The organism is Nonomuraea sp. NPDC026600 (assembly GCF_040638335.1).
Lineage (GTDB): Bacteria > Actinomycetota > Actinomycetes > Streptosporangiales > Streptosporangiaceae > Nonomuraea.
Genome location: NZ_JBEZYD010000051.1, coordinates 1 through 56861, shown reverse-complemented (window position 1 = coordinate 56861; position 56861 = coordinate 1). Strand labels below are relative to the sequence as shown.

Below are 56861 nucleotides of genomic sequence, written 5' to 3'. Positions count from 1 at the left end.
CGACCCGGCCGCGGAGCCGTGGCGGGACGGCGCCGTCCACTACGACAGGATCGAGGTGCCGGCGCTGGTGGGCACCGGCTGGTACGACTACTTCCGCGACGCCTCCATCGGCCACTACCAGCACCTGCGCGGCGGATCCCGGCTGGTCGTGGGCCCGTGGGCGCACCACACGCAAGACGGCTTCATAGGCGGACGGGACTTCGGGGAGCAGGCGAGCCAGGACGCGATCGACTGGACCGGCCTGCACCTGGACTGGTTCGGCCAGTGGCTGCGCGGCGAGCGGGCGCCCGAGCGGGCCAGGGTGACGTACTTCCTGATGGGCGCCGACGAGTGGCGCACCGCGGCGGACTGGCCGCCGCCCGCCGCCCGGCGCGTGGCCTACCATCTGGGCCCGAACGGCACGCTCGGCACCATCCCGGCGGGCGGCGGGGGCGGGGAGTTCGTCTGCGACCCCGACCACCCGGTGCCCACGGTGGGCGGCGCGGTGATGACGTACGACGGGTTCGGGCCGCTCGACCAGCGCCCGCTGGACGACCGCGACGACGTGCTGCGCTACCGGAGCGAGCCGCTCGACGGCGCGCTGGAGGTGACGGGGGCCACCGAGCTGGTCGTGCTCGTGTCGTCCACCGCGACCGGCACGGACGTCGCCGCCAAACTGATCGACGTGCACCCCGACGGCCGCGCCGAACTGCTGACCGACGCCGTCACCCGGGTGACGGACCTGACGCCGGGCGAGGTGCGCGAGGTCAAGGTCGAGCTGGGCGCGATCTCGAACCTCTTCCGCCCGGGGCACCGGATCAGGATCGACGTGGCGGGCTCGAACTTCCCCAGGTTCGGCCGGAACCCCGAGAAGGGCACGACCACGGTCCACGACCCGTCCTACGTGATGCTGCCGATCATCTCGTAGACCTCCTGCCTGGTCATGGCGGCGCCCTTGCCGTACAGGTCGTCGTAGCGCGAGTCGCCCAGCGCGGCCTTGACCGACACCGTCCCCGCGACGGTGTCGGCCGAGATGTCGGGCGGCTCGACCGCCGCCGACGCGCCGAACAGGACCGCCGCGCGCTCCGGGGCACCGCTCGCCAGCTCGGCCAGCGCGCAGCCGGCCAGCACCACCGACAGGTACGGCAGATCGGGCGTGGGCCCGAGCCGGCCGAGCGCCAGACGGTGCTGGGCGAGCCCGGCCCCGGGGTCGCCGCCGGCCGTCAGCGCCCTGCCGTAGCCGGTCCGGACCGCGACCGCGAGCTGCGGGATCGGCGGCGCCTCGGTCAGCAGCTCGAACAGGCCGCGATAGGCGGCCAGGCTCTCCTCGATGTCACCGAGCCGGTAGGCCAGCGCCGCCTCTCCCAGGCCGAGCTGGATGAGGGTGAACGCCGAGATCTCCTCATTCACGCCGAACCGGGCCCTGGCCGGGTCGATGGTCGCGCCGACAGCTCGGCCGGCGGTCCCGAGGCGGGCCTTGGCCAGGTCGGCGGCGGCGCCGTCGAGGTCGCCGCTCTGCGCGCGGAGCGTCGCCAGCCGGGTCAGCGTCGAGACCGTCTCCTCCGGGCTCACCCACTCGCTGGTGAGCGAGACGGTCTCGGCGATCAGCTCGTCCGCGCGCTCGCCGCGCTCGGCGCGCAGCGCGGCGAGGTTCAGCAGCGCCTCGCTCAGCCCCCACCGTTCGCCCAGCTTCCTGAAACCGGCCACCGCCTGTTCGAGTGCCTCCTCGGACCGGTGCGGGCCGCCCATCATCTTGGCCGAGCTGGCCAGCCAGAGATCGTCGCTCGCGGCGTACCGATCGAGCAGCTCGGCGGCGTGCTCGTCCAGCCCGGCCGCGCCCGCCATGACGGCCCGGCTGATCAGCAGCAGCGGGTGGGTGGGGCCTTCCCGTTCCGCCGCCCCGATCAGCTCGTCCATCTGCCTCGACAGCGACTCCATCGCCGGCCGATCGTTGACGATCGCGGCAAACCGGTCCACCCCGTCCGCGAACAGGCAGGCCGTGTACGCCCGCACCAGGCCTTTCGGCGGCGTGTCGCCCGCCAGGTCGAGCACCTGCCGCGCCCAGGTCGCGCTGTCGCGCCGGTAGCCGCACATCCACCAGTACCAGTTGAGTGCCGCGCAGAGCCGCAGCGCGAGCTCCACGTCGCGCTGGTCGAGCGCCCAGCGCAGCGCCACCGAGTAGTCGTCACGCTCGGCCGAGAGCCGCTCGATCCACTCGACCTGCGCGCCGGTCCGCAGCTCGGGAACCGCCCGTTCGGCGAGGTCGAGCAGGTGGACGACGTGGCGCCGCCGGTACGCGTCCGCCTCCCCTGCCTCGGCCAGCCGGTCGGAGGCGTACGCGCGGATCGTCTCCAGCATCGAATAGCGGCCTTCCGGCGCCACCTGGACCAGCGACTTGTCGGCCAGCGCGCCCAGGACGTCGGCGGTGCCGCCGCACACGGCCTCGACGGACTCGAGCGTGGCGCCGCCCGCGAAGACGGCGAACCTGCGGGCCAGCTCGCGTTCGGGCTCGTCGAGCAGGTCCCAGCTCCACTCCACCACCGCCCTGAGCGTCTGCTGGCGGGGCAACGCCGTACGGCTGCCGCCCGTCAGCAGCCTGAAGCGATCATCGATCCGGTCGGCGAGCTGCCGCGGCGTCATCGTGCGCAGCCGGGCCGCGGCCAGCTCGATGGCCAGCGGCATACCGTCCAGTCTGCGGCACAGGGCCACCACGGCGGCGACGTTCTCCTCGTCGAGGGCGAACGCGGGCCGGGCCGCGGTGGCGCGGTCGAGCAGCAGCCGTACCGACGGGTATGCGGCCGCCCGCGCCGCGCCCACCCCCGTCGGGGGCGGCTCCAGCGGCGGGATGGGCGCCAGCCGCTCCCCCGGCACGCCGAGCGGCTCGCGGCCGGTGGCCAGCACGTGCACGCCGGGGCAGCCGGTGAGCAGGTCGTCGGCCAGGCGCGCGGCGGCGTCGACGAGGTGCTCGCAGTTGTCCAGCACGATCAGCACCCGGCGCTCGCCCAGGGCCTCGACCACCTGCTGAAGCGGTCCGCCCCCTACCGGCCGCCCGGCCTGCGTGTCCGCCCCTTGGCGCGGATGGCCGGCCACGCCCGCCCCCTGGCCACCGGCCACATCCGGCCCCTGACGACCGGCCGCGGCCGGTCCTCGGTGAGGGGTGCCGGGCATGGGTGGCAGGTCCGGTTCCTTGCGTGAGTAGCCGGGGCGGTCGTCGCGCAGACCGAGGGCGTCGAGCACCGCGCCGGGAACGGCGGCCGGGTCGGTGACGGGGGCCAGCTCGACCATCCACGTGCCGTCGAACCGCGCGCCCATGCGCAGGGCCGCCTCGCCGGCCAGCCTGGTCTTGCCCGCGCCGCCCGGGCCGACGATCGTGACCATCCGGGCGTGGCCGAGGACGGCGGTCAGCAGGTCCAGCTCGTCCTCTCGGCCGATGAACGTGGTCAGCGGGACCCGGACGTTGCCCTTGGGCAGGTCGCGCCGTTTGGGGGCGGCCTGCCGTACGGGAACGTCGCCTGACACGACGGCCAGGTGCGCGGCGCGCAGCTCGGGCCCCGGGTCGACGCCGAGCTCGTCGGCGAGCGTCCCGCGGGTGCGCTCGAACAGGGCCAGCGCGTCGGCCTGGCGCCCGGCGGCGGCGAGCCCGCGCATCTCCAGCGCGCACAGCCGCTCGCGCAGGGGGTGCGCGGTCACCTCCGCGGCCAGATCGGCGGGCTGCCCCGCCGCCAGCCGCGCCTCGGCCCGGGCCTCGACGGAGGCCAGCCGATCCTCCTCGAGCCCCGCCGCCACATTCGCCAGGTACGGCACGGCGCCGAGGTCGGCGAGCGCCGGCCCCCGCCAGAGCGCGAGCGCCTCATCGAGCTTCGCCGTGCCGGCCGGGCTCTCCTCCCGGGGTGGGCTCGTGGCTCGGGTCAGGTGGCGGAAGCGCAGTGCGTCGACCTGGTCCGGGTCGATGGCCAGCAGGTAGCCGCCCGGCCGGCTCCGCACGATCTCGTACGGCCGGAGCGCCACGCGTAACCGCCTGACCAGCGTCTGCAGCGCGTTGGCGGCGTTGACCGGCGGCTCGTCCGGCCACAGCGCGTCGATGAGCCGCTCCGACGTGACGGTCCGGCCGGCTTCGAGGGCGAGGACCGCCAGGAGGGCTCGCACCAGGAACCCACCGACCGCGACCGGCTCCGCGTCGGCCGCCGCCACTTCCAGCGTCCCGAGGATGGAAATCCGCACGAGACCCATCCTGCCGCGTCCCGCCAGGTGAACGCTCAAGCGGGACGGCTCGCGCGACCACCCCTAGCCGCGCGAGCCGTACCCACTCTCAAACGGCGAACCCGCCGAACAACAGCGCGGCCAGCCCCAGCGCCAGCAGCAGGTTCACCGCCGTCGCGGCGGCGAAAACGCCGACCGGACGCCAACCCGCCTCCCTCAGCGAGGAGAGGCGGAACTCCAGCCCGATGCTGACGAACGCCAGGATCAGGAACCACACTCGAAGGTCGTTCACCACCCCGATGGCGGCCTTGTCGCCGCCCACCCCCAGATACCAGGTGGCGATCACGGAGGCGGCCACGAAGCCGAGCACGAACTTCGGAAAGCGATGCCACAGATCGGCCGGCCGCGGCCGGGGCGCGTCCGGGCGGCGCTCGACCTTGAAGGCGAAGTAGGCGGTCAGGGCCACGGCGACGACGCCCATGAGCGCGTTCTGCGTGACCTTGACGATGGTGGCGACCTGGAGCGCCTGCTCGCCGACGATCGCGCCCGCCGCCGTCACGGCCGCCGTGGTGTCGATGTTGCCGCCGATCCACGCGCCCGCCACCTCGGGGCTCAGCCCCAGCACCCCGGCCAGCCAGGGCAGCACGAAGATGGACGGCAGCGCGAACGCGATCACCAGGCTCGCGCTGTAGGCGAGCTGCTCCTTCTTGGCCTGTACGGCCCCGGCGGCGGCGATGGCCGCGCTGACGCCGCAGATCGACACGGCGGACGCGAGGAGCGCCCGCAGCTTGTCGTCCAGCCCGAGCCGACCGCCGAGCCACCAGGTGAACAGGAAGACGCAGCTGATCAGCACGACCGCCTGGGCGATGGCCGGGCCCGCGGCGGTGACGATCACCTTGAGATTGATCGACGCCCCGAGCAGCACCAGGCCCGTCTTGATGAAGAACTCGGTCCTGAACCCACCGGAGAGCCGCTCCCGCAGCCCGGTGGCGGTCAACACGGCGTTGCCGATCAGCCCGAGGGCGATGGCGTAGACGGGATACTCGATGGCCGCGCCCAGTTGCTCGAACGGCCCGCCTTTGGTGGCCGCGGGCACGCTCTGCTCCAGGAATCTGGTGGCGGCGCCGAGCGCCAGCACCGCCAGCACTCCTCCGGCGACGTCCAGGCCGGTGGTCGTCCGGCCTTCGGTTGCTTCGGCGCTCATCACGGCACCAGCCCGGCTGGGATGACGCCTGTGATGACGAGCACGACCAGCGCCAGGCCGACGATGGTCGCCGCCCAATCCTCGTTGATCGACCGCATGGGTTTCATACTAAACCTACATGGAATTCAGGTAAAGCGGTCTTGTCGAATTTTCCGACGTTTCCAGGAGCCGTTTACACCGTCCGCCTTTCATGATGGATTCGGACAATGACCGTACAAGGGACGTGCGACCCCCGGTTCTCGCTGGTCGCGGAGGAGTTCGACCGCAACCTCGCGCTGCGCGGCGAGGTCGGCGCTTCGGTGTGCGTGGTTCTCGACGGCGAGGTCGTCGTCGACCTCTGGGGCGGTGAGGCCGCTCCCGGCGTCCCCTGGCTGCACGACACGATCGGCCATGTCTGGTCCTGCACGAAGGGCGCCACGGCGCTCTGCGCGCACCTGCTGAGCGGGCGCGGCGAGCTGGATCTCGACGCCCCCGTCACCCGCTACTGGCCCGAGTACGGCGCGCACGGCAAGGGTCCGACGCTGGTCAGGCACCTGCTCTCGCACCAGGCGGGGGTTCCGGCGCTGCGCGAGCCGCTGCCGGACGGCGCGTTCTACGACTGGAAGCTGATGGCCGACCGGCTGGCCGGCGAGCAGCCGTTCTGGGAGCCGGGCACCAGGCACGGCTATCACGCGCTGACGTTCGGCTACCTGGTCGGCGAGGTCGTCCGCAGGGTGAGCGGGCGCTCACTCGGCACGTTCTTCCGCGAGGAGGTGGCCGAGCCGCTCGGCCTGGACTTCTGGCTGGGCCTGCCCGAGGAGCATGAAGGCCGGGTCGCGCCCACGATCCCCGCCGACCCGCCGCCGGAGCCGCCCACGTTCTACGTCAAGGCGTTCACCGACCCCGGCTCCATTCCGGCGCTGCTGCTGGCCAACCAGGGCGGCTACATGACGACGCCCGGCGAGTCGGACAGCCGCGAGGCGCACGCGGCGGAGTTCGGCGCCGTCGGCGCGGTGACGAATGCCAGGGGCCTGGCCGGCATGTACCGGCCGCTCTCCCTCGGGGGCGGCGAGCTGGTGTCCGAGGAGCAGGTGGCCGTCATGGGACTGACCGCCTCGGCGGGGACCGACGCGGTGCTGGCCGTGCCGACCAGGTTCTCGACCGGGTTCATGAAGGCGGCCGACAACCGGTACCTGCCGCCCGCCGACAGCGAGGGCGCGCTGCTGTCCGCGACCGCGTTCGGACACGCGGGCATGGGCGGCTCGCTCGGCTTCTGCGACCCGGCGGCCCGGCTGGCCTTCGGCTACACGATGAACAAGCAGGGCATCGGACTCGGCGTCAACCCACGCGGCCAGGCCCTGACGGATGCCACCTACCAGTCGCTGGGCTACCGGCAAGCCCATGGAGGGATTTGGTACGCGCCAAGGGATTAATCACGCGGTACCGTGACATGTCATCACGCTTTCAGGAGCCAGCCGCATGTTCTTCGGTATCACGGATCTGTCGACCTACATCATCGGCGCCTTCCTCATCATCCTGTTGCCGGGCCCGAACTCCCTGTACGTCCTGAGTTCGGCGGCCCAGCACGGGGTGCGGCACGGCTACCGGGCCGCGGCGGGCGTCTTCGTCGGCGACACGGTCCTGATGGCGCTCGCGGCCGCGGGCGCGGCGTCGCTGCTGCGCTCCAGCCCGGTGCTGTTCACCATCGTCAAGTACGCGGGCGCCGGCTACCTGGCGTGGATCGGCTTCCAGATGCTGCGCGGCGCCTGGCGAGGCTGGCGCGCCCGGCCCGACACCGCCGAGCCCGTCGCCGCCGCCGAGCCCGAGGCCGCCGCCCCGGGCCGCCTGCCGAACCCGTTCCGCAAGGCGCTGGCGATCAGCCTGCTCAATCCCAAGGCGATTCTCTTCTTCGTCTCGTTCTTCATCCAGTTCGTGGATCCGGGCTACGGCACGCCCGTCCTGTCGTTCCTCATCCTGGGCACGATCATCCAGATCTTCAGCCTGCTCTACCTCACCGGGCTCATTTTCGGTGGCACCTTCCTGGCCGGCCAGTTCCGCGCCCGCAGGAAGCTGAGCGCGGGCCTGACCTCGGGTGTCGGCGCCCTGTTCCTGGGCTTCGGCGCCAAGTTGGCCACCACGTCGCTCAGCTGAAACCACCTCGACGGTGACGCGCAAGCACCCTTTGGTTGAGTGACGGGTGGCGGCGGCGCGCCACCCGCGTCGCAGCTACTCGGACAGGCACAAATCCATGGAACGTGTCAAAAGAGGCAGTGGCATACCACGCCGTCGGGTACGGTAAGCCACCGGCAAGCCTGGAGTAACCAAGTCGTAACCTCGACTGGCCCATCTGGGCAGCCTGGTCTCCCGAAGCCCGGGTAGTTCGCTGATCGTCGGCCAATTTGCGGAGCAGCCTTGAATCACCCTCCCGTAACCCTGCCGCGTCTGACGGCTCTGCTGCGCCAGGCGGTTCCCCGGCTGCTCGAAGGCGTGGTCGCACCGCTCGCCGTCTTCTACGCCGCCCTGGCCGTGCTGGGGCTCAACGGGGCGCTGGCCGCGGCCGTGTCCTGGGTCTACCTCGGGGTCGCCTGGCGGCTGATCAGAGGCATCCGGGTGCCCGCCACGATGATCCTGGCCGCGATCGCGATCACCGCGCGGGCCGCCGTGGGCTTCTGGACCGGGAGCTGGGTCGTCTACTTCATCCAGCCGGAGCTGGGCACGCTCTGCATCAGCATGGCCTTCCTGGCCTCGGTGCGGCTCAACAAGCCGCTCGTGCAGAAGCTCACGCTCGACTACATCCACCTGCCGTCGGCGGTGCTCAAGCACGAGCGGGTCCGCCGGTTCTTCGCCAGGATCACGCTGCTGTGGGCGTTCGTGCTGATGGCCAACTCCACGGTGAGCATCTGGCTCGCGCTGCACGAGTCGCTCAGCGCGTTCATGCTGCTCCGCACGTCAGCGGTGGCCGTGATCAGCGGTCTCGCGATCGTCTTCTCGATCTTCGCCTTCAAGCGGGTCCTGCGCCGGTTGCACGTGGCCCACGCCTGACCGTTCGGTCAGCAGGAACGCCCCGCACATCGCCATCACCAGCCCGGTCAGCGTGCCGAACAGCTCCACCAGCCCCACCACGCCGGTCATCCTCGCACCGAGCGGCCCGCCGGTGACCGTGAGGATCATCGCGTAGAGCCCCCAGCCGAACATGACGCCCGTGCCGAGCCAGCCCACCACCAGCGGCGGCCAGAACGGCCCGGCGCCCCGGCCCCTGACGAGCAGGACCAGCGCGACCCCCGCCCCGAGCGCGAGCAGGCCCTTGAAGCCGTCCTGCAGCGCCTGGACCGGCGCGGGGTTGCCGGCCGCCCAGTACAGCCGGGTCCCGCCGAGCACCGCCGACACCAGCAGCGCCCCTCGGGCGACGACGGTCTGGAACGGCCCGGTCGGGCTCGCCTGACCGGACCCGAGCGTGGTGGAGAAGACGGCCGGCCATCGATCCCTGGCGTACAGGACGAAGGCCACCATCAGCCCCACGCCCTGCCCGATGAACCCGCCGTAGACCGTCATGTAGACCCAGGGCGCGATGGGCCCGTCCGTCGAGAAGACCGACCCGCCCACCAGCAGGACGCCGGCCGGCACCGTGACGATCACCACGGACAACAGGCCGGCGCCGAGCCACAGAGGCAGCAGCACCAGCCACGCGGGCAGCCGCATGCCCTGCCGCGTGGTGAACGCCAGCGCCAGGAGCAGCGCGACCGCGTCCATGCCGAACGTCATCGCGTTCAGCCCGACCATCGCCGGGTCGTTCATGAACGCCGGGTCGGAGACGCCCACCGGATGGCCGGTCAGCCAGAAGATCTTCAGGGTGAGGTACGGGAGCATGGCGGCCATCGCCACGATCGCCGCCGTGATGCGGCCGATTCCGGCCTGCTGCGGAGTCATGTGCCAACCGTGCGCCTCCGGGCTCCGCCATCCCTCCCGCCACGAGGGGATCCGCCTCACCCGTGCGGGGGAACCGCGCGCCAGACGGAGGTAAGGGAGAACCCTGACAACGAAGCCAGGGTGGTGCGAGCTAAACCCCTCCCGGTAGTGCTAACCCCACCTCAAAGCCGCCTACACGCACTCCTGCGCTGGCAGGGTCAGCCCGCTTTGATCGAAGAGAGTCGTCCGGAGGTCAGCTGACCGCCCCCGACGAAAGTCGGGGGTCATGCGTGCCGATCGACCGATGTGCCGTGACCTGCGGAGTTTCTAGCTTCAAAGGGAGCGGGCCCTGACCCCTTTCGGGGTGGGGCCCGCGTTCGACCGGGGTGATCCCCGATGTCCCACGGCACCTCGCAGGACACGCTGTGAGGGCGCCCCAACGATCGGAGTACACGCAATGTCGCACGCCATTCTGGACCTGGTCCAGCAGATGATGTCGTCGCCTTGGCTGTACCTGGCGCTGTTCGCGCTGGCGCTGCTCGACGGGTTCTTCCCGGTCGTCCCGGCGGAGACCTCGGTGATCACCGCCGCGGTGTTCGCCGCGTCCGGGCAGACGAATCTGGCGCTGGTGATCGTGGTGTCCGCGCTGGGCGCCTTCGCGGGTGACCACGTCTCCTACTTCATCGGCAAGAAGTCCGGCGGCCGGCTGCGCGACCGCAAGGCGTTCGTGTGGGCCGCGAACGCGCTGGCCGAGCGCGGCGGGATGGTCCTCGTGGTCGCTCGCTACATCCCCGGCGGGCGCACCGCGACCACGCTGACCATGGGCGCCGTACGCCATCCGCTGCGTTCCTTCACCTTCTTCGACGCGATCGCCGCCTCCTCGTGGGCCGTGTACTCCGGCCTGATCGGCTTCTTCGGCGGGATGGCGTTCGAGAACGACCCGATCAAGGGGCTGCTGCTCGGCCTGGGCATCGCGCTGTCCATCACCGGTGTCGTCGAGGCCGTCCGGTGGTCGCGGAAGCGACGCGCCACCCAGGCTTCCCCGGAGCGCCTTCCCGTGGACACGTCTGTTTGACCTCGCCCGGTAACCATCTGTTTGAGAGGAGTGGGCATGACTGTCCTGGCCGCTGTTATCGCCCTGGTCGGTTCCCTGTTCTTCGCGCTCGGCGCCGCGCTTCAGCAGTTCGAAGCGGTCGGTTCGGCCAAGCCCACCCTGCTCACGCTGTTGCGGAGGCCGCGCTGGCTGTTCGGCGGCCTGTCGATCCTGTTCGGCGGCGGCCTGCACATCGTCGCCCTGGGCCTGGGCCCGCTGACCGTTGTACAGCCGATGGGGGTGGCCAGCCTGCTCTTCGCGCTGCCGATCGCCGCCGCGCTGCACGGCCGCAGGCCCACCCGTAAAGAGCTGTCCGCCGCGGGCGTGGTGGCGGCCGGGCTGATCGGCCTGGTCCTGCTGGTGCCCGAGTCGGAAGGCCCGACGTACCTGAGCCCGAACGGCGTGCTGACGCTGCTGGCGGTCGCCGGCGTCGCGTCGGTGCTGCTCTGGGCGGGCTCGAAGATCGCCTCTCCGGCGGGCCGGGCGGCGCTGCTGGCCACCAGTGCGGGCGTGCTGTACGGCGCCACGGCCACGCTCATGCGGGCGCTGGTCGACGGCTCCTGGAACTGGTGGTACCTGCTGGCGCTGCCGGTGCCCGCGCTGCTGGCGCTGATGATGCTCCAGCGGGCCTACGCCGTCGGCCACTTCGGCGTCTCCTTCGCCTCGCTGCAGGTCGCGGACCCGCTCACCGCGGTCGCCTTCGGCGCGCTGCTGCTGGGCGAGCCGCTGCCCAGCGGGCTGGTCCCGATCGCGGCAGCGGCGCTGACCGCGGTGGGGACCCTCGCTCTGGCCCGCACCAGCCCACTGGAGGCGCGCCAGTGACCTGCCCGCCGCCGGATCCCCTACCCGACCCCCGCCCCGGCCTTCCCCAGCCGGTCGGCGTCCACACTTTCGACTGGAGTCCCCTGTCATGGCCATGCCCCTGCGCACCGCACCCGACCCCACCGAACTCGCACCCGTCCCCAGGCGCCCGCGCCGCATCCTGATCTCCACCGACACCTACCCGCCCGACGTCAACGGGGCCGCCGTCTTCACCTATCGCCTGGCCACCGGCCTGGCCGCGCGCGGCAACGAGGTGCACGTCGTCTGCCAGTCGGACCAGGGCCCGGCCACGGCCGAGGTGGTCGACGACGTGGTGGTGCACCGGCTGCGCTCCGCGCCGCTCCTGGTCCACCCCAGCATGCGCGTCACCGTCCCCACCCGGCTGGACTGGCTGCTGACCGCCATCGAACCCGACGTGCTGCACACCCAGGGCCACTTCGTCGTCGGCCGGGCCGCCATCGCCGCCGCCCGCCGCCGCCGGGTGCCCATCGTGGCCACCAACCACTTCATGCCCGACAACCTCTTCCAGTTCGGCCACATCCCCGACCGGCTCAGGCGGAAGGCCGGGGAGCTGGCCTGGCGCGACTTCAGCCGCGTCTTCAACCGCGCGGACCACATCACCACGCCCACCCCGCTGGCCGCCCAACTGCTGGCCGACCAGGGCTTCGCCCGCGAGGTTGAATCGGTGTCCTGTGGCATCGACCTGACCCGCTTCCACCCGCACGCCGAGCCCAAGGCCTGGGCCCGCAAGCTGTTCGACCTGCCCGACCGGCCCACCGCCCTGTTCGTCGGCCGCCTGGACGAGGAGAAGCGCCTCGACGAGCTCGTACGCGCGCTGCCGTACGTGCTCAACGACACCGAGGCGCAGATCGCGTTCGTCGGGCGGGGCAACCAGCGGCCGGAGCTGGAGCGGCTGGCCAACCGCATCGGGGTCGGCGACCGGGTGTTCTTCCTCGGCTTCGTGCCCGACGAGAACATGCCGCAGGCCTTCGCCGCGGCCGACCTGTTCGCCATGCCGGGCGTCGCCGAGCTGCAGAGCATCGCGACCCTGGAGGCCATGGCCAGCGGGCTGCCCGTGGTCGCGGCCAACGCCATGGCGCTGCCGCACCTGGTGAACGGCAACGGCTACCTGTTCGAGCCGGGCGACGTCATGTCGCTGGCCCGCCACATGACCTCCATCCTCACCGACGAGGACCTGTGCGCCCGCCTGGGCAAGGCGAGCCGCGACCTCGCCCTCACGCACGACCACCAGACCTCCCTGGCCCGCTTCGAGAAGATCTATGACGAGGTGACGCGATGACCCGGACGGAACTCCCCGATAGCGGCATGGAGCCGGCGCCGGTGACGGTCCCGGTGGTGAGCGCGCTGGCCGGCGCGGTGACCGCCGCCGCCGCGCTCTGCTACGCGCAGGTGGCCTTGCCCGGCCAGCCGCTGCTGAGCGACTACGCGCTGGTCCCCGGCGGGATGCCACCCGTGCTGATCGGCATGCTCGCCCTGGCCTGGGCCTGCGTGTCCCTCGCGTACGGCCTGGCGGCCCGCGAGCCCGCCCGCAGCGCGGCCACCCGGGTGCTGCTGCTGGCCGGCTCGGCCGGGCTGATGCTGAGCGCGGTCTTCCCCACCGATCCGGGCAACGCCGCGATCGGCACACTGGCGGGCGAGATCCACCGCTGGTCCTCGGCCGTCGTCTTCACCACCCTGCCCGTGGCCGGCTGGATCCTGGCCAGGGGCCGCGTGGCCCTGCCGAAGTGGAACCGGGTCAAGGCGCTCAGCGTGACCTCGGCCGTGGCGCTGGCCGCCTACCTGGCCGCGCACCCGGCCTCCTTCACCTCGCCGCTGATCGGCGGCGCCTCCTACTACGGGCTGCTGGAGCGCGGCGTGGTGCTGGCCGAGATCGCGCTCGTCGTGTGCATGGCCATGACCGTCGTGGACCGGCGTTCCGCGGTCCGCCCGGTGGTGCCCGCCCAGGCCGAGAGCCCCGAACGCCTTGCGGCCTGACGCGCCGACACTTCGCCGGGCGTCGAAGGGTTTCGCGCCTAGCGTGGGTCCATGCTCATCACACGCCATGCCGAAGCCGTCGCGGTGCTGTCGGACACCAGGTACGTCCCGCCTCCGGTGCGTCAGGACGCGCCGGCCGGGACGCTCTCCTGGCTCCGCGCCCAGGTGTCCCGGTTCAGCACCGGCGAGGTCCACGCGGAGCGGCGCCGCCTGGTCACCGAACGGCTCGCCGCGCTCGACCCGGCCGCGCTGAGACAGGCCGCCACGGCGGCGACGCTGGAGCGGGGCGGCGACTGGCCGGACGTCCCGACGGCGGTGCTCGGCGCCGCGCTCGGGATCACCGACGAGAAGCGGCTGGTGGGGGCGGTGACCGCCGCCGCCGCGGGCTACCTGTCAGGCGAGGAGGAGCCCGAGGCCGACGCCGCGGTGGCCGACCTGGTCGAGCTCCTGTCCGGCGAAGGCGACCCGATCCCCCGTATCACCATCCTCCTGCAGGCCCACGCGGCTACAGCGGGCCTCATCACGAACGCGCTCGCCCACGCCGAACCTGGCGGCGAGCCCAAGGACGCCGCAGCCCCCCAGCGCGCCGAGTCCCGCGTGGACATCGACGGCCTGCTGCGGGAGACGCTCCGCCACGATCCGCCGCTCAAGGCCAGCCGCAGGCTCGACCGGCAGACGGGCGACGAGGTCACCATCGACCTGGTGGCCGCCAACCGCGACCCGGCCGTGTTCCCCCAGCCCGAGCGGTTCGACGTCTCGCGCGGTCCGGCACCCCACCTGACGTTCGGCTCGGGTGTGCGCCCCTGCCCCGCCTCCGCCCACGCGCTCGCCCTCGCGGCCGGCGTGCTGACTGCGGTCCTGCGACCGGAGGATGCCCGATGAGCAGCCGATTCCGCGACCTGCACCGGCCGGGCGACCCGCTGCTGCTGCCCAACGCCTGGGACTACGGGTCCGCCGCCGTGCTGGCCGCGCACGGCTTCCCGGCGATCGGCACCACCAGCCTCGGCGTGTCCGCCGTACACGGCAAGCCGGACGCCGCGGGCGCCACCATGGCGGAGACGATCGAGCTGGCCGAGCTGCTCCGGGACCTCGGCGTCCTGGTCACCGTCGACATCGAGGGCGGCTTCAGCGACGACCCCGCGCGGGTGTCCGACCTGGTCGCGGCGCTCGCGACGCTGGGAGTCGCGGGCGTCAACCTGGAGGACGGCCGGCCCGACGGCACGCTGCGGCCGATCGGACTGCACCAGCGGATCATCGAGGCGGCCAAGGGTCACGGCGTGTTCGTCAACGCCAGGACCGACACGCACTGGCTGAAGACGGGCGACACGCGGGAGCGGGTAAGCGCCTACGGGCACGCCGACGGCATCTTCGTCCCCGGTCTGCGCGACCTTGGGGAGATCGCCGAGGTGGTGGCGAGCACGCCGCTGCCGGTCAACGTGCTGTACCTGCCTGACGGGCCCACGCTGGCCCAGCTCGCCGCGGCGGGCGTCGCCAGGGTGAGCACCGGGTCGCTGCTGTACCGGGCCTCGCTGCACGGGGCGCTGTCGAGCCTCCTGGCCGTACAGGGAAGGACCGCGCCCCCGGCGCCGACGTACGCGGAGATCGCCGCGATGCTGCCGGGGCCGCGATAGCCGACGCACGCGGAGGCCGTCGCGAGGCCGCCGGGGCCGCCGGGGCCGCGATAATCGAGGCATGCGCTTCGAGATCCTTGGCCCGGCCCGAGTGCTGGGCGAGGACGGCGAGCCGATCGTGCTCGGCGGCCCCCGGGTGCGGGGGCTGCTCACGCTGCTGGCGCTCGACGCGGGCCGGGTCGTCGGCGCGGAGCGGCTGACCGCCGGCCTGTACGGCCCGGAGCCGCCCGAGGGCGTGGCCAACGCGCTCCAGGCGCAGGTGTCGAGGCTGCGCAGGGCGCTGGGCAGGGATCAGGTGGAGTTCCACCCGGCGGGCTACCGGCTGGCGGCCGACCCGCAGGACGTCGACGCGCACCGGTTCGAGCGGCTGGTCGGCGCGGGCCGGCAGGCTCTGGACGCCGGCGATCCCCGCCGGGCGGCGCCGCTGCTGCGTGAGGCGCTGGCGCTGTGGCAGGGCCCGCCGCTCGCCGACGCCCCGCACGCTGAGGCGGCCGCCGCCGGGCTGGAGGAGCTGCGCCTGGCCGCCGTCGAGGACCGCGTCCAGGCCGACCTGGAGCTGGGCGCCCACCGCGAGCTGGTCGCCGAGCTGCGGCGGCTGACGGCCGCCCACCCGCTGCGCGAGCGGATGCGGGCGCAGCTCATGCGGGCCCTGTACGGCGGCGGCCGCCAGGCCGAGGCGCTGACCGCCTACGACGACGCCCGGCGCATCCTCGACGAGGAGCTGGGCGTCGAGCCGGGAACCGAGCTGGCCGCGGCGCACCTGGCCGTGCTCAGGGCCGACCCGTCGCTGGCGGCCACCGCGGCGCCCGTCAGCAGGCAGGGCCTGCGCGCCCAGCTCACCAGCTTCGTCGGCAGGACCGAAGAGCTCCGCCAGGTCGGCGCCCAGCTCACGGCGGCCAGGCTGGTCACGCTCATCGGTCCCGGCGGGGCGGGCAAGACCCGGCTCGCGCTGGAGGCGGCCGAGCAGACCGCCGGCGACGTGTGCTTCGTGCAGCTCGCGCCCGTCACCGAACCCGCCGACGTGCCGAAGGCGGTGCTGGCGGCGCTCGACATCCGCGACACCCGGCTGTCCGGCCACGACCGGCCGCCGGCCATCGATCCCGTCGCCCACCTGCTCGCCGCGCTCGCCGACCGCAGACTGCTGCTGGTCCTCGACAACTGCGAGCATCTCATCGCCGCCGTGGCCGAGCTGGCCGACCTGCTGCTGGCCTCCTGCCCCGCGCTGCGCGTGCTGGCGACCAGCCGCGAGGCCCTGGGCATCACCGGCGAGTCCATCCTGCCCGTCGCGCCGCTGCGGCTGCCGCCGCCCGACGCCGCGAACCCGCTCGACTACCCCGCCGTCCGGCTGTTCGCCGACCGGGCGGCCGCGGTCCGGCAGCCGGTCGACGAGACGAGCCTGGCCCAGGTGGCCTGCATCTGCCGGGCGCTCGACGGGCTGCCGCTCGCGATCGAGCTGGCGGCCGCGCGGCTGCGCACGATGTCGGTCGGCGACGTGGCGGCGCGGCTCGACGACCGGTTCCGGCTGCTGGCCCGCGGCAGCCGTACGGCCCTGCCCAGGCACCAGACGCTCCGCGCGGTCGTGGCGTGGAGCTGGGACCTGCTGGACGAGCGCGAGCAGCGGATGGCCAGGCGGCTGACGGTGTTCGTGGGCGGCGCCACGCCCGAGTCGGCGGAGCGGGTGTGCGGGCTGCCGGAGGAGGTGCTGTTCTCGCTGGCGGAGAAGTCGCTGGTCGAGGTCGTCGACGGCCGCTACCGGATGCTGGAGACGATCCGGGCGTTCTGCGCCGAGCAGCTCGCGGGGTCGGGCGAGACCGATGCGACGCGCGAGGCGCACGCCGGCCGCTACCTGGCGCTGGCCGTCGAGGCCGACGGCCACCTGCGCACGGCCGAGCAGTTGGAGTGGCTGTCGCGCCTCGACGAGGAGAGCGGCAACCTGGCCGCCGCCGTACGCTGGTCGGCCGAGACCGGCCGGGCGGCGCTGGGCCTGCGGATCCTCGCCTACTCCGCCTGCTACTGGTGGATGCGCGGCCACCGGGGCAGCAGCGCGGACCTGGCCGACGGGCTGCTCGCCGACATGGGACAGACCCCGCCCGCGGGTCTCCGGGAGGAGTACGCGCTGTGCGTGCTGGTCGCGGCCTGGGGCAGGCGGCCCGGCGACGACCTGCGCGCCCGGCTGAAGACGCTCCGCCGCCTGCTGCCGGCCGAATTCCTGTCGACGCGGCTGGAGTTCCTGACGATGATGCTGCCGATGTTCACCGGCCCGCCGGACGACTACGAAGGCGTCCGGAAGCTGATGGCCCAGTACGCCGGCGCCCTGCCGCGCTGGTCGCAGGCGCTGATGCACTGTGGTGTCGCCTTCATGCTGCAGATCATGGGCCGGGGCGGCGAGGCCAAGGTCGAGTTCGAGCGGTCGCTGGCCGATTTCCGGGCGGTCGGCGAGCGCTGGGGCACCACGCTGGCGCTGAGCGGGCTCGCCGAGCTGGCCTACGAGCAGGGTGATTACCCGGCCTCCCGGGCACTGGCCGACCAGGGCCTGCGGACGTCTCAGGAGCTGGGCTCGGTGGCCGACATGGCCGAGTGCCTGTGCCTGAGCGCGGACTCCGTGGCCCGGCTGGGCGACCTCGACGGGGCGCGGGCCGGCTATCTGCGGGCCGCCGAGCTGGCCCGGCGCATCGGCTCGGGCGACACGCTGGCCAAGGCGCACGTCGGGCTGGGCGAGCTGGCGGTGCTCCGCGGCGACCTCGGCGAGGCCCGCGCGCTCATGGAGCAGGCCCTGGCCGAGTGCTCCGGCGACTGGTACAGCTCGGAGGAGGTCCGCACCCGCATCCGGGCCGGGCTGACCGGCCTGGCGGAGATCGTCAGCGGGCGGTAGGCGGCCGGTCAGCGCCCCTGATCATCCTGGCCCCATGCAGATGAAGAGCAAATGGTCCTGCCTGGCCGTCGCGTGCCTGGCCACCCTCCTTCTCTCGCTCGACATGACGGTCCTGCACCTGGCCCTGCCCAGGCTGGTCGGCGATCTCGGCGCCAACGCCACGCAGCTGCTGTGGATCGGCGACATGTACGGCTTCGCGCTCGCGGGCCTGCTCATCACCATGGGCAACCTCGGCGACCGCATCGGCCGCAAGCGCCTGCTGCTCATCGGTGCCGCCGCGTTCGGCGCGGCCTCGGTGCTGACCGCGTACGCGCCGAGCCCGGAACTGCTCATCGCGGCCAGGGCGCTGCTCGGGGTGGCCGCGGCGACGATCATGCCGTCCACGCTGTCGATCATCCGTAACGTCTTCACCGATCCCGGCGAGCGGACCGCCGCCGTCGGCATCTGGAGCGGGATGAGCGCCGTCGGGTTCGCCGTGGGCCCGGTCATCGGCGGGCTGCTGCTCGACCACTTCTGGTGGGGCTCGGTCTTCCTGATCAACGTGCCGATCATGGCGCTGGTGCTGGTCGCCGGCCGGCTCGTACTGCCGGAGTCGCGCAACCCCGACGCCGGCCGCATCGACCTGCCGAGCGTGGTGCTCTCCTTCATCGGCATCGTGACGGCCATCTATGCGATCAAGGAGGCGGCGCACCAGGGGTTCGAGCACGCCGGCGTGCCGGTGGCGGCGGTGCTGGGCATCGCGTGCCTGGGGCTGTTCGTCCGGCGGCAGACCGGGCTGGCGCAGCCGCTGATCGACATGCGGCTGTTCGGGAACCGGGCGTTCAGCGCGTCGATCGGCACCAACATGCTGGCGATCTTCGCGATGACGGCCATGTCGCTGATCCTCGCCTGGTACTTCCAGCTCGTGCTCGGCTGGACGCCGCTGCAGGCCGGGCTGGCCACCCTGCCGGGCGGGCTCGGCGGCGCGGTCGGCGGCATCCTGGCGGCCCGGCTCATCGGGCCCCTGGGCAGGAACGGCGTCGTGGCGCTCGGCCTGGCGATGACCGCGGGCTCCTTCCTGTACTACAGCGCGCTCGGGCTCGACACGAGCTTCCTCGCGCTGCTCGCTCCGCAGCTGATCGGCGGGATCGGTGTCGGGTTCACCTTGACCGTCAACAACGACAACGTGCTGGCGACCGCGCCCAGGGCACGGGCCGGGGCGGCGGCCGCGGTGTCGGAGACGGCGTTCGAGCTGGGCGGGGCACTGGGCATCGCCATCCTGGGCACCGTGCTGAACAGCTCCTACAGCGCCGGCCTCCGCCTGCCCGCCGGAGTGCCCGGCGAGGCCGCCAGGGAGTCGATCGCGGGCGCGCTGCGCACGGCCGAGACCCTGCCCCCGGCACTGGCCGGGCAGGTCATCGAGGCGGCCAGGGTCGCGTTCGTCGGGGCCGTGCACATCACGGCGCTCTCCACCTCGGCGATCCTGGCCGTGGTGGCGGCGCTCGCGCTGGTGGGGCTGCGGGGCGTGCCCAAGGTCATCCCCGAGGAGCGGCTGACCCCGGTCCACTGATCCAGCCGGTCAGGCCGTTGACGCGGCCGGTCAGGCCGTGGGCTCGGCCGCGCAGGGTCTGATCAGGACCGGTGACAGGCTGTCGAGGCGGGTGCCGATCATCCGGGCCAGCCCTTCGATGGCCTGGATGCCCGAGCCCTCGCCCGGCTGCTGGTCCGTCTGGACCGACAGCAGCAGATCGCGCCCCGGCCCGACGATCCGGCCGTAACTGGTGACCGCCCAGGTGTTGTGGATGAACGGCCGCGGCGTCCAGCCGTTCTTCAACGCCACCCGGTCACCTCGCCGGGCGGCGGCGCTGACCCCCCACGCCTGATCGGGCACGACGTCTCCCATCAGGCGGAGCACCAGGTCACGATCGGCGGCGCCCAGCCCCTTGTCCCCGCCGATCAGCACCTTCAGCAGCCGGAGGCGGTCGGCGGGGCTGGTGGTGGTGCCGCCCCAGTAGCGGCTCGGCCCCGGCGTCGTCTCGCGCAGCCCCACCTTCCGGTAGAACCCGCTCATCCCCTCCCCCGCCCCGACCCGCCACCACAGCGCGTCGGCGGCGGAGTTGTCGCTCTCCCTGATCATGCGTGACGCCAGATCGCGCTCGTCCGCACCCAGCCGGCTACGGCGGAGCAGCAGCGCGGTCAGGATGTCGACCTTGACGCCGCTGGCGGTGATCATGTCGTGCTGGTGCTCCCCATGGCCGAGGGTGATGCCGGTGACCCGGTCGCGCGCGGCGTACACGATGCGGCCCGACTGCCTGGCCAGGTAGCGGCCGATGTCACGGTCGAGCTCAGCCCTGGCCGCGGCCCCCGCCCGGGGGTCGTGGATGGTCAGCAGGCACCGGTCGGCACGCACCCAAGGCAGCCGTACCGCCACGGGCACCAGCGGCTCAGCCCCGCAGCTCGTCATCAGGGCCGCGGTCAGGGCGGCACCCATCCACAATCTCGCACGCACCTACAAACCCCCCAGGAAACTCACCGGGGGTACAAAACGGTCTCTTCCCGGCGGATCAGCCCGCCACACCCATCACAGGTGTTCGCGTAGGAAGTCCGCAGTCGCGTCGACGGCCTGTGTGACGTACGGCTCGCGGTCGTAGAGGTCGATGTGCTGCTTGGTGTCGACCCAGACGAGCTTCTTGGGCCGGTCGAGCCGCCGGAACGCCTCCTCCGCGCCCTCCGGCGGGCAGAACCGGTCCACCACGCCGTGCACGATCAGCGCCGGTTTGGGCGACAGGAAGTCGGCGCCCATCATGTTGTCCACGGTGATCAACTCGCGCACGCCGGCCCGCGTGACCTCGTTCGCCCAGGTCGCCGACGCGCCCCGCTCGCCGCCGTAGTAGGCGTACGGCTCGTCGCCGGGCATGGCCGCCTCGCCCTCCGCCGCCACGGCGGGAAGGTACTCCACCGGCCCGCCGAGGTCCTGCCGCTCCAGCACCTCGGTGAAGGAGGCCAGCGCCGCCTGGTAGTCCATGCCCGACCGCATCGCGTACGGGTTGTTGTACGCCCCGGCGATCCCGGCGAAGACCTTCACCCGGGGATCGAAGGCGGCGAACCGCAGCGCGTATCCCCCGCCCAGGCAGATGCCGACCGCGCCGATCCGCTCCGGGTCCACCTCGGGTCTCGCCCGCAGCAGCGACACCGCGGCCCGCAGGTCGCCCAGCTTGGCCTGCGGGTCCTCGTGGCGGCGCGGCTCACCGCCCGACTCGCCCCAGTTGCGGTGGTCGAAGGCCAGCGTCACGTAGCCCCGCGCGGCCAGCCGCTCCGCGTAGAGCCCGGCGACCTGGTCGCGCACTCCGGTGAACGGCCCGGTGAACACCAGGCCCGGCCTCGGCCCCTCTCCCTCGGGCACCCGCAGGTCCCCTGCCAGCACGATCCCATCTGCGGTGAACTCAACCCTCATGTCCCCATGTTCCCGCCTGTGCCGGTCAGGAGTCGAAGCCGAGCCCCATCCGGTCGAGCGCGCGCAGCCAGAGGTTGCGCCTGCCCTCGTGCTGGTCGGCCTGGGCGATCGACCAGCGGGTGAACTGGATCACCCCGGACCGCACCGGTTCCGGCGGGAACGGCATCGGCTTCTCCCGTACCATCCGCAGGTCGGTCCGCTCGGTGCGCTCGCCCGAGAGCAGGTCGAGCATGACGTTCGCGCCGAAGCGGGTGGCGCCGACGCCCATGCCGGTGTAGCCGACGGCGTAGGCCAGCCGGCCGCCGTGCGCCTGACCGTAGAAGGCGCTGAACCGGCTGCAGGTGTCGATCACGCCGCCCCAGCGGTGCGTGAAGCGCACCTCCGCGAGCTGCGGGAACGTGGTGGCGAAGTGGTCGGCCAGCTTGACGAACGTCTCGTCGCGCTGGTCGTACTCCGGCTTGACCAGGCCGCCGTTGTAGTAGACGGCGTCGTAGCCGCCCCACAGGATCCGGTTGTCGTCGGTCAGCCGGTAGTAGTGGAACTGGTTGGCCCCGTCGCCCACGCCCTGCCGGTTGCGCCAGCCAACGTCGGCGAGCTGCGCGCCGGTCAGCGGCTCGGTCATGAGCGCGTAGTCGTACACCGGCACCACGAAGTGCTTGAGCCGCCGCAGCAGCGGCGGGAACACGCCGGTGCCGAGCGCGACGCGGCGGCCGGTGGCGACGCCGTGCGGGGTGCGCAGGCTGATCGTGACGCCGTCGTCGGCGAGCGAGCGGACCGGGCTGCGCTCGTAGACCCGGACCCCGAGCGCGACACAGGCCTCGCGCAGCCCCCAGGCCAGCCGCGCGGGATCGAGCATGGCGCAGCCGCTGCGGTCCCAGAGCCCGCCCAGGTAGGTGGGCGAGTTGACCTCGGCCCGCACCTGGTCCTGGTCGAGCGGCACGTAGTCGAGGCCGAGCTCGGAGATGAGGTCGAGGTGCTCGTTCAGCGCGTCGAGCTGCCACGGCTCGGTGGCGACGTTCAGCTCGCCGGTGCGCTCGAAGGAGCAGTCGATGCCGTAGCGCTCCAGCGTCCGCTCGATCTCGTCGAGGTTGGCCACGCCGAGGCGTTCGAGCCGGCCGATCTCGTCGGGCCAGCGTTCGAGGCCGTTGGACAGGCCGTGGGTGAGGGTCGCCATGCAGAAGCCCCCGTTGCGGCCGGAGGCCGCCCAGCCGATCCTGCGGCCTTCGAGCAGGACGACGTCCTGCTCGGGGTCGCGTTCCTTGGCCAGCAGGGCGGTCCACAGCCCCGTGAAGCCGCCGCCGACCACGACGAGGTCGGCGCTGGTGTTGCCGATGAGCCGTGACCTTGGTTCCGGACTGGCCGGACTGTCCAGCCAGTACGGCTTGCGCTCCGCGTCAGCAAGCGCCTTCAGCGGATCCACACATTCCACTTCCCCACGATGTTGGTTCTGTGACTTTCAGGCACGACGGCGTGCCGCGACCGAGGTGGCGATGGCGATCAGCACGCCGACGCCGAAGATCAGCGTACCCATGACGTTGACCTGCGGCGGAATGCCGGTCTTGACGGACCCCACGATCCACAGCGGGAAGGTGATGGTGGAGCCGTTCACGAAGCTGGTCACCACGTAGTCGTCGATCGACAGCGCGAACGCCAGCATCGCCCCCGCCAGCACGCCCGGCATGATCGACGGCAGCGTCACCTGCCGGAACGTCCCCCAGGCGGTCGCCCCGAGATCCCTGGCCGCCTCCTCCATGGCCGGGTCCAGCACGATCACCCTGGCCCGTACGGTGACGACGACGAACGACAGCGAGAACAGCACGTGCGAGATGATGATCGTGGTCGCGTCGCGCGGCACGTTGCCCGAGACGAACAGCGACAGCAGCGACGCCCCCATGACCAGCTCGGGCGTCGAGATCGCGGCGAAGATCAGGAAGTTCGTCGTCCCCTGCCCCCGGAAGCGGTAGCGGCCGACGGCCAGTCCCAGCATGGTGCCGATCACGACCGTGATGACCGTGCTGACCAGGGCGATCACCAGCGAGTTGCGCAGCGCGACGGTCAGGTCGGAGATGTCGAAGAGGCGGTCGTACCACTTGAGGGTGAAGCCCTGCCAGGTGGTGTTCGACTTGCTCTTCTTGTCGTTGAACCCGAAAAGGATCATCACGGCGATCGGCGAGGACAGCCAGACGATGACCAGCCAGGTGTAGGCGTGCAGCAGCTTGTCCCCGAACCTGCGGCCCCTCATCTCGCCACCGCCTCGAGGACGTTCTCGGTGCCGAGCGCTCTGGCGTAGATGAAGATGCCCACGAGCAGCACGGCCATCAGCGTGAACGACAACGCCGAGGCTGTCGGGTAGTTGAGGTTCGTCAGATACTCGGTCTGGATGATGTTGCCGATCATCGTGTTCGCCGTGCCGCCGAGTATCTGCGCGTTGACCGGGTCCGCCGTGGCGGGCACGAAGGTCATGAGCACCCCGGCGAACACTCCCGGCAGCGACAGCGGCAGCACCACCCGGCGGAAGGCCGACAGCCGCGTCGCGTACAGGTCGTAGGCCGCCTCGATGACCCGCGGATCGACCCGCTCCAGCGCCACGTAGATCGGCAGGATCATGAACGGCAGGAAGTTGTAGGTCAGTCCGCCCACCACCGCGAACGTGGTGGCCAGCACGTGGAACTCGGGGTCCAGCAGGCCCCAGCCCTTCAGCGGGCCGAACAGGACGCCGTCGTCGGCCAGCAGGAAGCCCCACGAGATCGTCCGCAGCACGAACGACACGAAGAACGGCAGCAGCAGCAGGAACAGGTACACCGACTTACGTGTCCCGCCCTTGAAGGCGATCCAGTACGCCACGGGGTAGCCGATGATCAGCATCGCCACCGTGGCGAGCCCGCCGTACAGGAGGGAGCGCAGAAGCTGCGTGCTGTAGCGGCTGATCGCGTCGGAGTAGTTGGAGACGCTGAACGTCATGGCGAAGCCGTCGATCGCGTTGCCCGTCTGCAGCGAGACCGACGCCATGGCGGCCATCGGCACGACCAGGAAGATCGCCAGCCACATCCAGCTCGGCAGCGCCAGCAGGTAGGGGGTGAGCCGCTTCATCTCCTACGCCTGCGTGATCGACTGGAAGATCGGGTTGAAGACCTGCTCCTGCGCCGTGCTCAGCTTGACGTAGGTACGCAGCTTGGCGTACTCGGCCTCCGACGGGAACATCAGCGGGCTCTCGACCATCTGATCCAGCGACTGCTTCCCCTCTCCCGTCGCCTTCGTGGCCTTCTCGCGCAGCAGATCCTGCACGGCCGGCACCGGCGTGACGTACTGGATGAACTCGTCCAGCTCGGCGGCGACCGCCGGCTGGTAGAGGTAGTCCATGAGGGTGATCGCGTCGACCGGGTTGGCGGCGTTCTTGGGGATGAGCATGTTGTCGGTCCAGATCGTGCCGCCCTCCTCGGGCACCACGAACTTGACCGGCTCACCGGCGAGCTGCCGCTGGAAGACGTCGCCCGACCAGGCCATGCTGATCCAGACGTCGCCCTTGGACACGGCATCGATGTAGCTCTGGTCGTAATATTTCCGGACGATTCCGGCGTCGCGTTGGGCCTTGAGCTTCTCCCCGGCCTGCTTCCAGTCGGCCTCGGTCGACTTCTCCGGGTCGAGGCCCAGGGCGAACATGCCGAAGTTGGCGATCTCCTGAGCGTCGTTCATCATGCCGACCCGGCCCTTGTACTTCGGGTCGAAGAGCGATCCGATGCTCTTGATGTCCTCGTCCACGTACTTGGTGTTGTACGCGATCCCGGTCACGCCCGACGTGTACGGCATCGTGTAGACGTTGCCGGGGTCGTAGGAGCGTTCCTTGTACTTGTCACCGGCGTTGGCCAGGAAGTTCGGCATCTTCGCGTGGTCGAGCGGCGTGGCGTAGCCCAGCTCGATCATGTGCTGGAGCTGGATGCCGTTGGTCATCACGACGATGTCGAAGCCGGACGACTGGCCCGCCCTCAGCACGGGGTCGAGCTTGCCGAAGAACTCGGCGTTCTCATTGATGACCTCTTTGTACTGGTACGAGATACCGGTGGCCTGCTGGAACTTCTTCAGCGGCGCCTGGTCCTCGGGCATGTACTCGGGCCAGTTGGCGAAGACCACGCGGCCGTGCTTGGTCTGCTTGGCCCAGTAGTCCTTGACGGCGTCGGTCTTGGGTGCCTCCGCCTTCTTGCCCTGCACGCCGCAGGCGGCGAGGGCGAGCCCGGCGGCGGACAGACCGGCGATCCTGAAGGCGTCCCGGCGAGTGCGGGCCTGAGTCATGCCCCGCAGAAGGGCCGGGTTGAGCGAGCGGTTCATGGCTCAACTTCCAATCGCGTAAGAGTGCTGCGCCCGCCACGACAGCCAGACGGGATCGCCCCGCTCTGCGGTGGTCGTCGAGTCGAGCGCGTTTTGCTGAAATACCGTGATTTCCGCCCCATCCGCGAGGCTCACGGCATAACTCGTGTAAGTCCCCAGGTAGACCACCTCGGCCACGGTGCCGGGCACGACACTGACGTCACCGTTGGGCTTCTCCGTCGAGATGGTGATCTTCTCCGGCCGGACGGTCACGCTGACCTGACCGTCCTGCTCCGGCACCAGCACCCGGCCGCCGCCGATGGGCAGCACGCCGCCGGTCGCCGTGCCCGCGAGCAGGTTGGAGGTGCCGATGAACCCGGCCACGAAGGTCGTCGCGGGCCGCTCGTAGATCTCGCGCGGCCCGCCCAGCTGCTCGACCAGGCCGTCGTTCATGACCGCGATCCGGTCGCTCATGGTGAGCGCCTCGCCCTGATCGTGCGTCACGTACACGAACGTGATGCCGACCTCGCGCTGGATGCGCTTGAGCTCGATCTGCATGGCCTGGCGGAGCTTGAGGTCGAGCGCGCCGAGCGGCTCGTCGAGCAGGAGCGCCCGCGGCTTGTTGACCAGGGCGCGCGCCAGCGCCACCCGCTGCTGCTGACCGCCGGACATCTCGCGCGGCCGGCGTTTCTCCCGGCCGGTGAGATCGACGATCTCCAGCATCTCGCCCACGCGCTGCCTGATCTCCGGCTGCGCGACCTTGCGCTGCTTGAGCCCGAAGGCCACGTTGTCCCACACGCTCATGTGCGGGAACAGCGCGTAGGACTGGAAGACCATGTTCACGTCACGCTTGTTCGGCGGGACGTCCGTCACATCGTTGCCGTGCAGCCTGACCACGCCGCGCGACGGGTCCTCGAACCCGGCGATCATCCGCATGGTCGTGGTCTTGCCGCAGCCGGACGGGCCGAGGAGGGAGAAGAACTCCCCCTCGGCGATGCCCAGCGTGATGCCCTTGACGGCCTGGACGACCTCGCCGTGTGAGAGGTACTCCTTGACGACGTCATCTAGTTCGATCGCGTTCAGCTCGGCCATGTCCAGGCACTGTCCTCTTAGTCGCCGATGTAGTGCATGACGTGCTTGACCCGGGTGTAGTCATGCAGACCGAACACCGAAAGGTCCTTGCCGTACCCCGAGTGCTTGAAGCCGCCGTGCGGCATCTCCGACACGAACGGGATGTGCGTGTTCACCCAGACCACGCCGAAGTCGAGCCTGTTGGACATGCGCATGGCGCGGCCGTGGTCGGACGTCCAGACGGAGCCGCTGAGGCCGTATCTGACGTCGTTGGCCTTGGACAGCGCGTCGGCCTCGTCGGAGAACGTCTGGACGGTGATGACCGGGCCGAACACCTCGTTCTGCACCATCTCGTCGTCCTGCTTGAGCCCGTCGACGATGGTGGGGGCGAAGAAGTAACCCTTTTCGCCAACCCGGTGACCGCCGGTGAGCACCTTGGCGTGCGCCGGGACGCGCTCGATGAAGCCCTGCACCTTGGCCAGCTGGCTCTCGTTGTTGAGCGGGCCGTACAGTGCCTCGTCATTGGACAGGTCACCGGTCACGGTGCCCGCTGCGGCCTCGGTGAGGGCTGCGACGAACTCGTCGTGCACGCTCTCATGGACCAGTACCCGGCACGCGGCGGTACAGTCCTGCCCCGCGTTGTAGAGGCCCGCGGTGGCGATGTCGCCGGCGGCCTTGCGCAGGTCCTTGACGTCCTCGAAGACCACGACGGGCGCCTTGCCGCCGAGCTCCAGGTGAACCCGCTTCACGTCCTCGGCGGCGGTCTTGGCCACCGCCATGCCCGCGCCGACGGAACCGGTGATGGCGACCATGGCCGCGGTCGGATGGCCCACGACGAGCGCGCCGGTCTCCCGGTCACCCGTCACCACGTTGAAGACCCCGGCGGGCAGTACCGAGCCGATGATCTCGGCCAGCTTGAGCGTGGAGGCCGGGGTGGTGTCGGACGGCTTGAGCACGATCGTGTTACCGGCGGCCAGCGCGGGAGCGATCTTCCAGACCGCCATCATCATCGGGTAGTTCCACGGCGTGACCTGCCCGATCACGCCGATCGGCTCGTGCCTGATGACGCTGGTGTGCTCGGCGAGGAACTCGCCCGACGTCGGGCCCTCCAGCGTACGGGCCGCGCCGGCGAAGAAGCGGAAGTGGTCGGACGCGACCGGGGTCTCGTCCTCGGACATGCGGGCCCGCGGCTTGCCGGTGTTCAGGCACTCCGCCTCGTTGATCTCGTCGGCCCGGGCGTCGATGGCGTCGGCGACCTTGAGCAGCAGGTTGGCCCGCTCCCCTGGGGTCGTCTGTCCCCATGACTCGAACGCGGCAGCCGCGGCGGCGTAGGCGCTGTCGATGTCCTCGGTGCCCGAGATCGGGGCCTGCAAGTAGGCCTCGCCCGTACACGGATCGATGACATCGGAGAATCGGCCGCTCTTGGCGTCCACGAACTCACCGTTGATGAAGTTCTGCAGACGGGTGGTCAAGGTATGACCTCCTCGTGAGGTGGCTGAGATGCCGAGACTCTTACAGAGCACATGCATCACGACAAGGGATTTCGTGGCGAATATATCAAATTGCTACGAAATCGCTTGACAGAGGGCCAATAGCTGACACCATGTCGCACCAGGACGGCAACGCGGCGGGAATGCGCCCGCAACGCCGGACCGCTAGGAGGCCCCCTCACGATGTCCACGCCGCCCCGCGTACGCCGTAGCAATGACGCCGCCCCCGCGCCGTTCGTGCTCGACGATCTCTCCAAACAGATCATCGAGCAGCTCCAGGGCGATGGGCGCATGCCGTACGCGGCGATCGGCAAGGCCGTCGGCCTCTCGGAGGCGGCGGTCAGGCAGCGGGTGCAACGCCTGCAGGAGGCCGGAGTGATGCAGATCGTCGCCGTCACGGACCCCCTCACGCTCGGCTTCCCGCGCCAGGCGATGATCGGGGTGAACTGCGAGGGCGATCTGGATTCGATCGCGGACGAACTGGCGGCCATCGACGAGATCGACTACGTCGTCCTGACGGCCGGGTCCTTCGACGTCATCGTCGAGGTGGTGTGCGAGGGTGACGGGCACCTGCTGGAGATCCTCAGCAAGATCCGGGCCATTCCGGCGGTGCGGGCCACCGAGTCGTTCGTGTACCTGAAGCTGCGTAAGCAGACTTACTCGTGGGGGACACGCTGAGCTGACTCGAGGCGGGCCCGTGGGTCCGCCTCGGTCTTCGTTCACGTGCGGGTCAGGCGAAGAGCTCGTCTGCTGTGGAAATCAGGGCCACTCGACCTAGCCACAGCTCGAGGCATGCGGCGTCATTGCAGGCGCTGATGCGCTCACGGTCGCTGTCGGACAGCACGACCCCTCGGGAATCGAGCACCTTGAGCACCACCTTGACCATCCCCTCGGTCTCGCCCTTTGCGAGCAGGCTGCGGGCGTACTCCCCCCGATAGAGGTAGCTTTCAGGCAAAGAGCTCCTCCACCGTGGAGACCAGGCCCACCCGCTCCAGCCACAGCTCGAGGCGTGCGGCGTCATTGCAGGCTGTGATGCGCTCACGGTCACCGTCAGACAGCACGACCCCTCGAGACTCAAGCACCTTGAGCAGCGCCTTGACCTCGCCCTTTACTTCGCCTTTCACTTCGCCCCTGGCCTCGCCCTTGGCGAGCAGGCTTTGGGCGTACTCCCCCTGGTAGAGGTAGGTCTCTGTGGCCATGAGTCGCTCCATTTCCTTCTGCGCGTTGCCTTCCAGCGCCACGGTGACATATTCAGCGTAGCGTCGCGCCACGTCCGGATCGAGGCCGTCCAAAGCCTCCGTAAGCGCGGCGAGGATGTCCGCTATCTCTGGATGATCGCTCTGGGTGATCGCGGAGATGGCCGCTAGACCGATGTTGCCGACCGCCTCCGCGACGTCAGTGATGGCCTTGGTGTTGTCGGGGCCGATCACCAGCGGGGTCAGGGTCAGGCCGGGGTGGCCCGTTTCCACGGGGCGCGCGGCCCAGCGGGCCGTGGCCCGGTCGGGACAGATGACGACCAGGCAGACGGGACAGTTGTCACGAGCGCGGAGGTTGGCGATGTAGGCGAGCCAGGACCAGCGCTTGTCTTTGTCGTCGCTCAGTTGAACCTCGACGACGACGCCCAGCCTGGTGCTGGGGTCGTCGCCGTACAGCAGCGCCGCGTCCGCCCGGTAGGGAGCCGGCACAGCCTCCGACAAGTCGCTGCAGACCCGGGTGCCCTCGGACTCGACGGGTATCGGGAGGGCGAACAGTTCGCGCAGTATGTGCGCCATATGTCCATGGTCGAGAGTAGAGATCCCGACCAGCCCCTCATGCAATGGGGTGATCATGGTCGAGATATTACTCTCCGCGATCGTTACATTACCGTTAGTTGGCCAATTGAATGGTGGCGATCTCCCAAGGGCGCAGCGCAAGGCGGACGGTTCCGGATGAGACAGGCAGCGGGTCGCCTGGGCGGCCGCGGAGGTCGGCATGGCGAGCCTGGGTGAACGAGCCGGAGATGACCGCGTTCGCGGAGCTTTCCGACAAAGCCACGACGCGCAGTTCGTGCCAGCCGTCGCGGACCCTGAGCGAGGTCATGACCACGCCGTCGCCCGTCACCGACAGGCCGGAGGCCGCCGGGGGCAGGGTGAGTGACGGGTCGCCGGTGCCGGGGACGGCGAGGAGGTCGTGCCGGAACGTCTCGGCCGCCGGCGGCACCGCCTCCCACGAGCCGCTGTACGGCATGAGCGCCAGGCTGACCGTGCGCAGGCCGCGTGACTGGGCGGCCGGGGTCGGCAGTTGGGGGCCCGCCGGCTCGGGGCGCATGGCGTGCAGGTTGCGTGAGAGGTAGCCGACCGAGCGCAGCAGTGTGAGAGCGAGCTCCGCGCCATCGTCGGCCAGCTCGTACTCGGTGACGTGCTCCAGCAGCGCCGCGACCCCGCCGGCGGCCACCCACCCGGAGGCCGGGAACGTGGGCAACGGCACCTCGCCGCAGCCCGCCTCCGAGGTCAGACCGCGTGTGACGACCGCGAACTGGCCCTCCGCGTACGAGGCCGCCGCCTGCGCGGGCAGCGGTACGTGCAGGCGTACCCGGTGGTCGGAGCACCGGTTGTCGAACGAGACGTGCAGTCTGACGTACGGCTCGCCGGCCCGCAGTTCGACCCGCGTGTCGACGACGATCTCCTCGGTCGTCTCGGTCCTGGCGGCGGCCGGGATCTCCGGGGTGCCCTCGATGCCCTGGCCCGCGGCGGGCCAGCGGTAGGTGCGGCGGACGTCGAAGGCGGCCAGCAGCGGGCCCGAGTAGACCGGCGTCAGCTCGACCGACTCCGGGTCCGACACGATCCGGTCGTCGGCCGGGGGCGCGTAGTTGTAGGTGTCGCCCACGTCGCCGCCGTCCACGATGCGGCCCGCGCCCGTGATGACGGTCCCGTCGGCGCCGGTCAGCGTCAACGTCCCGTCCGCCGCCACCTCGACACGCAGCAGCCCGTTGTCGAGCGCCCGCTCCTCGGCCCGCACCCCGGCGACCGGCACACTCACAGCTGAGGAGCCACCGGACGCCGCCGAGGCGCCGTGCGACGCCGGGGAACTGTCCGACGCCGGCGAGCCGTGCACAGCCGAGGAGTCGTGCACGGTCGAGGAGTCGTGCACGGTCGAGGAGTCGTGCGACGCCGACGAGCCGTACGGTGCCGGGCGGACGCTCGTGTGTCCCAAGGGCGGCGTCTCGACGAGCGCGGCCACCGTACGGCGGGCCTCGGCGACGATCCGCACCCGGGTCACCCCGTCCAGCGCCCCGCGTACCTGCGCCACGTTGAAGGCCACCGCGGACTCCCGCGCCACCGTGAACGTCAGCGTGCCGTCCTCCACCGACCAGCCGGTGATGTGCTGACCGTACAGCTCCGTGCCGTGGATGAAGGTCAGCGCGGTGGCCGGGTCCATCTCGGCATCCAGCAACAGCGTGGGCGCGTACTCCAGAGTCTGCGCGGGCACCGGCGCACCGGTCGGGTCCACCAGCGGGTCCCGGCCCGCCACGTCCAGCAGCACGACGCCGCGCCGGGTGGCGGGCGTCGGGTTGACGACGAGCACCCCGTCCGACGGTACGGCGGCGGACAGCCTGGCCGTCACCATGTCGCGTACGGCCTGCCCGAGCTGCTCGGCCTCGGCGATGCGCGCGGCGACCTGCTGGGCCGTGTCGTCGACGCCGCAGCCGGTCACCGAGTCGTGCCCGCTGGCGTCCACCAGCCGCCACCACGCCATGTCGAGGAACCGGCCGGGCCAGTCGCCGCCCCACAGCGTGGCCAGCGGCTCGGCGTAGCGCTCGACCATCCGCTCGGCCCGCCCCATGGCCTGCTTGACGTGGGCGCGCACGGAGATGACGCCGGGCAGGATGTTCGCGCGGGCGTGTGAGCGCAGCTCGCCGGAGACCCGGGGCAGCCCCTCCACAGAACCCGAATAAGCACCGATATATCCGGTCAAGGTGTCCATGCGGGCGCCGATGTCGGCCACCATGCCGGGCAACCCGCGTACGGGAGCCGAATGGTCGGTCCCGTACATCGCCAGCAGCGCCCCCTCGGGCCCGTGCCATTCCCGCATCCGCTGGATGAACTCGGCGGCCCGCTCCGGCAGCCGCGCGGGATCCTCGAAGAGGTGCGCCCCGTTGCCGTATCCACCGGCAGGCAGGTACTGCGTCCGCAGAGCCGTGCCGTCAGGCGCGACCCAGGCGAAGGCGTCGGTCACCACGGACGACGGCACCCCGCGATAGACGCAGGCGTGCAGCAGCCCGGCCCGCCGCAGGATCTGCGGCATCTGAGCCGTGTGCCCGAACATGTCGGGCAGATATCCCACCGCCATGGCCCCGCCGAGCTTGTCGGCCCGGCTCATGCCGAGTTCGAGGTTGCGCACGATGTTCTCGCCCGAGCACAGGAACTCGTCGAGCAGGATCTGCCACGGCCCGACCGCCAGCCGCCCGGACTCCACCAGGGCGGCGACGCGGTCGCGGTTCTCCGGCCGGACCTCCAGGTAGTCGTCGACGCAGGCCAGTTGACCGTCGAGGGTGAAGTGGTAGCCGGGCTCGCGCTCCATCGTGTCGAGCACCTCGTCGAGCAGCGCCACCAGCCGCAGCCGGAACCGCTGGAAGGGCTCGTACCACTCCCGGTCCCAGTGCGTGTGCGGGACGACGACGATTTCGGCGGTCACGCGGCTTCCCCTCCGATCGGCAGGTCATGCTGTACGGCGAAGCAGGCGGCGATGCTCTGGGCCGTGACGATGTCCGCCAGCCCACCGGCCGCGGCGGTGAGCGGCGGCTTGCCCTCGTTGACGTAGGCGTGGAAGGCGGCCAGTTGCACCTCGAACGCCTCGGTCACGTCCCGCCATTCGGCCCGGCTCTCTCCCCCGGAGACCCCCGAGACCACGGTCAGCGTCGTGGGCGCGTTCAGCAGGTAGGGAGCGGGGAAGACCAGCTCCAGCGAGCCCCTGTCGTGGTGGATGGCCACGGTCTCCCGGTAGGCCGGGTAGTCCTCCAGGTAGTGCCACCGGATCGAGAACCGCCCGCTGACGGGCAGCGTCCCGGAGACCTCGATGGACCCCGGTCCCGGCCCCCACGTCTCAACTGCCGAAATATCGACAGGCGACCCGGTAAAGCGCCTCAAGAGCGACAAATCGTGGCATATCGAGCCGAGGGCCACCCCATAAAGGGCCCGGACGGAGTCGGGAGCCGAGTCCCCGAGCGCCCGGGAGACCAGCGCGTCATCCGCCGCGCGCAGCGAGGCCAGCAGTTCGGGGTCCACGTCACGGGCCGCCGTCAGGTTCGCGAAGGCCAGTTGGGACCCGGCGCTCGGGTGCAGCACGGTCACCTCGACCGACCGGATCACGGCCGGACCGCCCAGCTCGGCCAGCAGCTCCTCGGCCCGGCGCACCGCCGGGTCGTACTGCTTCATGTAGCCGACCATCAGCCGCCCTTCGGGCAGCGCCTCGACCTCGGCCCTGGTCAGCGCGAGCGGCTTCTCGCAGAGCACGGCGTAGCCCGCGGCCAGCGCCTGGCGTACCGGCTCGCCATGGGAGCCGGAGGCGAGGATGACCACGGCGTCGAACCCGCCCTCGGCCAGCATGCCCTCCACGGCCGTGAAGCGCTTCGGCGCCCCCAGCCGGTCGCCGACGGCGTCGGCGGCGGTCCGTGACAGGTCGCAGACGGCGGTCACCTCGAACAGGTCACGGCGCCTCGACAGCAGCGGTACGTACACCGCCTGCGTGACGGCACCGCACCCGACAAGCGCGATCTTCAAAGCCCGATCCTCCAGCGTGGGGTCAGCCTGGGAGTCACAGTCCCAGTTCTCTCAGCTTCTCGCGATTGGCCGCCTGATCGGCGATGTTCCGCTCAACCGACCGGCGGCCCGGCAGGGTGTCCTGCTCGACGATGACCCAGCCCTGGTAGCCGATCTCGTCGAGCACGCGGACCACACCCGGCAGGTCCAGCTCGCCCTCGCCCAGCGGGGCGAACCCGCCGCGGCCCATGAGCTCGCGCAGGTCCACGCCGTCGGCGAGGGCCTGGCCGAGTATCGCGGTGTCGCCGTCCTTGATGTGGACATGGCCGACCCGGGCCGACCAGTCGCGTAGCGCGGTCACCGGGTCGCCGCCGGCCAGCAGCAGGTGGCCGGTGTCGAGGCAGAGCTGCACGTCGGTCAGCTCCAGCAGCCGTTCGACGTCCTCGGGCGTCTCGATGTACGTGCCGAGGTGGTGGTGGAAGGCGGGCTCGAAGCCGCGTTCCCGGCAGCGGTCGGCCGCGATCTGCACCCGCGAGGCGTAGCCGGGCCAGTCGGCGGCGGCCAGCCCCGGAGCGTTCCCGCCCGGCCTGGCGAACCTGGCCGGGGAGCCCGAGCAACCGAGTGTGGGCCGCGGCGCCAGGTGCTCGGGCGCGGCCGGAGCGGCGGCGAACACGTCGAGCGTCGCCTCCAGCGCCACCAGCCCCTTCTCGAACTCCGCGGGGTCGCTGTAGCGCAGGTCGGCCCAGCCGCCGGCGAGCAGCAGCCCGTCGAGCCGCTTCACCAGATCCGCGCCGGTGCCGAGATAGCCGATGGGTCCCAGGTCGATGCCCGCGTAGCCGGCGTCGGCGAGCGCGCGGACCATCCGGTCGGCGGTCAGCGGCGGCGGCGCGTCGGCCAGTTCGAACACGCCGAAACTCACGGGGGCGTTGGCGACTTGTATTACTCGCATAGCGCGATTACCTCGTTCTCGTACGTTTCCAGGCGATGCCTTCCCTCTCCCACAGGGACCAGTACCCGCTCACCGCGGATGACCTGGCGATCGCCGCCGGGGCGCACCAGGACGAGGCCGTCGGCGTCGAGCGCGAGCAGTTCGTCGCCCAGTCTGAGCAGCAGCGGCTCGCCGGGGCCCGCGGAGATCGCGGTACGTCCCGCGGCGACGGCATCGAAGATCGTGCTGGTGTCCTCGGCCAGGACCCAGGTGGTGGGCGCGCCCGGCAGGCCGTCGTCGCCGACACGGTGGAAGTCGCTGGCGCCGATCGCGACCAGGTCGGGGTGCCAGGCGTCGGCCCAGGCCAGGGGCGCGCCCCAGCGCCGGTCCCACCAGCCGGAGTGCCAGACCTCGGCGATCCGCGGCCGTTCGGTCACCGGCTGGAGCCAGGCGCAGTCGCCGCCGAGCGGGTGGTTGATCGAGATCAGCCCGCCCTCGCGCGCGGCGTGCCGGACCCAGGAGTCGGCGGGCTGCCGGAAGTCCACCCAGCCGACGTCGCCGAACACGTTGGCGTGCCCCCGGTCGGTGGTGACCTCTTGGCCGGGCAGCAGCGCGATGCCGCGGTCGTTCCCGAGCCAGGGGTGGTGGCTGACGGTGTTGTGGTCGGTGACGACCAGGAAGTCGAGGCCGCGGCCCTTGGCCAGCTCGGCCAGCTCGGGGATGGTCAGCACGCCGTCGCTGTGGACGGTGTGGGCGTGGAAGTCGCCGGCGAACCAGCGCAGCCCGTCGACGCCGGGCAGGTCGCGGCGCGGCGGCCGTTCCCCGTGCGGCGGCTCCTCGGCCACCGGCCGAGGCGGCACGGCAGGCTCGGTGCGGATCTCCAGCGTGAAGTCGAGGCCCTGCGGCGGCACCCGGTGCAGCCGCAGCCACACCTGCCACGTCCCCGCCGGCAGTTCGCCGGGCAGGTAGCCGGGCGTGGCCCAGTCGGTGGTGATCGTGTACTCGTCGCGCGCACCGCCCGACCAGCCGCGGAACCCGTCCGGCGAGCCGCACCCGAGGTCGAGCACCCCGAGCGACCGGTCGAAGCTCAGCCGCACGGTCAGCGCGCCGGTGCCGCCGGGCACCTCGAAGGGCACCTCGCGCAGGATCCGTTCCAGCCGGTCGTCCAGGCTCCAGTGGCCGTGGATCAGGGTCATGCCGACACCAGCTCGCCGTCGCGGTAGACCAGGGCCCGGTCGCGGCGGGGCGTCGCGAAGCCGTCGACGCCCAGCTCGGGCTCGTCGCCCTCGGGCACGACCGCCTGGACGAGCACGTCGCCGACCTCCAGTGTCACCAGGTGGGACGCGCCCAGGTTCTCCACGATGGCCACCTTTCCGCCCAGCGAGCCCTCGGCGGGCTCGGCCGAGTAGGTGTTGTACTCGGGCCGCACGCCGTACACGATCCGCTCGCCGTCGGCCAGTAAGCCCTCGGCCGAGACAGGGACCGGCACCTTGCACCCGGCCACCTCCAGCGTGTCACCGCGGACGGTCCCGTCGAGCAGGTTCATCGGCGTCGAGCCGATGAAAGCGGCGACGAAGGTGTTGGCGGGCCGCTGGAACACCTCGGCCGGCGTGCCGATCTGGCGGATGTGCCCGGCCTCCATGACGGCCATCCGGTCGGCCATGGCCAGGGCCTCGGCCTGGTCGTGGGTGACGAAGACGGTGGTGACGCCGAGCTCGCGCTGCAGCTTCTTCAGGAACGTACGGGCCTCCAGCCGGAGCCGGGCGTCGAGGTTCGACAGCGGCTCGTCGAACAGGAACGCCCGCGCCTGCGTCGCCATGACGCGGGCCAGCGCGACCCGCTGCTGCTGGCCGCCGGACAACTGGCCGGGGCGGCGGTCCATGAGCTGGTCCAGGCCCAGCCGGGTGCCGACCTCCAGGGCCTTCTGCTGCCGGGCGGCCTTGCCGACCTTCTTGATGCGCAGGGGGTAGGCGATGTTGTCGTTGACGTCCATGTGCGGGAACAGCGCGTAGTCCTGGAAGACCATCGCGATGTCCCGGCCGCCCGGCTGGACGCCGGTGACGTCGCGGTCGCCGATGACGACGGCGCCGCCGGTGGCGGTCTCCAGCCCGGCGATCGTGCGCAGCAGCGTGGTCTTGCCGCAGCCGGACGGGCCGAGCAGGGCGAAGAACTCACCGTCGGGGATGGCCAGGTCGAGCGAGTCGAGCGCTTTGACCCCCCCGGGATAGACCTTGGTCAGTCCTCGCAGTTCGATTGCGGCCATCAGCGCTTGATCCCTCCGTGGAAGCGGAAGCCGTACTTCTTGCTGACGAACAGGTACATGAGCACCACAGGGACCGAATAGAGCAGGCCGAACGTGGACAGCAGGGTGAGGTTGGCCTGGCCGCCCTCGGTGTACAGCGTGTACATGATGACTGCCGCAGGCTGCTTCTCGACATCGCTCAGCAGCAAGTACGGCATCAGGAAGTTGCCCCACACGTTGGCCACGGCCCACACCGCGATCGTCGCCAGCCCCGGCCGTACCAGGGGGACGACCACGTGGCGGACGATCTGCAGCGGCGAGGCCCCGAAGACGCGCGCCGACTCCTCGTACGACTTCGGCGTCGAGTCCATGAAGTCCTTGAGCATGAAGATCGCCGCGGGCAGCAGGCCGCCGCTCAGGATGAGGATCAGCCCGAACTGCGAGTCGATCAGGTTCAGCTCGACGGCCAACTGGAACAGCGGCACCATCGCGGCCGTACCGGTGATGATCGAGGACAGCAGCAGCAGCGCGTAGAGCAGCGCGTCGCGCCCCGGCAGCCGCACCCGGCTCAGCGCGTACGCGGCCAGCGCCGCGAAGAGCACCACGAGCAGGGCGGTGCCGACCGCCAGCACCAGCGAGTTCAGCAGCGACGGGAGCGCGTACGGGTGCTCCAGGATCGCCGTGAAGTTGTCCAGCGTGAAGTCGGGCACCCGGACCTCGTAGGTGGGGTCCGAGGTGAACGGCGCGGCGGCCAGCCACAGCAAGGGGATGGTGAAGAAGGCCAGCAGCACCGCGATCAGCGTGTAGAAGCCGATCCGGCCCAGCACGAACCGCGTCATTTCTTACTCCTGAGCAGGCGCAGGTAGAACACCGCCACGACCAGGTTGATCAGCAGGATCACCGTGGAGACGGCGGCGCCGTAGCCCAGCTCCTGGCCCAGCAGCGCGACCTTGTAGACGTGGACGGCCAGCACCTCGGTCTGACCGTCGGGCCCGCCCGCGGTGAGCATGAACGGGGTGAAGTCGTTGAACGTCCACAGGCTGATCAGCAGGAGGTTCGTCAGGATGTGTCCCCTGATGTGGGGGAACACCACGTCACGCAACTGCTGCCAGCCGGAGGCCCCGGCCAGGCGGGCGCTCTCCAGGTGCGAGGGCGGCACGTTCCCGAGCGCGGCGCCGTACAGCATCATCGAGAACGCGGCGCCGCGCCAGGTGTTGAAGACGACGATCGACAGCATCGGGTGGTCGAGCAGCGGCGCGAAGCCCGGCAGGTGGAGCAGCGCCTGGAGCGTGCCCCCGTCGCGGTCCAGCAGCGCCACCCACAGGAACGAGACCACGGCGCTGGGCAGGATCCAGGCCAGGATGACCAGGCCCTCGACGGCCCGCTTGAGCGGTCCGGTGCGATCGCGCATCAGCCAGGCGATCGTGAACCCGAGCACGACCTGGCCGATGACGGCCGAGCCGAGCACGAACTGGACGGTCAGCCAGGTGGAGTTCCAGAACGCGGGGTCGGAGACCGCCTTGACGAAGTTGTCGAAGCCGACGAGCTTGGGCTCGGCGGCGGCGGTGCCGGTCAGGCGGTAGTTGGTGAGGCCGAGATAGAGGACCCAGAGCGCGGGGAAGACCAGGAAAACCGCGATCAGCGCCAGCGCGGGCGCCACGAAGGCGCCCGCTCTCAGCCTGCCCAGGCCCGCCGCGTCCGAGCTGTAGCGGCGGGCCGGCGCCTCGTCGATGACCTCAGGAGCCTCAGGAGGCGATGTTGCCTGCGCCACCGACGATTCCTTCGAGTTTCTTCTGGTAGTCGGCGGCTGCCTGGTCGGGTGCCGTGCCCCCGACGACGGCGGCCGTGGCCTCCTGGAGCGCGGCCGACACCTGCGGGTAGACGGCGACCGGCGGCCGGTAGGCCGTCAGCGGCAGCACCTTCTCCGAGATGAACGTCAGCAGCGGCTCCCCGGCGAGGATCTCCTTGTTGACGTCGGTACGCGGGGTGATGCGCACGTTGCCGTTCTTGGTCTCCTCTTTCAGCGCATCCGGCGAGAGCGTGAAGGCCAGCAGGTCGAAGGCCTCCTTCGGATGCTTGCTGTTGGGGTTGACGGTACGCAGCGCGCCGCCCGACATGCTGACGAAGTCCTGGCCGCGCAGGCCCTTGCCCGGCTCCATGGCCGGGATCATGGCGTAGCCCACGGTCTGGTCGCGGTCGGCCATCTTGGCCACGCCGGTTGTGGGGTTGACGACGCCGCGCCAGAAGTAGTCGCCCTCCATCAGAATGCCGATCTTGCCGCCGGCGAACTGCTGGAAGGACTTGTCGCGGCCCTTGGCCTCCTGCTGGAGCTTGGGATCGCCGAGGCCGCTACCGCCGTAGATCTTCTGGTAGAGGCCGAGCGCGTCCTTGAGCGGCTGAGAGGCCCCGGTCCACTTGCCGTCCTTCTGGACCTCACCGCCCGCGCCCGCCAGCAGCGGGAGCACACCCTGCATCGAGGTGGCCTCGCCCATCGCGGTGCCCGCGTTGATCTGGATCGGCACCGGGACGCCCGACGACTTCAGCTTGGTGCCGGCGTCGAGGATCTCCTGCCAGCTCTTCGGCTGCCAGTCGGCCGGCAGGCCCGCCTTCTGGAAGAGCGTCTTGTTGAAGTAGAGCACCCGGCCGTCCGTGCCGACGGGCAGCGCGTACTTCTTGCCGTTGAACGTGGCCAGCCCCTGAACCGACTCGGGGATCTGCTGCCAGCCGTCCCAGCCGTCGGCGCTCGCCCCGACGACGTCGGACAGCGGCTTGATGTAGCCCGCCTCGGCGAACTCGCCGGCCCAGATGCCGTCGATGTCGATCACGTCCGCGCCCTTGCCCGACTTCAGGTCGAGGGAGAGCTTGGTCTTGTACTGCTCGTCGTCGACACCGCTGGGGACGAACTTGACCTTGACGTCCTTCCCCTTCGCCTTCTCGGCCGCCTCGAACTTGGGGACGACCCAGTTGGCGAGGAAGTCGGCCGCCGCCGCGTTCTTGCCGCCCGCGATGGCGTTCTGCGCGATGGTTAACTCGATCGTGCCACCGCTGTCACCGCCGGACGACTGGCCGCACGCGGCGAGCCCCAGCGTGGACACGGCGAAGACCGCGACCACGCCTACCGACCGATTCCGCAATCCCATACAAACCCTCCGACACGTCCTAAAGACACGAAGACGGCCAATATGTCATGACATCCAGATGACGTAAAGGTCTGCCGATATTTCGCCCATATGTCCGCATGCTGCATCTTTATTACGAGGAGGTCTCGGTGACGGTCCGCCGTTAAGTGATCCGCCCATAGGAGATTCGGCCGGGGCACAATCTCTGACATAGCGGACATCCGAATGTCATGACAATATGCCTTAGTAGGCAATAAGGCTCCGTCCACACCTGGCTGAAGATCCCCGTGGTCGCCGAGATGGAACGCGTCATGGCCGCCACCACGCTGCCCGCGCTGCTGCTCGGCGGCGACCCGCCCGACATCGACGCGGCCTACGCCGGCTGGGACCGCGCGCTGCGCCTGCCGGGCGTGCGCGGGCTCGTCATCGGCCGCGCGCTGCTCTACCCTCCGGACGACGACGTCGCCGCCGCCATGGACGGCGCGGCCGCCCTGGTTCGAGAGGTGCGCTCATGACATACCTTCCGTACGGGAAGTCCGCCAACGGGCCGTGGTCGGTGGAGATCACGCCCTCCTTGGCCGGCTGGACCTACTCGGGGCTGCGCGTGGCCCACCTCGGCGACGACCCGGTCTCCTTCTCCACCGGCGAGGAGGAGATGCTGGTCCTGCCGCTGTCGGGCTCGTGCACGGTGACGTGCGGTACCGAGCGGTTCGAGCTGACGGGCCGCGCGTCGGTGTTCGCCGGCCCCTCCGATTTCGCCTATATCCCGATTTCTACTGATGTGACGGTGGAGGGGTCGGGCCAGATCGCGTTCCCGTCCGCTCGGGCGACCCGGCGGCTGGCTCCCCGGTACGTCCCGGCCTCGGCGGTGCCGGTCGAGATCCGCGGCGCGGGCCAGGCCAGCCGCCAGGTGAACAACTTCTGCGCCCCCGGCGTCTTCGAGTGCGACAAGCTCGTGGCCGTGGAGGTGCTCACGCCGGGCGGCAACTGGTCGTCCTATCCCCCGCACAAGCACGACACCTTGCATGAGGGCGAGGCCGTGCTCGAGGAGATCTACTACTTCGAGGTGGCCGGCGACGGTCTGGGCTACCAGCGCGTCTACGGCTCCGAGCGGGGCCAGATCGACACGCTGGCCGAGGTCTCGTCCGGTGACGTGGTGCTGGTGCCGTACGGCTACCACGGCCCGTCGATGGCCGCGCCCGGCTACGACCTGTACTACCTGAACGTCCTGGCCGGTCCCGCCGACGAGCGGTCGATGGCGTTCTGCGACGACCCCCGGCACGCCTGGATCCGCTCCTCCTGGGAAGGCCAGGACATCGACCCGAGACTGCCGTTCGGGAGGACCTCATGACCCGCTTGACCGTGGCGCAGGCCGTGGTGCGTTTCCTGGCCCGGCAGTGGAGCGAGCGCGACGGCGTCGAGCACCGGCTGTTCGGCGGCTGCTCCGGCATCTTCGGCCACGGCAACGTCGCCGGGCTCGGCCAGGCGCTGGCCACCTCGACCGAGGACCTGCCCTACCGCCTGAGCCGCAACGAGCAGGCGATGGTGCACACGGCCGCCGCCTACGCGCGGGCCAGCAACCGGCTGTCCACCCTGGCCTGCACCACCTCGATCGGGCCCGGCGCGACCAACATGATCACCGGCGCGGCGGGCGCGACGATCAACCGCCTGCCCGTGCTGCTGCTGCCCGGCGACGTGTTCTCCACCCGGGTCGCCAATCCGGTGCTCCAGGAGCTCGAAGACCCCCGCTCCTACGACATCTCGGTCAACGACTGCTTCAAGCCGGTGTCGCGCTTCTGGGACCGGATCAACCGGCCCGAACAGCTCCCATCGGCGCTGCTGGCCGCCACGCGGGTGCTCACCGACCCGGCCGACACGGGCGCGGTGACGCTGGCGCTGCCCCAGGACGTCCAGGCCGAGGCGTACGACTGGCCGGACGAGCTGTTCGAGCGCCGCCTCTGGCACGTGCCGCGACCGCGCCCCGAGCGGTCGGCCCTGGCGCGGGCGGCCGAGCTGATCAAGTCTGCGAGCCGGCCGCTGATCATCGCCGGTGGCGGGGTGATCTACAGCGAGGCCACGGCCGAGCTGCGGGCCTTCGCCGAGACATGCGGCATCCCGGTCGCCGAGACCCAGGCGGGCAAGGGCGCGCTGCCGTACGGGCATCCGCTGGCGATGGGCGCGGTCGGCGTGACCGGCACCACCGCGGCCAACGCGCTGGCCCGCGAGGCCGACCTGATCATCGGCGTCGGCACCCGCTACAGCGACTTCACCACGGCCTCCCGCTCGCTCTTCGCGGCCGGGACGCGGTTCGTCAACCTGAACATCACCGGCTTCGACGCGGCCAAGCTCTCGGGGCTCCAGGTGGTGGCCGACGCCCGCGAGAGCCTGACCGAGCTGGCCGGGGCCTGCGCGGGCTGGAGCACCACGGAGTCGTACCGCTCGCGCGCCGCCGAGCTGTCGGCCGCCTGGGACGCGGTGGTGGACGAGGCGTACGCGCTGGACGGCCGGCCGATGCCGCAGTCGGCCGTGATCGGCGCGGTCAACGCCGCGGCCGGCGACGACGGCGTGGTGGTCTGCGCGGCCGGCTCGATGCCCGGCGACCTGCACAAGCTCTGGCGGCCGAGCGGTCCCGGCAGCTATCACGTGGAGTACGGCTACTCCTGCATGGGCTACGAGATCGCCGGCGGGCTGGGCGTCAAGATGGCCGTCCCCGACCGCGAGGTCTTCGTCATGGTGGGCGACGGCTCCTACCTGATGATGGCCCAGGAGCTGGTCACGGCCGTCGCTGAGGGCGTCAAGCTGATCGTGGTGCTGGTGGACAACTCCGGCTTCGCCTCGATCGGCCGCCTCTCCGAGAGCGTCGGCGCCGGACGGCTCGGCACCTCCTACGCCTACCGGGGCTCCGGCCGCTACGACGGCGCCGGCCTGCCGGTGGACCTCGCCACGAACGCGGCCAGCCTCGGCGCCACGGTGCTGCGGCCGGACACGCTGACCGACTTCCGCAAGGCGCTGGAGGCGGCCCGCGCGGCCGAGGAGACGACCGTCGTCCACGTCCGTGCCGACCCCCTGCTGGACAGCCCGTCGTCGGAGGCGTGGTGGGACGTCCCGGTCGCCGAGGTCTCCACCGCGCCGGAAGGCCGGTCGCTCCGCACGTCGTACGAGTCCGAGAAGAGCGCCCAGAAGCCGCACATCACGCCCGGCTGACCAGTTGGGCGGAGATCGTCATGCCCCATGATGGGAGGCATGAAATGGGTAACGTTCGACTGTTTCGGCACTCTCGTCGACTGGCGGCACGGCATCTCCACCAGCGCCGAGCTGGTGGCTCCCGGTCAGGGAGCGCGGCTGCTGGCGGCCTACATCCGGCACGAAGCCGCGGTCCAGGAGGAGTCACCTGGCCTCCGCTACCGCAGGGTGATGGCGGAGTCGCTGCGCCGGGCGTGCGCTCAGGAGGGCGTGGCGCTGTTCGATGAGGACGTCTCGGTGCTGGCCGCCACGATCCCGTACTGGCCGGTCTTTCCCGAGGTGGGCGCGGAGCTGTCGGCGCTGCGGGCGGCCGGCTGGAACCTGGCGCTGCTCACCAACTGCGACCGGGACCTCATCGCAGAGACGCAGCGGCGGCTGCCGGTGCCGTTCGACGCGGTGGTGACCTCCGAGGACGTGGGCGCCTACAAGCCGGCCGACGCGCATTTCGACCGGTTCAGGCGGGTGCACGCGCCCGACCCGTGGGTGCACGTGGCGCAGAGCTACATGCACGACATGGAGCCGGCGCACCGGCTGGGCATCAACCGGGTCTGGATCAACCGGCAGGCCGAACGGCCGAAGGACCCGTCGATCCTTCAGGAGGTGCTGCCCGACCTGAGCGGGCTGCTGTCCGTCGTGGAGAAGGCCGCCCGCTGAGCCGGGCGCGCTGTCCGTCCCAGGCGCCCGCTCGCCGGGTCAGGCGCGCTGTCCGCCGGGTAAGGTGCGCTGTCCGCCGGGTCAGGTGCGTTGTTTCAGTACGTCGGCGATGCCCGCCAGGAACGAGTCGACGTCCGCGATCAGGTAGCCGGGCCGCAGCAGCACGGTCGAGAACTTCGCCTCGCGGACGTTCTTGGCCGTCAACGGGTAGTCGGTGGTGCCGCGCAGCGTGGCCACGATCCGGTCCAGGAAGGCGTCGATCTCGTCCTCGTTGTAGCCCGTGCCCATCCGCCCGGGCCGGAAGGCCACCCGCTCCACCCGGGCGGCCTGCGTCTCGAACCACTCCTCGCGCAGCATCTCGCCGGTCGGCTCGGTCATGGCCAGCCGTACGGGGCTCTTGGCCCGCGTCTCCAGCGCCACCACGAACGCCTCCAACGCGAAGTCCACCGCGGTCTCCTGATAGCCGCCGCGCTTGGCCCGGAACGTCGCCCTGCGCACGTCGTCGGCCGTGACCTGCTCTAATTCGCGCGGTCCCCTTCCCAGTGTCGCCTCGATCCGCCCGATCAGGGCGTCGACCTCGACTGGGTCATAGCCTGAACGCATGCCCATGACGCGTGGAAAGCGATTCAAGCTCACTCCTTCTGCGGTGTGCTGGGGCTACTCATATTGTGGGGCTCTTTATCCTGACAAGACGAATTGAGATATACCGTTACCGGACCATGCGATTGTCAAAGGTCTCTTTCCGTTATCGAAGACGTGACCCTTCTGTCATGAAGGACGTGGACGCGCACCTCGATCCCGGTGACGTGATCGAGGTCGCCGGCGTCAACGGTGCGGGCAAGTCCACGCTGCTCCGCCTGCTGGCCGGGCTCACCCAGCCCTCGTCGGGCACGATCAACGAGCGCCCGGCGGTGGTCGGCTTCGCCCCCGACCGCTTCCCGATGGAGCAGCCCTTCACGGTCTCCGGCTATCTGCGCCATATGTCCCGCGTACGCGGCGGCGCGCGCTGGGAGCCCTGGGCGGAACACCTCGGCATGGCCCACCTGCTCGGCCTGCGGCTGGGCGAGTTATCGAAGGGCAGCGCCCACAAGGTCGGGCTGACCCAGGCGCTGATGTGCGGCCCCGGCCTGCTCATCCTGGACGAGCCGTTCGCGGGGCTCGACGCCGACACCCGCGAGGTGCTCCCGTCCATCGTCACCGAGCTCTCCGAGGGCGGCGCCATCGTGGTGGTCAGCGACCACCAGGGCGGCCTGCGCCACCTTCCCTCCATCAGGCACTGGACCGTGGTGGACGGCAAGGTCAAGGAGGGCACGGTGGGGCAGCGGGCGACCGTACGGGTGGATCTGCCGGTGGACGAGGTCCGGTCGTTCATCGCCAGGATGCGTGACGAGGGCTACCGGGTGCACGACATCGTCACCGAGGAGCAGCCATGATCGCGTTGACCGTGTTCCGCGTCGCCGCCTACATCCGGTCTCACCGCGTCTACCAGGCGCTGCTGCTCATGCTCGTGCTGGTCGCGATCGTCTACGGCAGCCGCGCGCCCAAGGGCGCCGAGACCGCCGTCCTCACGGACGCCGTGGTGCTGGTGATCCCGATCCTGGCCTGGTCCAGCAGGAGCCTGCTCGACACCGAGCCCGACCAGCAGCGGGCCCTTTCGGCGATCAGCGTGGGCGGCCGGCTGCGCGAGCTGGGCGCGGGCCTGCTGGCGGCGCTCGTGACGTCGCTGGTGCTGGTCGCGCTGGCCCTGGGCTGGGGTCTGGCGCTGGGCGTCAGCGCCGTCCCGGCGCCCGGGGAGTTCGCCGCGATCCTGGCGTTGTCCGGCATCGCCGCGCTGGCCGGCGTCGCGCTCGGCGCGCTCACCAGCCGGGCGATCCTGCCCTCCCCCGCGATCTCCATCATGGCGCTGCTGCTGGGCTTCCTGGCCATGCTGATGCTCAGCGCGTCGCCCTTGTACTGGATCACGATCCCGATCGTCACCTGGATGAAGTCCGCGAACTCCGCCGAGCTGACGGCCCGGCTGCCCGAACTCGCGGCCATCTCGCTGGCGTGGTGCCTGCTCGGCCTGGCCTGCTACGCCTGGCTGCGCCGTACCCGGCCCTGAAAAACACGACAGAACGTCACACGCGCCTCTTTGAGCCACTAGGTTAGTGAGTACTCACCCACCTATGAGGAGCGGGCGTTATGAAGGTGATCTGTGTAGGCGACAGCATCACGCGTGGTCAGGTCAGCGGAAACTATGTGAAGCTGCTGGAGTCCCGGCTGACGGGCGGCACCGTGCTCAACGCGGGCGTCAACTACGACGTCTCCGCGCATGTGCTCGACCGGCTCTCCGAGGTCGTGGAGCAGGACCCCGACGTGGTCACCGTGCTCATCGGCACCAACGACGCCACCGCCACGCTCGGCGAGCAGACCGCCCAGAAGCTACGCAACCGGTGGAAGCTCGCCGAAGACCCGAGCCCCGACGGGTACGCGGCGAACCTCGCCGCCATCACCACCCGGCTCAAGGACGAGACGCGGGCGCGGATCGCGCTGATCTCCCCGCCGGTGCTCGGTGAGGACCTCGACTCCGTGGCGCTGCGGCGGACATCGGAGTTCGGGGAGATCGTGCGCAAGGTCGCGGCCGAGCAGTTCGTGACGTACCTTCCGCTCAACGAGCAGATGGTGGCGTACCTGGAGAAGGCGGACCACACGCCGCGCGTCCACTACCGGGCGGACAGCCTGCTGGCGCCTACCGCCGCCATGCAGCACTTCTTTCTCGGGCGCCGCTTCGACGCGATCGCCAAGAGCCGCGGCCTGCTGCTGACCACCGACACCGTCCACCTGAACAGCCGGGGCGCCGGGATGATCGCGGACCTGGTCGAGGGGTTCGTACGCTCTTCCTGAGCTACTCGGCGGCGGCGAGCTGGCCGCAGGCGCCGTCGATCTCGCGGCCGCGGGTGTCGCGGACGGTCACCGGCACGCCGTGGAATTCGAGCCGGCGCACGAACGCCCGCTCGTCCTCCGGCCGGGAGGCGGTCCACTTGGAGCCGGGCGTCGGGTTGAGCGGGATCAGGTTGACGTGCACCAGCTTGTTGCGTACGAGCTTGCCGAGCAGGTCGGCCCGCCACTCCTGGTCGTTGATGTCCTTGATCAGCGCGTACTCGATCGAGACCCGCCGCTTGGTCTTGGCCGTGTACGCCCAGGCGGCGTCGAGCACCTCCGACACCTTCCAGCGCGTGTTGATCGGCACCAGCGTGTCACGCAGCTCGTCGTCGGGCGCGTGCAGGGACAGCGCGAGCGTCACCGGCAGACCCTCGTCGGCGAGCTTGGCGATGGCGGGCACCAGGCCGACCGTGGAGACCGTGACGCCGCGCGCCGAGATGCCGAGACCGTGCGGGGCGGGCTCCACCATGCGGCGCACGGCCCCGATGACCTGCTTGTAGTTGGCCAGCGGCTCGCCCATGCCCATGAAGACCACGTTGTTCACCCGGCCCGGACCGCCGGGCACGTCCCCCGCCGCCAGCGCGCGGGCGCCGGAGACCACCTGCTCGACGATCTCGGCGGTGGACATGTTGCGGGTCAGCCCGGCCTGGCCCGTCGCGCAGAACGGGCAGTTCATGCCACAACCGGCCTGCGACGACACGCACATCGTCACCCGGTCGGGATAACGCATGAGCACCGACTCGACCAGCGCGCCGTCGAAGAGCCGCCACAGCGTCTTGCGGGTGGTGCCGCCGTCGGTGGTCAGCTCCTTGACCGGGGTGAGCAGCGACGGCAGCAGCACCGACAGCTTGTCGCGGGCCGCCGCGGGCAGGTCGGTCATCGCGTGCACGTCGGCGGTCAGGCGCTCGAAGTAGTGGCGGGAGAGCTGGTCGGCGCGGAACGCCTTCTCGCCGAGCTCGGCCACCGCGGCGCGCCGGTCAGGCATGGACAGGTCCGCCAGGTGCCGAGCCGGCTTGGCCCTGCGCGGCGCGACGAAGGTGAGCTGACCTGGCTGCTGGGACACGTTTCTGCCTTTGCTTGGGTGGTTACCGACCAGGGTAGTGAACGCTCGGCTCCCAAGTGACATTCCATGAGGGAGCTCCCGGTGGCGGTAGCCCTCGCATGAGGTTGGCGGCCGATCTAGAGTGCATCTCGTATGGCGATTTTCCGGTCGGCATCTGGCGAGGGGCAGACCGAGGTCGTCCTCACCGCCGGCAACCCGTACGGCAGCCGGACGCTCGTGGTCGAGCGGGACGAGGACGCCTCGGTAGCTTACCTGTGCTCGCCCGACGGCGCCGTGCACGGCGCCGTGTGGCTGGCCAACCACCGTCCCGCGCCCCCGGTCGTCGATCTGGCCCGGCTCAACTCCGGGCTGCCGCCGCTCATGCCCAGGGCCAACACCACCCACCCGGCCGGGCGCCGGCCGCTCGGGCAGCTCACCGTGCTGTGGTTCGAGGAGGGCGACGGGGTCGCGGTGTACGAGGACGACGACCTGCTGGCGGTCATCCCCGGGTGGGCCGACATGAGCAGGGGCATGCCCGGCTACGCCCGTGACACCGTGGGCGAGACCCCGTTCGCCTGGGCGCTGTCCGAGGCCCTCGAAGGGCTGCGGCCGCGTATCGCCAACGCCAGGTCCTACTGGCGGTGGCGGCATGGGGATGGGTCCTGGGCGTCGTTCCAGGAGTTCGTCATGGGGCATCTGGAGCGGGCGCTCGGGCCCGCGGGCCGCTACTGGGACGCGAGCGGGGAACGGTTGCCGTCCATCGGCATCAGCGAGCGGCCGCCGTACGGGCATCGGGAGTTCACGGTGCTGTCGACGGTCGGGATGAGCTGCCAGCGGATGCCCACCGTGGAGCAGTGGATCGACCGGCCGGGCGCGTACGCCCGGATCGAGCTGGCCGTGGCGACCCGCGAGGATCCGCGCGAGGCGGCGCTGCTGCTCGTGTGGCTGTCTCAGTATCCGTGGCACTCGGTCACGTGGCTGGGGCACGGGCACACGGCCAAGTGGTATCACGAGCCGGCCACGTTCCCGCTGGGCCCGCAGTACTCGGGGGTGGTGATGGTGGCCGACCCACCCGCCATGCCTGATTTATCAGGATTCGCCTTCGGGGGTGAGGCCGTCCGCTGGCTCTGGCTGCAGCCGGTCACCACTGAGGCGATGGAGGAACAACACCACTAGCCGCGTTTTCCGCACGTACCGCTTCGTCACCAGCGTCGCTCACACCCCCAGAAGGACCCCAGCGATCACCACTCCCACTCCTCAGAAGGACCTCAGCCGAAGTGCGGCGGGGAGTGCGGAAACATGGGCCAGTTGTGATGACGTGCGGAATGCGGGACCAGAGCCAGACGGGCGCGGTCGCATCACGAGCGGGGCGCGGCGGGCGGGGCGTGTCAGAAGAACAGCGTCATCAGCAGCCAGACCGGCACCAGCGTGGTCACCAGCGAGTCGAGCCGGTCCATGAGGCCGCCGTGGCCCGGCAGGATCGAGCCCAGGTCCTTGATGCCGAGATCGCGCTTGATCATCGACTCGATCAGGTCCCCGACGGTCGCCAGCAGCGCCGCGAGCGCACCGATCAGGGCGCCCTGCCAGAACTGCCCGCCCATGAGCCAGTTCACCAGCCAGGCTCCCACCACGACGCACGCGATGACGGACCCGGCCAGCCCCTCCCAGGTCTTCTTGGGGCTGATGACGGTCATCTGGTGCTTTCCGAACAGCACACCCGCGATGTAGCCGCCGATGTCGCTGGCCACGGTCACCGCGATGAAGATGACCACCCGCTCCCGGCCGTCGCCCGGCGCCAGCAGCAGCGCCGCGAACCCGGCCAGCAGCGGCGGATAGACCAGGATGAACACCGAGGCAGTCGCGTCACGTACGTATCCGGCGGTGCCGGCGCTGAACATCCGCCAGATCAGCAGCACGAAGACGACCACCACGAACGCGCCGAGCAGCCAGACGGGCCCACCCCAGTAGGCGCCGGCCAGCATCGCCACCATGCCGCCCAGCACGGGCACGGTCGGCACCTTGATGCCGCGGCTGCCGAACGCCTGGGTCAGCTCCACCACCCCGACGCCCACGGCACCCACCAGCACCAGGAGAAAGAGCTCCTTAACGGTGTAGAGCGTGCCGATGACCAGCGCGCCCAACCCCACGCCCACCGCTATCGCGGCAGGGAGGTTCCGGCCGGTACGGCTGCCGCCGCTCGGGCTGGAGCCAGCCGTACGTTCTTCCACAGAGTCTCTTCCCTGGGCCTTCCCTGTGCCACGGCCCCCGCCACCGGGCGAGGGCCGTGCGGCGCGCCGCTCAGACCTCGAGCAGCTCGGTTTCCTTGTGCTTGAGCAGATCGTCGATCTTGGCGACATGCTTCTGGGTGATGTCGTCAAGCTCCTTCTCCGCGCGACGGACCTCGTCCTCGCCCGCCTCTCCGTCCTTGATCATCTTGTCGAGGATCTCTTTGGCGGAGCGGCGGATGTTGCGCACGGACACCTTGGCGTGCTCGCCCTTGTTCCTGGCGACCTTGATGTACTCCTTGCGCCGGTCCTCCGACAGCTCGGGGAACGACACGCGGATCACCGCCCCGTCATTGCCGGGGTTGACGCCCAGGTCGGAGTCACGGATCGCCTTCTCGATCGCAGCCATCGAGCCCTTGTCGTAGGGCTGGATGATGATCATGCGGGCCTCGGGTACGTGGAACGAGGCCAACTGCTGGATCGGGGTCGGCGTGCCGTAGTACTCGGCATGGATCTTGTTGAACATCGAAGGGGTGACCCGGCCCGTCCGGATGCTCGCGAAGTCCTCCTTCGCGACCGTAACGGCCTTGTCCATCTTTTCCTCGGCTTCGAGGAGGGTTTCGTCGATCACAGCGGCTCCCTGTCTTCTAGCTGGCGATGTCGGGCGCACTCCCTCATTTGCCTGCGGGACTCACCAGCGTGCCGATTTTCTCACCGCGGACCGCTCGCAGGATGTTGCCCTCGCCCATCAAGTCGAAGACGACGATCGGGAGGTCGTTGTCCTTGCACAGGCTGATCGCGGTGGCGTCCATGACCTGGAGGTCGCGGATCAGCACCTCGCCGTAGTCGAGGTGGTCGAACCTGACCGCGTCGGGATTCTTCCGCGGGTCGGAGTCGTAGACCCCGTCCACCTGCGTACCCTTGAGCAGCGCCTCGGCGCCGATCTCCAGGGCGCGCTGGGACGCCGCGGTGTCGGTGGAGAAGAACGGCGAGCCGAGCCCGGCGCCGAAGATGACCACGCGCTGCTTCTCCAGGTGCCTGATCGCGCGGCGCGGCAGGAACGGCTCGGCGACCTGCTGCATGGTGATGGCGGTCTGCACACGGGTCTCGACGCCCCGCCGCTCCAGGAAGTCCTGCAGCGCGAGACAGTTGATGACCGTGCCCAGCATGCCCATGTAGTCGGCGCGGGCGCGGTCGATGCCCTGCTCGGACAGCGCCGCGCCGCGGAACATGTTGCCGCCGCCGACCACCACCGCCACCTGCACGCCTTCGCGTACGGCCTCGGCGATCGAGTCGGCCAGGTGATCGACCACCAGCGGGTCGATCCCCAGCGGCTCGCCACCGGCGAACGCCTCACCTGACAGCTTCAACATGACCCGCTTCCACCGGAGCGGGCTCTGATATGAAGAAGCCGCCGACGTAGCTGGCTCCTGGTTCTCCTGCACGGCGGCGGCCTCCCTCTTAGGCGGTTCGATGGGCTGGAATTTCGTTCAAGCCTAAGCCTGGCCGACCTTGAAGCGAACGAAGGCCAGCACCTCGGTGCCGTTCTCCTCGGCGTACTTGCCGACGGTCTTCTTGTTGTCCTTGACGAACGCCTGCTGGAGCAGGGTGAAGTCCTTGTACCAGCCGTTGACGCGACCCTCGACGATCTTGCCGATGGCGGCCTCGGGCTTGCCCTCCTCGCGCGTCATCTCCTCGAAGAGCTTGCGCTCCTTGTCGACGACGTCAGCGGGCACGGCCGCTGCGTTGAGGTACTGCGGGGCCATCGCGGCGGCGTGCTGCGCGATGTCCTTGGCGACCTCGGCGTTCGGCTTGTCCAGCTGGACCAGCACGCCGACGGCCGGCGGCAGCGCCGGGTCGGTGCGGTGCATGTAGGCGCCGACGTAGCCGCCCTCCAGCACCGAGAACCGGCGGATCTCGATCTTCTCGCCCAGCGCCACGTTGGCCTCGTCGAGGTGCTCCTTGACGCTCTTGCCGTCGAACGAGGACTCGAGCAGCGCCGCCACATCGGCCGGCTTGGTGGCCAGGATGTGCGCGACAACCTGACCGGCCAGCTCCTGGAAGCGCTCGGCCTTGGCCACGAAGTCGGTCTCGCAGTTGAGCTCCAGCAGCGCCGCGGCGGACTCGCCGTCCTGCTTGAGCGCGACCAGGCCGTTGGAGGCGGTGCGCGTCTCGCGCTTGCCCACGTCCTTGGCGCCCTTGAGGCGCAGCAGCTCGATGGCGCGGTCGATGTCGCCGTCAGCCTCTTCGAGCGCCTTCTTGCAGGACATCATGCCGGCAGCGGTGATCTCGCGAAGCCGCTTGACGTCGGCCATGTTCACGGAAGCCATTGCTTTTTCCTTGTGGGATTTCGTCGTGGATCGGGTGGTGTCGGCGATCCGGCGCCCACCCTACGGTTCGTACGGCCGGCGGCTGCCGCACAGGAGCTCGGATTCTTACCGGGCAGCAGCCCTGCCGTTCGCGGCCTTGCCCGGCTCTTCCGGCCGTGCCCGGCGGCGGGGTGTTCACCCCGCCGCCGGGTGCAGCCTCTACGGTTGCGCTTGGCCGTGCTCGGCCCTTGCGAGTCCCCTCGCTGAGCCGCGCGACTGCTCGTCGCCTCGGCATGACCCGAGGCGTGAGCGATCAGGCCTGCTGCTGCTCGGTCTCGCCCTCGGCGGCGGCCGGAGCGGCCTCAGCCGCGACCTCGGCCTCAGCCGTGACCTCGGCCTCAGCCGTGACCTCGGCCTCAGCCGTGACCTCGGCCTCAACCTCGGCCGGAGCCTCGACCTCGGTGGCGGCCTCAGCCTCAGGGGCAGCGACCTCGGCCTCGGGAGCGGCGGCCTCAGCGGCCTCGGCCTCGGCAGCCTCAGGAGCGGCCTGCTCAGCGGTGCCCTGCTCGATGAGCTCGCGCTCCCACTCGGCCAGCGGCTCGGCGGCAGCGGGCTTCTCGTCACCACGGGCGGCGCCCGAACGGGCCATCAGACCGGCCGCGACACCATCGGCGACGACCCTGGTCAGCAGGCCGACGGCGCGGATGGCGTCGTCGTTGCCGGGGATCGGGTAGTCGACCTCGTCGGGGTCGCAGTTGGTGTCGAGGATCGCGACGACAGGGATGCCAAGCTTCTTGGCCTCACTGATCGCGATGTGCTCCTTCTTGGTGTCGACGATCCACACCGCGCTGGGCACGCGGCCCATGTCACGGATGCCGCCGAGCGTGCGCTCGAGCTTGTCCTTCTCGCGCCGGCGCATGAGGAGCTCCTTCTTGGTGAGCCCGGATGCGGCGACGTTGTCGAAGTCGAGCTCCTCGAGCTCCTTCAGGCGCTGAAGCCTCTTGTGCACGGTGGAGAAGTTGGTGAGCATGCCACCCAGCCAGCGCTGGTTCACGTACGGCATGCCGACGCGAGCCGCCTGCTCGGAGATGGCCTCCTGCGCCTGCTTCTTGGTGCCGATGAACAGAACCGTGCCGCCGTGGGCGACCGTCTCCTTGACGAAGTCATAGGCGCGGTCGATGAAGGCCAGCGACTTCTGCAGGTCGATGATGTAGATGCCATTGCGCTCGGTGAAGATGAAACGCTTCATCTTCGGGTTCCAGCGGCGCGTCTGGTGCCCGAAGTGAACGCCACTTTCGAGCAGCTGTCGCATGGTAACGACGGGGGCCATGTGCTGGTCCTCCAGGTCTGTGCGCCCGTGCGGGCGGGCGCAATTCTCGGTTGTGACGCGGCAGCCCAGTGGCTGCCGCCCTGATGCCCCGAAACCGCTCCAGCCGAGCCGTAGCTCGGACCGAGGGCGCGGTCCTCGATGGGGCATGCGAAGTCGGCCTGTGATAACAGGCCACCCAAAAGTCTACCTCCCACGCCGCCCCGGCCTGACCGTTGTGGGTCAGCCCGCGTCGTGGTCCTCCGTGGGCAGCCCCGGTGCCGCCCTCCTCACATGCGGGAAAAGATTGACCTGGGCCTCAGCGATCCTCGCCCCGGGAGGCGCCGCCCCCTCATCGCGGTTGCGCGCCAGGTACGGCGAGAACAGCTTCTCGACCTCCCCATTGAGCCGCGCCATCTCGTCGGCGTCGAGCCTCAGCATCAGGCGGCTGAAGGTGGTCACCGCGCGCCACTCCTCGGGCTCCTGATCGATGTTCTCCAGCGCCCGCCGAGCCTCTTCGTCCGCTTCCCTACGGAATGCCTGGATCAGCAGGTGCTTGGCCTCACGCACTTCCGGCTGATCGCCGGGCTGCACGCCGACCGACAGGGGCGTACCCACCGGCTTCCAGACCCGCTCCCGCCCATCACCGCGCGGCGGCGCATCCTCCACGAATCCGTACTTGGCCAGCATGCGCAGGTGATAGCTGGCGGCACTCGGGGTGATGCCGGCGACCTCGGCGACCTCGGTGGCGGTGGCACTGCCCTCGACGCCCAGGCGATTCAGGATCGCCAGCCGGGCCGGGTGCGCCAGAGCCCGCATCGCCTTGGGGTCGCTGAGGCTCTCCCTCTCCAGCGTCATGGCCCAAAGGTACCCGGAAGAGACGTGAAGCATTGCCTTCATAACTCTGAAGGGTTACTTTCATAGTTATGAAGCATTCCCTTCACAAATAGGAGCCCTCCCATGCCCACCCCCGTCCCGTCCACCCCACCCCCGAGCACGGCGGCCCCTTCTCCACCCCGCGACATGGCCTTCTCCGAGGACCCCCCGTCGGCGCCAGACCGCGCCCCACTCCGCAATCAGCGCGACTATCGACTGCTCTGGACGGCCCGCACCATCTCGATCACCGGCTCCGAGGTGTCCAAGCTGGCCGTCCCACTGACCGCCGTCACCCTCCTCGCCGCCTCCCCCATGGAAATGGGCCTGCTCACAGCCGCCGCCACGCTGCCCGCCCTGCTCCTCGGCCTCCAGTCGGGCGCGATCGCCGACCGCCTCTCCCGCCACCGCCCGCTCATGATCGCCTGCGAACTCGTCTCCTGCGCCGCCGCCCTGACGGTTCCCCTCGCCTGGCTCCTGGGCGTACTCAACGCGTTCTGGCTGATCGTCGTCGCCCTGGTCATCGGCTCAGCAGGCGTACTCTTCAAGGCCGCGAACTTCCCCCACGTGGCCGCAGTCGTCTCCCCCGAACAGCGAACGGAGGCGATGGCAGGCTTCCACGCCTCCTATTCGGTCGCCTCAGTCGGCGGCCCCGGCCTGGCCGGACTCCTCGTACAACTCCTGACGGCCCCATTGGCGGTGCTCGCGGAGGCGCTGTCGTTCCTGGCCTCCGCACTGTTGCTGCGCTCGATCCGCACCCCGGAGCAGAACGAGCCCGCCCCCTCGCGAGGCATGTGGCGAGACGTGACCGAAGGGCTCCGCGCCGGCATCACCCATCCCGTCCTGCGCGCTCTCCTCGGCGCGGGCGTCACCATCAACTTCTTCGCCATGGCCTATACGGCCGTGTACATGCTCTACATGGTGAACACCCTCGGCATCCCCCGGGGCCTCATCGGCGCCCTCATCGCCCTCGGCGGCGTCGGCGGCCTCCTGGGCGCCTGGATCACCACCCGCGCCGCCAAACGCTACGGCGAGAACCGCGTGCTGCTCGTCTCCGTGCTCTTCTTCCCGATCGAAATCCTGGCCGTGGGCCTGCTCAACGGCCCCCTCTGGTGGAAACTGACCCTGCTCACCCTCACCGGCACGATCACGGGCGGCGTCGTGGTCGCGTTCGCCACCTGCATGGGCGCGATCGTCCTACGCGAAACCGCCCCCGAACTCCGCGGCCGCGTCAACGCCACCCTGACCTTCGCCGTACAGGGGGTCATGGCCCTGGGCAGCCTCGCAGGCGGCGCACTGGCCGAGTTCGCGGGCCTGCGTCCCGTCATCATCGTCTCCGCGGCCGGCATCGCACTCAGCACGATCTGGATCTGGACCTCTCCCCTGCGCCCCCGCCGCCACCGCCCCTTGTCGGATCCCACAGGTCCGACGCCGCAACTCTCCCCTCAAGTTTCCGACGACCTACACCCTTTGCGCTTGGCTGAGCGCGACCCGCTTGTCTAGACGCAACCGCTCACTCGGCTAGACCAACTCACCCGCCAACAGATCCATCAGCAGCCCGTCGTGAAACTCCCCAGTCACCGGATCCCGCTCATAAGCCCGCATGATCCCCACCCGCTTGAACCCCACGCGCTCGTAGGCGTTGATGGCGACCGTGTTGTGCGCAGCAGGATCAATCGTCAGCCGATGATGCCCCCGCTCCTCAATCAACCATCGTGCCAACGTACGAACAGCTTCCTGGCCGAATCCGCATCCATGCCACTGGGGTCCGAGGAAAATGTCGATCCCCGAACTGCGATACATCGGATCCTCCACCTCCTCGTACTGAATCGCCCCGATCACTTCACCACCGACCGTGATGGCCAGCATGTCGTCGAACTCATCGACAGGCCCCCACCACCGGGCCACCTCAGGCGTCCCAACGATCTCCCGCAGCCGCGCCTCGTCGTCCCGTACGACGTCCCGCAGGACCACCCGAGATCCGCGTAGCTCCATCATGCCGCCTCCTCAACCCCGCCCGGCCCCGATGCCAGCGGTTATCCACAGCCTTACCGCTCCCCACCCCCTTCCTCCACAGAATTACGTTCACCCCTCCGACGACCCCCCGCCCTCCCACAAACTCACCGCATGCCCACTCACCCCACCTCCGATTCCCCACCCCCACTCACCCACCAAAAGCCCGATCCGCGTGTCAACGACGGCTGAATCTGGACCCCCTGGCGTCGTCTGAATTTTGACCCCTTGATGTGCTTGATTGTTATTGGTCGTTGGTGTGGCCAGCTG

The 56861-nt window shown here is 70.5% G+C and carries 52 protein-coding genes (1 of these 52 running past the window's edge); 22 read left to right on the top strand and 30 right to left on the bottom strand.

Translation table 11 applies throughout. The features are described 5' to 3' along the window. On the top strand, positions 1 to 907 hold the 3' portion of the coding sequence (locus AB0F17_RS59040; RefSeq protein ID WP_358043914.1) for a CocE/NonD family hydrolase. 677 nt of this gene lie to the left of the window's left edge; the window shows 907 of its 1584 coding nt (coding positions 678–1584); its start codon lies off the left edge, out of view; it ends in the stop codon at positions 905 to 907. On the opposite strand, the gene AB0F17_RS59035 is transcribed toward AB0F17_RS59040, so the two are convergent. Both AB0F17_RS59035 and AB0F17_RS59030 read right to left on the bottom strand, forming a co-directional pair. Further along, a complete protein-coding gene (locus AB0F17_RS59035) occupies positions 880 to 4200 on the bottom strand; it encodes a BTAD domain-containing putative transcriptional regulator (protein ID WP_358043911.1) in 3321 nt (1106 codons plus the stop codon). The two genes, AB0F17_RS59040 and AB0F17_RS59035, sit on opposite strands and share 28 nt — an antisense overlap. A gap of 88 nt (positions 4201 to 4288) precedes the next feature. Then, positions 4289 to 5383, bottom strand: coding sequence for a putative sulfate exporter family transporter (locus AB0F17_RS59030; RefSeq protein ID WP_358043908.1), 1095 nt, complete (start codon positions 5381 to 5383; stop codon positions 4289 to 4291). A gap of 206 nt (positions 5384 to 5589) precedes the next feature. On the opposite strand from AB0F17_RS59030, the gene AB0F17_RS59025 reads away from it, so the two are divergent. The 3 genes from AB0F17_RS59025 (at position 5590) to AB0F17_RS59015 (ending at position 8404) form a co-directional block, all read left to right on the top strand. Next, on the top strand, positions 5590 to 6795 hold the full coding sequence (locus tag AB0F17_RS59025; protein WP_358043905.1) for a serine hydrolase domain-containing protein: 1206 nt from the start codon (positions 5590 to 5592) through the stop codon (positions 6793 to 6795). Between the two features lie 46 nt (positions 6796 to 6841). Continuing rightward, positions 6842 to 7513: a leucine efflux protein LeuE gene (gene leuE, locus AB0F17_RS59020; protein ID WP_358043902.1), complete on the top strand. Its 672-nt coding sequence runs from the start codon at positions 6842 to 6844 to the stop codon at positions 7511 to 7513. 261 nt (positions 7514 to 7774) lie between these two features. After that, positions 7775 to 8404 (top strand): VC0807 family protein, encoded by a 630-nt coding sequence (locus AB0F17_RS59015; protein WP_358043899.1) that lies wholly within the window; start codon positions 7775 to 7777, stop codon positions 8402 to 8404. On the opposite strand, the gene AB0F17_RS59010 is transcribed toward AB0F17_RS59015, so the two are convergent. Continuing rightward, the gene (locus AB0F17_RS59010) at positions 8312 to 9289 is read right to left on the bottom strand and encodes a hypothetical protein (RefSeq protein ID WP_358043896.1); all 978 of its coding nucleotides are present in this window, start codon (positions 9287 to 9289) and stop codon (positions 8312 to 8314) included. The genes AB0F17_RS59015 and AB0F17_RS59010 overlap by 93 nt on opposite strands. A gap of 436 nt (positions 9290 to 9725) precedes the next feature. Between AB0F17_RS59010 and AB0F17_RS59005 the strand changes: the two genes are divergently transcribed. From AB0F17_RS59005 to AB0F17_RS58970, 8 genes are all read left to right on the top strand, one after another. Next, on the top strand, positions 9726 to 10343 hold the full coding sequence (locus AB0F17_RS59005) for a DedA family protein (protein WP_358043893.1): 618 nt from the start codon (positions 9726 to 9728) through the stop codon (positions 10341 to 10343). A 36-nt stretch (positions 10344 to 10379) separates the two neighbouring features. Then, positions 10380 to 11183: a DMT family transporter gene (locus tag AB0F17_RS59000; protein ID WP_358043890.1), complete on the top strand. Its 804-nt coding sequence runs from the start codon at positions 10380 to 10382 to the stop codon at positions 11181 to 11183. 88 nt (positions 11184 to 11271) lie between these two features. Beyond that, positions 11272 to 12483 (top strand): glycosyltransferase, encoded by a 1212-nt coding sequence (locus AB0F17_RS58995; protein WP_358043887.1) that lies wholly within the window; start codon positions 11272 to 11274, stop codon positions 12481 to 12483. Beyond that, a complete protein-coding gene (locus AB0F17_RS58990; RefSeq protein ID WP_358043884.1) occupies positions 12480 to 13178 on the top strand; it encodes a DUF998 domain-containing protein in 699 nt (232 codons plus the stop codon). The genes AB0F17_RS58995 and AB0F17_RS58990 overlap by 4 nt, the downstream gene beginning before the upstream one ends. Positions 13179 to 13229: 51 nt before the next feature. After that, positions 13230 to 14060 carry a cytochrome P450 gene (locus AB0F17_RS58985; RefSeq protein WP_358043881.1) on the top strand — a complete coding sequence of 277 codons (831 nt, stop codon included), beginning with the start codon at positions 13230 to 13232 and terminating at the stop codon, positions 14058 to 14060. After that, a complete protein-coding gene (locus AB0F17_RS58980; protein WP_358043878.1) occupies positions 14057 to 14809 on the top strand; it encodes an isocitrate lyase/phosphoenolpyruvate mutase family protein in 753 nt (250 codons plus the stop codon). The genes AB0F17_RS58985 and AB0F17_RS58980 overlap by 4 nt, the downstream gene beginning before the upstream one ends. A gap of 61 nt (positions 14810 to 14870) precedes the next feature. After that, positions 14871 to 17681 carry a BTAD domain-containing putative transcriptional regulator gene (locus tag AB0F17_RS58975; RefSeq protein WP_358043875.1) on the top strand — a complete coding sequence of 937 codons (2811 nt, stop codon included), beginning with the start codon at positions 14871 to 14873 and terminating at the stop codon, positions 17679 to 17681. A gap of 34 nt (positions 17682 to 17715) precedes the next feature. Next, positions 17716 to 19230, top strand: coding sequence for an MFS transporter (locus AB0F17_RS58970; RefSeq protein WP_358043872.1), 1515 nt, complete (start codon positions 17716 to 17718; stop codon positions 19228 to 19230). Positions 19231 to 19260: 30 nt separating this feature from the next. On the opposite strand, the gene AB0F17_RS58965 is transcribed toward AB0F17_RS58970, so the two are convergent. The 8 genes from AB0F17_RS58965 to AB0F17_RS58930 form a co-directional block, all read right to left on the bottom strand. Further along, positions 19261 to 20169: a serine hydrolase gene (locus AB0F17_RS58965; RefSeq protein WP_358043869.1), complete on the bottom strand. Its 909-nt coding sequence runs from the start codon at positions 20167 to 20169 to the stop codon at positions 19261 to 19263. Between the two features lie 72 nt (positions 20170 to 20241). After that, entirely contained in the window at positions 20242 to 21114 is an 873-nt protein-coding gene (locus AB0F17_RS58960) for an alpha/beta hydrolase (protein WP_358043866.1), read from the bottom strand. Between the two features lie 25 nt (positions 21115 to 21139). Next, entirely contained in the window at positions 21140 to 22534 is a 1395-nt protein-coding gene (locus AB0F17_RS58955; RefSeq protein WP_358043863.1) for an FAD-dependent oxidoreductase, read from the bottom strand. A 36-nt stretch (positions 22535 to 22570) separates the two neighbouring features. Next, positions 22571 to 23356 (bottom strand): ABC transporter permease, encoded by a 786-nt coding sequence (locus AB0F17_RS58950; RefSeq protein ID WP_358043860.1) that lies wholly within the window; start codon positions 23354 to 23356, stop codon positions 22571 to 22573. Further along, a complete protein-coding gene (locus AB0F17_RS58945; RefSeq protein ID WP_358043857.1) occupies positions 23353 to 24204 on the bottom strand; it encodes an ABC transporter permease in 852 nt (283 codons plus the stop codon). The genes AB0F17_RS58950 and AB0F17_RS58945 overlap by 4 nt, the downstream gene beginning before the upstream one ends. A gap of 3 nt (positions 24205 to 24207) precedes the next feature. Continuing rightward, a complete protein-coding gene (locus AB0F17_RS58940; protein WP_358043854.1) occupies positions 24208 to 25437 on the bottom strand; it encodes a spermidine/putrescine ABC transporter substrate-binding protein in 1230 nt (409 codons plus the stop codon). 3 nt (positions 25438 to 25440) lie between these two features. Then, positions 25441 to 26508, bottom strand: coding sequence for an ABC transporter ATP-binding protein (locus AB0F17_RS58935; RefSeq protein ID WP_358043851.1), 1068 nt, complete (start codon positions 26506 to 26508; stop codon positions 25441 to 25443). A 17-nt stretch (positions 26509 to 26525) separates the two neighbouring features. Continuing rightward, positions 26526 to 27959 (bottom strand): gamma-aminobutyraldehyde dehydrogenase, encoded by a 1434-nt coding sequence (locus AB0F17_RS58930; RefSeq protein ID WP_358043848.1) that lies wholly within the window; start codon positions 27957 to 27959, stop codon positions 26526 to 26528. 201 nt (positions 27960 to 28160) lie between these two features. On the opposite strand from AB0F17_RS58930, the gene AB0F17_RS58925 reads away from it, so the two are divergent. Continuing rightward, on the top strand, positions 28161 to 28655 hold the full coding sequence (locus tag AB0F17_RS58925; protein WP_214644107.1) for an Lrp/AsnC family transcriptional regulator: 495 nt from the start codon (positions 28161 to 28163) through the stop codon (positions 28653 to 28655). Between the two features lie 52 nt (positions 28656 to 28707). Here AB0F17_RS58925 and AB0F17_RS58920 read toward each other — a convergent pair whose 3' ends face one another. From AB0F17_RS58920 to AB0F17_RS58875, 10 genes are read right to left on the bottom strand one after another with little or no spacing between them, the layout of a single operon-like run. Further along, on the bottom strand, positions 28708 to 28932 hold the full coding sequence (locus tag AB0F17_RS58920) for a hypothetical protein (protein ID WP_358043844.1): 225 nt from the start codon (positions 28930 to 28932) through the stop codon (positions 28708 to 28710). Beyond that, positions 28925 to 29794 (bottom strand): hypothetical protein, encoded by an 870-nt coding sequence (locus AB0F17_RS58915; RefSeq protein WP_358043841.1) that lies wholly within the window; start codon positions 29792 to 29794, stop codon positions 28925 to 28927. The genes AB0F17_RS58920 and AB0F17_RS58915 overlap by 8 nt, the downstream gene beginning before the upstream one ends. Positions 29795 to 29843: 49 nt before the next feature. Beyond that, positions 29844 to 32651: an alpha-mannosidase gene (locus tag AB0F17_RS58910; protein WP_358043838.1), complete on the bottom strand. Its 2808-nt coding sequence runs from the start codon at positions 32649 to 32651 to the stop codon at positions 29844 to 29846. After that, a complete protein-coding gene (locus tag AB0F17_RS58905; protein ID WP_358043835.1) occupies positions 32648 to 33736 on the bottom strand; it encodes a Gfo/Idh/MocA family oxidoreductase in 1089 nt (362 codons plus the stop codon). The genes AB0F17_RS58910 and AB0F17_RS58905 overlap by 4 nt, the downstream gene beginning before the upstream one ends. A gap of 34 nt (positions 33737 to 33770) precedes the next feature. Further along, positions 33771 to 34664 (bottom strand): TIM barrel protein, encoded by an 894-nt coding sequence (locus AB0F17_RS58900; RefSeq protein WP_358043832.1) that lies wholly within the window; start codon positions 34662 to 34664, stop codon positions 33771 to 33773. Next, positions 34655 to 35839, bottom strand: a complete 1185-nt coding sequence (locus AB0F17_RS58895) for a CehA/McbA family metallohydrolase (RefSeq protein WP_358043829.1) — start codon at positions 35837 to 35839, stop codon at positions 34655 to 34657. Before AB0F17_RS58895 ends, AB0F17_RS58900 begins: the two co-directional genes overlap by 10 nt. After that, positions 35836 to 36906: an ABC transporter ATP-binding protein gene (locus AB0F17_RS58890; protein WP_358043826.1), complete on the bottom strand. Its 1071-nt coding sequence runs from the start codon at positions 36904 to 36906 to the stop codon at positions 35836 to 35838. Before AB0F17_RS58890 ends, AB0F17_RS58895 begins: the two co-directional genes overlap by 4 nt. Next, positions 36906 to 37724: a carbohydrate ABC transporter permease gene (locus tag AB0F17_RS58885; RefSeq protein WP_358043823.1), complete on the bottom strand. Its 819-nt coding sequence runs from the start codon at positions 37722 to 37724 to the stop codon at positions 36906 to 36908. The genes AB0F17_RS58890 and AB0F17_RS58885 overlap by 1 nt, the downstream gene beginning before the upstream one ends. After that, positions 37721 to 38656 carry a sugar ABC transporter permease gene (locus AB0F17_RS58880; protein WP_358043821.1) on the bottom strand — a complete coding sequence of 312 codons (936 nt, stop codon included), beginning with the start codon at positions 38654 to 38656 and terminating at the stop codon, positions 37721 to 37723. Before AB0F17_RS58880 ends, AB0F17_RS58885 begins: the two co-directional genes overlap by 4 nt. After that, positions 38631 to 40025, bottom strand: coding sequence for an extracellular solute-binding protein (locus AB0F17_RS58875; protein ID WP_358043818.1), 1395 nt, complete (start codon positions 40023 to 40025; stop codon positions 38631 to 38633). Before AB0F17_RS58875 ends, AB0F17_RS58880 begins: the two co-directional genes overlap by 26 nt. A gap of 266 nt (positions 40026 to 40291) precedes the next feature. Between AB0F17_RS58875 and AB0F17_RS58870 the strand changes: the two genes are divergently transcribed. Genes AB0F17_RS58870 through AB0F17_RS58855 form a run of 4 tightly spaced genes read left to right on the top strand, consistent with a single transcriptional unit; the run spans position 40292 to position 43901 of the window. Beyond that, positions 40292 to 40519: a hypothetical protein gene (locus AB0F17_RS58870; protein ID WP_358043815.1), complete on the top strand. Its 228-nt coding sequence runs from the start codon at positions 40292 to 40294 to the stop codon at positions 40517 to 40519. Next, entirely contained in the window at positions 40516 to 41355 is an 840-nt protein-coding gene (gene iolB, locus AB0F17_RS58865) for a 5-deoxy-glucuronate isomerase (RefSeq protein WP_358043812.1), read from the top strand. The genes AB0F17_RS58870 and iolB overlap by 4 nt, the downstream gene beginning before the upstream one ends. Further along, positions 41352 to 43208, top strand: coding sequence for a 3D-(3,5/4)-trihydroxycyclohexane-1,2-dione acylhydrolase (decyclizing) (gene iolD, locus AB0F17_RS58860; protein ID WP_358043809.1), 1857 nt, complete (start codon positions 41352 to 41354; stop codon positions 43206 to 43208). Before iolB ends, iolD begins: the two co-directional genes overlap by 4 nt. Positions 43209 to 43247: 39 nt before the next feature. Next, complete coding sequence (locus AB0F17_RS58855; RefSeq protein ID WP_358043806.1) at positions 43248 to 43901, top strand: HAD family hydrolase; 654 nt, start codon at positions 43248 to 43250, stop codon at positions 43899 to 43901. Between the two features lie 81 nt (positions 43902 to 43982). On the opposite strand, the gene AB0F17_RS58850 is transcribed toward AB0F17_RS58855, so the two are convergent. Then, complete coding sequence (locus tag AB0F17_RS58850; RefSeq protein ID WP_358043803.1) at positions 43983 to 44531, bottom strand: DivIVA domain-containing protein; 549 nt, start codon at positions 44529 to 44531, stop codon at positions 43983 to 43985. A gap of 140 nt (positions 44532 to 44671) precedes the next feature. On the opposite strand from AB0F17_RS58850, the gene AB0F17_RS58845 reads away from it, so the two are divergent. From AB0F17_RS58845 to AB0F17_RS58835, 3 genes are all read left to right on the top strand, one after another. Beyond that, entirely contained in the window at positions 44672 to 45334 is a 663-nt protein-coding gene (locus AB0F17_RS58845) for an ATP-binding cassette domain-containing protein (protein WP_358043801.1), read from the top strand. Then, a complete protein-coding gene (locus AB0F17_RS58840) occupies positions 45331 to 46002 on the top strand; it encodes a hypothetical protein (protein WP_358043798.1) in 672 nt (223 codons plus the stop codon). Before AB0F17_RS58845 ends, AB0F17_RS58840 begins: the two co-directional genes overlap by 4 nt. Before the next feature lie 80 nt (positions 46003 to 46082). After that, positions 46083 to 46784, top strand: coding sequence for an SGNH/GDSL hydrolase family protein (locus tag AB0F17_RS58835; RefSeq protein ID WP_358043795.1), 702 nt, complete (start codon positions 46083 to 46085; stop codon positions 46782 to 46784). A gap of 1 nt (position 46785) precedes the next feature. On the opposite strand, the gene rlmN is transcribed toward AB0F17_RS58835, so the two are convergent. Continuing rightward, positions 46786 to 47886, bottom strand: a complete 1101-nt coding sequence (gene rlmN, locus AB0F17_RS58830; protein WP_358043792.1) for a 23S rRNA (adenine(2503)-C(2))-methyltransferase RlmN — start codon at positions 47884 to 47886, stop codon at positions 46786 to 46788. Positions 47887 to 48018: 132 nt separating this feature from the next. Here rlmN and AB0F17_RS58825 point away from each other — a divergent pair, with 132 nt between their 5' ends. Then, positions 48019 to 49041, top strand: coding sequence for a suppressor of fused domain protein (locus tag AB0F17_RS58825; protein ID WP_358043789.1), 1023 nt, complete (start codon positions 48019 to 48021; stop codon positions 49039 to 49041). 212 nt (positions 49042 to 49253) lie between these two features. Here AB0F17_RS58825 and AB0F17_RS58820 read toward each other — a convergent pair whose 3' ends face one another. The 6 genes from AB0F17_RS58820 to AB0F17_RS58795 all read right to left on the bottom strand — a co-directional run bounded on the left by AB0F17_RS58820 (position 49254) and on the right by AB0F17_RS58795 (position 54563). Next, positions 49254 to 50093, bottom strand: coding sequence for a phosphatidate cytidylyltransferase (locus AB0F17_RS58820; RefSeq protein ID WP_358043786.1), 840 nt, complete (start codon positions 50091 to 50093; stop codon positions 49254 to 49256). A gap of 70 nt (positions 50094 to 50163) precedes the next feature. Next, complete coding sequence (frr, locus tag AB0F17_RS58815) at positions 50164 to 50721, bottom strand: ribosome recycling factor (RefSeq protein WP_358043782.1); 558 nt, start codon at positions 50719 to 50721, stop codon at positions 50164 to 50166. A gap of 43 nt (positions 50722 to 50764) precedes the next feature. Further along, positions 50765 to 51463, bottom strand: a complete 699-nt coding sequence (pyrH, locus tag AB0F17_RS58810) for a UMP kinase (protein WP_250907579.1) — start codon at positions 51461 to 51463, stop codon at positions 50765 to 50767. A gap of 123 nt (positions 51464 to 51586) precedes the next feature. Continuing rightward, positions 51587 to 52420 carry a translation elongation factor Ts gene (tsf, locus tag AB0F17_RS58805; RefSeq protein WP_358043779.1) on the bottom strand — a complete coding sequence of 278 codons (834 nt, stop codon included), beginning with the start codon at positions 52418 to 52420 and terminating at the stop codon, positions 51587 to 51589. 292 nt (positions 52421 to 52712) lie between these two features. Next, positions 52713 to 53729 (bottom strand): 30S ribosomal protein S2, encoded by a 1017-nt coding sequence (rpsB, locus tag AB0F17_RS58800; protein ID WP_358043776.1) that lies wholly within the window; start codon positions 53727 to 53729, stop codon positions 52713 to 52715. A 219-nt stretch (positions 53730 to 53948) separates the two neighbouring features. Next, entirely contained in the window at positions 53949 to 54563 is a 615-nt protein-coding gene (locus AB0F17_RS58795; protein WP_358043773.1) for a winged helix-turn-helix domain-containing protein, read from the bottom strand. Between the two features lie 102 nt (positions 54564 to 54665). On the opposite strand from AB0F17_RS58795, the gene AB0F17_RS58790 reads away from it, so the two are divergent. Further along, the gene (locus AB0F17_RS58790) at positions 54666 to 56081 is read left to right on the top strand and encodes an MFS transporter (protein ID WP_358043770.1); all 1416 of its coding nucleotides are present in this window, start codon (positions 54666 to 54668) and stop codon (positions 56079 to 56081) included. Between the two features lie 18 nt (positions 56082 to 56099). Here AB0F17_RS58790 and AB0F17_RS58785 read toward each other — a convergent pair whose 3' ends face one another. After that, positions 56100 to 56576 (bottom strand): GNAT family protein, encoded by a 477-nt coding sequence (locus tag AB0F17_RS58785; protein WP_358043767.1) that lies wholly within the window; start codon positions 56574 to 56576, stop codon positions 56100 to 56102. Positions 56577 to 56861: the final 285 nt, after the last annotated feature.

Bases quoted from the DNA above. Each gene is read 5' to 3' on its own strand.
- AB0F17_RS59030 (WP_358043908.1), bottom strand. From the start codon at position 5,383: ATGAGCGCCGAAGCAACCGAAGGCCGGACGACCACCGGCCTGGACGTC.
- AB0F17_RS59025 (WP_358043905.1), top strand. From the start codon at position 5,590: ATGACCGTACAAGGGACGTGCGACCCCCGGTTCTCGCTGGTCGCGGAG.
- leuE (WP_358043902.1), top strand. From the start codon at position 6,842: ATGTTCTTCGGTATCACGGATCTGTCGACCTACATCATCGGCGCCTTC.
- AB0F17_RS59010 (WP_358043896.1), bottom strand. From the start codon at position 9,289: ATGACTCCGCAGCAGGCCGGAATCGGCCGCATCACGGCGGCGATCGTG.
- AB0F17_RS59005 (WP_358043893.1), top strand. From the start codon at position 9,726: ATGTCGCACGCCATTCTGGACCTGGTCCAGCAGATGATGTCGTCGCCT.
- AB0F17_RS59000 (WP_358043890.1), top strand. From the start codon at position 10,380: ATGACTGTCCTGGCCGCTGTTATCGCCCTGGTCGGTTCCCTGTTCTTC.
- AB0F17_RS58995 (WP_358043887.1), top strand. From the start codon at position 11,272: ATGGCCATGCCCCTGCGCACCGCACCCGACCCCACCGAACTCGCACCC.
- AB0F17_RS58990 (WP_358043884.1), top strand. From the start codon at position 12,480: ATGACCCGGACGGAACTCCCCGATAGCGGCATGGAGCCGGCGCCGGTG.
- AB0F17_RS58985 (WP_358043881.1), top strand. From the start codon at position 13,230: ATGCTCATCACACGCCATGCCGAAGCCGTCGCGGTGCTGTCGGACACC.
- AB0F17_RS58980 (WP_358043878.1), top strand. From the start codon at position 14,057: ATGAGCAGCCGATTCCGCGACCTGCACCGGCCGGGCGACCCGCTGCTG.
- AB0F17_RS58975 (WP_358043875.1), top strand. From the start codon at position 14,871: ATGCGCTTCGAGATCCTTGGCCCGGCCCGAGTGCTGGGCGAGGACGGC.
- AB0F17_RS58970 (WP_358043872.1), top strand. From the start codon at position 17,716: ATGCAGATGAAGAGCAAATGGTCCTGCCTGGCCGTCGCGTGCCTGGCC.
- AB0F17_RS58960 (WP_358043866.1), bottom strand. From the start codon at position 21,114: ATGAGGGTTGAGTTCACCGCAGATGGGATCGTGCTGGCAGGGGACCTG.
- AB0F17_RS58950 (WP_358043860.1), bottom strand. From the start codon at position 23,356: ATGAGGGGCCGCAGGTTCGGGGACAAGCTGCTGCACGCCTACACCTGG.
- AB0F17_RS58945 (WP_358043857.1), bottom strand. From the start codon at position 24,204: ATGAAGCGGCTCACCCCCTACCTGCTGGCGCTGCCGAGCTGGATGTGG.
- AB0F17_RS58940 (WP_358043854.1), bottom strand. From the start codon at position 25,437: ATGAACCGCTCGCTCAACCCGGCCCTTCTGCGGGGCATGACTCAGGCC.
- AB0F17_RS58935 (WP_358043851.1), bottom strand. From the start codon at position 26,508: ATGGCCGAGCTGAACGCGATCGAACTAGATGACGTCGTCAAGGAGTAC.
- AB0F17_RS58925 (WP_214644107.1), top strand. From the start codon at position 28,161: ATGTCCACGCCGCCCCGCGTACGCCGTAGCAATGACGCCGCCCCCGCG.
- AB0F17_RS58900 (WP_358043832.1), bottom strand. From the start codon at position 34,664: ATGCGAGTAATACAAGTCGCCAACGCCCCCGTGAGTTTCGGCGTGTTC.
- AB0F17_RS58895 (WP_358043829.1), bottom strand. From the start codon at position 35,839: ATGACCCTGATCCACGGCCACTGGAGCCTGGACGACCGGCTGGAACGG.
- AB0F17_RS58890 (WP_358043826.1), bottom strand. From the start codon at position 36,906: ATGGCCGCAATCGAACTGCGAGGACTGACCAAGGTCTATCCCGGGGGG.
- AB0F17_RS58885 (WP_358043823.1), bottom strand. From the start codon at position 37,724: ATGACGCGGTTCGTGCTGGGCCGGATCGGCTTCTACACGCTGATCGCG.
- AB0F17_RS58875 (WP_358043818.1), bottom strand. From the start codon at position 40,025: ATGGGATTGCGGAATCGGTCGGTAGGCGTGGTCGCGGTCTTCGCCGTG.
- iolB (WP_358043812.1), top strand. From the start codon at position 40,516: ATGACATACCTTCCGTACGGGAAGTCCGCCAACGGGCCGTGGTCGGTG.
- iolD (WP_358043809.1), top strand. From the start codon at position 41,352: ATGACCCGCTTGACCGTGGCGCAGGCCGTGGTGCGTTTCCTGGCCCGG.
- AB0F17_RS58855 (WP_358043806.1), top strand. From the start codon at position 43,248: ATGAAATGGGTAACGTTCGACTGTTTCGGCACTCTCGTCGACTGGCGG.
- AB0F17_RS58845 (WP_358043801.1), top strand. From the start codon at position 44,672: ATGAAGGACGTGGACGCGCACCTCGATCCCGGTGACGTGATCGAGGTC.
- AB0F17_RS58840 (WP_358043798.1), top strand. From the start codon at position 45,331: ATGATCGCGTTGACCGTGTTCCGCGTCGCCGCCTACATCCGGTCTCAC.
- AB0F17_RS58835 (WP_358043795.1), top strand. From the start codon at position 46,083: ATGAAGGTGATCTGTGTAGGCGACAGCATCACGCGTGGTCAGGTCAGC.
- AB0F17_RS58825 (WP_358043789.1), top strand. From the start codon at position 48,019: ATGGCGATTTTCCGGTCGGCATCTGGCGAGGGGCAGACCGAGGTCGTC.
- pyrH (WP_250907579.1), bottom strand. From the start codon at position 51,463: ATGTTGAAGCTGTCAGGTGAGGCGTTCGCCGGTGGCGAGCCGCTGGGG.
- tsf (WP_358043779.1), bottom strand. From the start codon at position 52,420: ATGGCTTCCGTGAACATGGCCGACGTCAAGCGGCTTCGCGAGATCACC.
- rpsB (WP_358043776.1), bottom strand. From the start codon at position 53,729: ATGGCCCCCGTCGTTACCATGCGACAGCTGCTCGAAAGTGGCGTTCAC.
- AB0F17_RS58795 (WP_358043773.1), bottom strand. From the start codon at position 54,563: ATGACGCTGGAGAGGGAGAGCCTCAGCGACCCCAAGGCGATGCGGGCT.
- AB0F17_RS58790 (WP_358043770.1), top strand. From the start codon at position 54,666: ATGCCCACCCCCGTCCCGTCCACCCCACCCCCGAGCACGGCGGCCCCT.
- AB0F17_RS58785 (WP_358043767.1), bottom strand. From the start codon at position 56,576: ATGATGGAGCTACGCGGATCTCGGGTGGTCCTGCGGGACGTCGTACGG.